This window comes from Nocardia sp. NPDC003482 (assembly GCF_053588115.1).
Genome location: NZ_JBSFPI010000001.1, coordinates 1 through 57,671 on the forward strand (window position 1 = coordinate 1; position 57,671 = coordinate 57,671).

Below are 57,671 nucleotides of genomic sequence, written 5' to 3' on the forward strand. Positions count from 1 at the left end.
TTCGTCTTCGGCGATCGCGCCTTCAGCGCGGAGCGCGCCTTCGGGGAGCCGTACTTCTTCGACGTGGTCGTGGCCCACGAATTCGTGCGTCCCTGCCCAACTCGACAACGCCCCGCCCCCAAACCGTTCCGGCGCGCACCCGCGACTGCCCTCGGGCGACCGGAACCAGCTCATCGAGATCGTGGTCGATCGCGCGATGTCCCAGCTCGGCGTCACCTACTCCTGGGGCGGCGGCGACGAGGACGGCCCGACCCTCGGCATCCACGACGGCGGCGTCGCCGACAGCTACGGCGATTTCGGCAAGGTCGGCTTCGACTGCTCGGGCCTGATGATCTACGCCTTCGCGGGCGTGGGAATCTCGTTGCCGCACTACAGCGGCTACCAATACACCATGGGCACCCGCGTCCCCGTCGACGAGCGCGAACGCGGCGACATGCTGTTCTGGGGAGCGAACGGCAGCGAACACGTCGCCCTGTACCTCGGCGACGGCACCATGATCGAGGCCCCCGAATCCGGCGACGTCGTGAAGATCTCGCCCGTCCGCGAAGGCGGCATCATGCCCTACGCGGTTCGCCTCATCCCCTGAGGTCCCTCGGGGAGCGCGACGCGCACGACCCCGTCCAGCGGCCCGTGCGGCCGATTTGCGTTACTGTGCAAAGTGTCGCGCAACACGCGGCGTACCGCCGGGCAAGCGGTCGCTGCCTGGGCAGACGGTGGCACTCCCTGTGAGTCGCCCCGGAATACCCCGGCCGCGTTGGGGGAGGATGCCAAACCTGGAATAGTTTGTGGGGACACACACTCGGGTGCGAACCACGGATGCGGCGAGCCTCTCGGGGCCGGACTAGGCGAAAGCGGGGATGTTGGTGACTTCGACGGATGGTGTGAGCACGGTGAATTCGGCGCAGGAGGCGTCGACGCCCAACACCCTCGAGCGCGATGTCCAGACCCTGGAGAAGGCGATCTACGAAGTCAAACGCGTGATCGTGGGCCAGGACCGCCTCGTGGAGCGCCTGCTGGTCGGCGTGCTCGCCCGCGGCCACGTCCTGCTCGAGGGCGTCCCGGGCATCGCGAAGACCCTGGCCGTGGAGACCTTCGCCCGGGTCGTGGGCGGCACGTTCTCCCGCGTGCAGTTCACCCCCGACCTCGTGCCGACCGACCTCGTCGGCACCCGCATCTACCGGCAGGGCCGCGAGGAGTTCGACACCGAATTGGGTCCCGTGGTGGCCAATTTCGTGCTCGCCGACGAGATCAACCGCGCCCCCGCCAAGGTGCAGTCGGCGCTGCTCGAGGTGATGGCCGAGCGGCACGTGTCGATCGGCGGCAAGACCTACCCGATGCCGGATCCGTTCCTGGTCATGGCGACCCAGAACCCGATCGAGAGCGAGGGCGTGTACCCGCTGCCCGAGGCGCAGCGCGACCGCTTCCTGTTCAAGGTCGTCGTCGACTACCCGACGGTCGAGGAGGAGCGCGAGATCATCTACCGGATGGGCGTCACCCCGCCCGAGCCCAAGCAGGTCCTCGAGCCCGCCGAGCTGATCCGGTTGCAGCGCTTGGCCGCCAACACCTTCGTCCATCACGCGCTGGTCGACTACGTCGTCCGGGTGATCGCCGCGACCCGCAAGCCCGCCGAGTTCGGCCTCACCGACGTCGCGGGCTGGATCGCCTACGGCGCCTCGCCGCGCGCGAGCCTGGGCATCATCGCCGCCGCTCGCGCGGTGGCCCTCATCCGCGGCCGCGACTACGTCGTGCCGCAGGACGTGGTCGAGGTCGTGCCCGACGTGCTGCGGCACCGCCTCGTGCTGTCCTACGACGCGCTCGCCGACGAGATCAGCCCCGACGACGTGATCCGGCGCGTGCTCCAGACCGTCGGCCTGCCGCAGGTCGCCCCGCAGGCCAACGCGCCCGGCCAGCAGCAGCCCGCTCCGGCGCCGCCCGCCGCCGCGCCGCAGTCCGCGCCGCCGGTGCCCAACGGCGCCCAGGCCGCCGGGCAGCCGCAGCAGCAGCGTCCGTGAGCGAGGCGGCGAAACCGGTTGCACCAGTGACGATTCCAGCGAACGTTCCCGATCGGGGTGCGGCGCCGCCGTCGTTCCGCGCCGGTCAGCTCACCGACCCCAAGCTGTCGGCCGCGCTGCGCACCCTCGAACTCACCGTGCGCCGCCGCCTCGACGGCGTGCTGCACGGCGACCACCTCGGTCTGATCCCGGGGCCCGGCTCCGAACCCGGCGACGCCCGGCTCTATCAGCCGGGAGACGATGTGCGGCAGATGGATTGGTCGGTCACCGCCCGCACCACCCATCCGCACGTGCGCCAGATGATCGCCGACCGCGAACTCGAGACCTGGCTGGTGATCGACCTGTCGGCCAGCCTCGACTTCGGCACCGCGCTGTGCCAGAAGCGCGATCTGGTGGTCGCCGCCGCGGCCGCGGTCACGCATCTGACCAGCGGGGGCGGCAACCGGATCGGCGCGGTCGTCGCCAACGGCGAACGGCTGTTCCGAATTCCCGCGCGCAGCGGGCGAATTCACGCGCAGTCCATGCTGCGCACCATCGCGACCACACCGCACGCCGCCGACGGCGTGCGCGGGGATCTGCGCGGCGCCGTCGAGGCGTTGCGCCGCCCGCAGCGCAAACGCGGTCTGGCCGTGGTGATCTCGGACTTCCTCGGCGAGATCGATTGGCAGCGCTCGCTGCGCGCCATCTCCGGCCGCCACGATCTGCTCGCGGTGGAGGTGCTCGATCCGCTGGATCTGGCCCTGCCCGACGTGGGCGATGTGGTGCTGCACGATCCCGAGACCGGTCGCACCCGCGAGTTCACCGTGACCCCCACGCTGCGCAGCGATTTCGCGCTCGCGGCGCAGCGGCACCGCGAGCGGGTGGAACAGTCGCTGCGCGGCGCCGGGGCCCCGGTGCTGGCCCTGCGCACCGATCGGGATTGGATCGCCGACGTCGTCCGGTTCGTGTCCACCCGGCGCCACGCCTTCGGCGCCCCGTCCGGACGGGCCCCCCGACAGTGAGCATTTCGCACTTCTCCGCGGCCGTCTGGCTCGGATTCCTCGTCGTCATCGCGCTGCTGGCACTGCTGTACGTGGTGAATCAGCGCCGCCGCCAACGGCATCTGCTGCTGTTCTCCAATATGGAGACCCTCGAGAAGGTCGCCCCCAAGCGGCCCAGCGCCTGGCGGCACGTGCCGGTCGCGCTGCTGCTGGTCGGTTTGGTGCTGCTGACCATCGCCGCGGCCGGACCGCAGGCGGCCAAGAAGGTCCCGCGCAACCGCGCGACGGTCATGCTGGCCATCGACGTCTCGCTGTCGATGGAGGCCACCGACGTCCCGCCCTCACGCATCCAGGTCGCCAAGAAGGCCGGTAAGGACTTCGTCGACGAACTGCCCAAGGGCATCAACCTGGGGCTGGTGTCGTTCGCGGGCACGGCGTCGGTATTGGTCTCGCCCACAACCAATCACGAGGCGGTGAAGGCGGCCATCGACAACCTGAAGCTCGCCGAGCGCACCGCCACCGGCGAGGGCATCTTCTCCTCGTTGCAGGCCATCGACACGCTCGGCTCGGTGCTCGGCGGCGCGCAGGACCCGCCGCCCGCGCGCATCGTGCTCATGTCCGACGGCAAGCAGACCGTGCCCGCCTTCGAGGACTTCGACAATCCGCGCCACGAGTACACCGCCGCGCGGGTGGCCAAGGGCAAGAACATCCCGATCTCGACCATCTCCTTCGGGACCACCTGGGGCCGGGTGCAGATCCCGCTGCCCGACGGCGGCACCCAGGACGCGCAGGTCCCGGTCGACAACGACGCCATGCAGGAGATCGCCAAGGAGTCCGGCGGCGAGTTCTTCACCGCGTCCACCCTGCAGGAGCTGACCAAGGTCTACGACACGTTGCAGAGCCAGATCGGCTACGAGACCACCATCGGCGACGCCAGCCGCCCGTGGCTGCTGCTCGGTCTGCTGATGACGGCCGCGGGCGTGCTGACGGGTCTGGCGTATCGGCAGCGGATTCCCTGACGGGCCGAATCCGTCAGTGGCGCAGTCGTTCTCGCGACAGTTCCGCGTGGGCGACCCGGCGCAGCGTCGCCAACAGCGCGTCACCCAGCACGGTGCCCACGATCGCGCCCTCCACGACGGCCTCGGTGGGACGCAGCCGCGCCACGGCCGCGATATCGGCGGCCGCGACGCGGTCGGCGGCCTCGGCGTAGTGCGACAGCGCGTCGAGGACCCATTCGTGGCCGACCTCGCGGAAGGCGCACAGCACCACCACCAATGACTCGATCAGGTCGGAAGGCGGTGGGCGCCAACCCCGTTCGGCGCAGAGCGTCGCGATCGTCTCCTCGGCCCAGTCGCGGTCGGCCGCGCTCACGGTCCCGCGCGGCATCGGCAGGCCGTGCTGGGCCAGGCCGAGGACGTCGTGGGTCGAGGTGCGCGGATCGTCGATCGCGGCGAGCACCTCCCGCGCGTCGGCCACCGACAGGCCGCCGATGTCCAGCAGCGCGCGCACGAGTTTGAGCCTGCGGACGTGGTCGGTGCCGTAGCGGGCCTGATTGGGGCTGGTCAGCTCGCCCGGCGGGAGCAGGCCCTCGCGCTGGTAGTACTTCACGGTCGCGACGGGAACCCCTGCCTCCCGGCTCAATTCGCCCATCCGCATCGATCGCTGCTCCTCACCTCTGGACCGTCGAATATGGATAGTGTAGCTTTCCATTATAGATAGTTCAGATATCTATCCAGGAGTGATCATGTCGAAGGCCCTGCTCGTCACCGCCGCGGTGTATCTCGCGGCCATCGGTCTCGCCCTGCTGTTCGCGCCCGCGCGGTTCGGGGTCGGCGCCGTGCCCGAAGACGCCACGCCGCAACTGCTTTCGCTGTTGCGGCTGCTGGGCGGGCCCATGCTCGGCATCGCGGTGTTGAACTGGAGGTCCCGCGACGTCGCCGCGCCCGCGATTCGCGATACCGTGGTGCTGGCGAATTTCGTCGGATTCGGCGTGGTCGCGGGCAACGACGTCTGGGGTGTGCTCAGCGGCGAGGCCCGTGATCTGGCGAAGGTCTTCCTCGTCGTGCACCTGGCGTTCGCGATCTCGTTCGCGCTCACCTGGTTCCGCGCATTGCGCGGCGGGGCGCCCGCGCCCGCCCGGTCCTGACGACGCGCCTCGGCCCCTCGGCACCGCCGACCGCCGCGAGTGCGACACTCGTGCCGGCCATGGCGTGGCGGGCGGGCCTCGGGTCGGTTACGGCCCGGTCGTAGCGGAACGAGCGAACGAAGGTAGGTTGTTGCCCATGTCGAACATCACATCCCGGTCGGTACTGGTCACCGGCGGTAACCGGGGCATCGGCCTCGCCGTCGCCCAGCGCCTGGCCGCCGACGGACACAAGGTCGCTGTCACGCATCGTGGCTCGGGCGTGCCCGATGGCCTGCTGGGTGTGAAATGCGATGTGACCGATACGGACTCGGTCGACGCGGCCTTCTCCGAGGTCGAGGAGAAGCAGGGTCCGGTGGAGGTGCTCGTGGCCAACGCGGGCATCACCGACAACACCCTGCTGATGCGCATGAGCGAGGACCAGTTCGGTCGCGTCATCGACGCCAACCTCACCGGCGCGTGGCGCTGCGCCAAGCGCGCCACCCGGAACATGCAGAAGGCCAAGTGGGGCCGGATGATCTTCCTCGGTTCGGTGGTGAGCCTGCTCGGCGTGCCCGGCCAGGTGAACTACGCGGCCTCCAAGGCCGGTCTGATCGGCGTCGCCCGCTCGATCACTCGCGAGATCGGTTCGCGCAACATCACCGCCAATGTCGTCGCGCCCGGCTTCATCGACACGGATATGACCCAGGAGATGGAGGACAAGTTCGTGGAGATGGCGATGCAGGCCATTCCGGCCAAGCGCATCGGCCGCCCCGACGAGGTCGCCGCCACGATCAGCTTCCTGGCCTCCGACGACGCCGGGTACATCTCCGGTGCGGTCATTCCCGTCGACGGTGGCATGGGCATGGGCCACTGAGCCCCCGATACCGCGCACACATCCGATTTCGCACCGACAGGAGAACTCACTTCTCATGAGCGGATTGCTCGCAGGCAAGACCGTCCTCATCACCGGCATCATCACCGATTCCTCGATCGCGTTCCACGCCGCCAAGGTCGCCCAGGAACAGGGCGGCAAGGTGATCATCACCGGAATTCCGGAGCGGCTGCGCCTGATCGACCGCATCGCCAAGCGACTGCCCGAGGAGATCCCCCCGGCCATCGGCCTCGATGTCACCAGCGAAGAGGACCTGGCCGCGCTGCCGGACAAGGTGCGCGAACACGCGCCGCAGGGCATCGATGGCGTGCTGCACTCGATCGCCTTCGCCCCCCGCACGCTGATGGGCCCCGACGCCAAGCCGTTCCTCGACGGCCCCGGTCCCGATGCGGCCAAGGCGTTCGAGATCTCGGCGTGGAGCTACGCGTCGCTGGCGCGCGCGGTGCTGCCCGTCATGAACGAGGGCGGGTCGATCGTCGGCATGGACTTCGATCCGCGCACGGCGATGCCCTACTACAACTGGATGGGCGTGGCCAAGGCCGCGCTCGAGTCGGTGAACCGGTACGTGGCCCGAGAGGTGGGCGAGGCCAAGCGGATTCGCTCCAACCTCATCGCCGCGGGCCCGATCAAGACCCTGGCCGCCAAGGCCATCGCGGGCACCGCCACCGACGACGCCAAGCAGCTGAACATGCTCAACACCTACTGGGACGGCGCGTCGCCGATCGGCTGGGACGTGGACGACCCGACCGTGGTGGCTCGCTCCATCGTGACGCTGCTGTCGGACTGGCTGCCCGGCACCACCGGATCGATCATCTACGTCGACGGCGGCGCGAGCCACAACACCTGGTTCCCCGCGGACGGTTTCGCCGCCAACTGAGACAGGAGGCCCCGGTGCCCGGGTCCGTCGATGCGCTTCTGCTGTTGTCGTTCGGTGGCCCGGAGCGCCCCGAGGACGTGATGCCGTTCCTGGAGAACGTCACTCGGGGCCGGGGTGTCCCGCCCGAACGGCTGGCCGCGGTCGCCGAGCACTACCTGCATTTCGGGGGAGTGTCGCCGATCAACGCCCTCAATCGCGCCATCATCGCGGCGGTGGAGGCCGAATTCGCCCGGCGCGGCATCGAATTGCCGGTGTACTTCGGCAACCGCAACTGGCATCCGATGGTCGAGGACACGGTCGGGGAGATGGCGGCGGCGGGAGTCGGTGCGGCCCTGGTGTTTCCGACCTCGGCGTGGGGCGGGTACTCCGGGTGCCGTCAGTACGACGAGGACATCTCCCGGGCGCGGGCCGCGGTGGGCGAGGGCGCGCCGACGCTGGTGAAGCTGCGGCAGTACTTCGATCATCCGCTGTTGATCGAGGCGTTCGCCGACGCGATTCGCGCTGCGCTGGAAGGGATTTCGGTCGATCGTCGCGACCGGGCGCGCCTGGTGTTCACCGCGCATTCGATTCCGGAGGCCGCCGACGAGGCCGCCGGTCCGCCTGCCGACGGGGGGCGCCTCTACAGCCGTCAGGTCGCGGACGCGGCCCGACTGTGTGCCGCCGCAACGGGTTTCGACGACTTCGATGTGGTGTGGCAGTCGCGCTCCGGGCCGCCCCAGGTCCCGTGGCTCGAACCGGACATCGTGGATCATCTGGAAACGTTGTCCGGCAAGGGCGTCGACGCGGTGGTGGTCTGCCCGGTCGGTTTCGTCTCCGACCATCTCGAGGTCATCTGGGATTTGGACAACGAGGCCGCCGAGAAAGCCCAGGAGCTGGGCATGTCCTTCGCCCGGGCCGCGACGCCGGGCTCCGATCCGCGCTTCGCGCAGTTGGTCGCCGAGTTGGTGGCCGAGCACCTCGACGGTGTTCCACCCCGCCGGCTTGGCTCCGTCCCCGGCTACGGCTGCACCACCAACGGCGACCCGTGCGCGATCGGCTGCTGCGAGCCCGTCCGCCGCACCCGGTGACCGTTCTATCGGGTGCGAGCGCCCCAGCCTTGTAGGGTTCGCGGTGCTCCCCCCAACGTTCGCCAACACAGCGACACCCTCCAACGTTCAGCAACACAGCAGGACTCCCAAACGTTCGGCACCACCCCCAAACGTTCGGCCACACAGCGGGACCTCCCAAAGGTTCGGCAACACAGCCGCACCCTTTATTCGGATCCGCACCCCTTGTAGGGCCCTGAAGAGGGTGCGGATCCGGATAAAGGGTGCGGCTGGGGTGGTGGGCCTGGGAAGTTGGTGGGCGAGGGGGTATGCCGGTTGCTGATGGGTCGGGTTGCACGGGAAGGCAGGGTTATGGGGCGGTTCTTCGTGGTCGGGTTTCTGGCGGTCGCGGTGGTGGCGGTCGGGGTGGTGGCCTCGATCGGGTCGTGGGCGTGGTGGATTCTCGTCGCGGTGGTGGCAGTGTTGCTGGGGGTCGGGGTGTACGACCTGGTGCAGACGCGGCACTCGGTGTTGCGGAACTATCCGATCCTCGGGCACATGCGGTTTCTGCTGGAGAGCATCCGGCCGGAGTTGCAGCAGTACTTCATCGAGCGCAATTTCGACGGGCGGCCGTTCGATCGCGATGTGCGCACGATGGTCTACGAGCGGGCCAAGGGCATTCACGGCGAGCTGTCGTTCGGCACCGAGCGGGACATCGAATCGGTGGGCTACGAGTCGCTGGTGCATTCCACCGCGCCGGTCGACGAGCCCAGCGAGCCGCCGCGGGTGCTGATCGGCGGGCCGGACTGCAAGCGGCCGTATTCGATGTCGCTGCTGAACATCTCGTCGATGAGTTTCGGCGCGTTGTCGGGGAACGCGTTGCGGGCGTTGAATCGCGGCGCGGCGGCCGGGGGGTTCGCGCACGACACCGGCGAGGGCGGGCTCACGCCCTATCACCTCGACGGCGGGGCCGACGTGGTGTGGGAGATCGGGTCGGCGTATTTCGGGGCGCGGACGAAGGACGGGCGGTTCGATCCGGGCGAGTTCGCCGACAAGGTCGCGCACGATCAGGTGAAGGCCGTCTCGATCAAGCTGAGTCAGGGCGCGAAACCCGGTCTGGGCGGGGTGCTTCCGGCGGCGAAGGTGAGTGAGGAGATCGCCCGGTATCGGGGCGTCCCCGCGCACGAGAAATGCGTGAGCCCCGCCGCGCACACCGAATTCCGCACGCCGCGTGAGCTGATCGGCTTCGTCGCCCGGCTGCGCGAGCTGTCCGACGGCAAACCCGTCGGCTTCAAACTGTGCGTCGGATCGCGCATCGATATCCTCGCCATCTGCAAGGCCATCCTCGCCGAGGGCACCGCCCCCGACTTCATCATCGTCGACGGCGCCGAGGGCGGAACCGCCGCCGCACCACTGGAATACGAGGACCACGTCGGCCTCCCGCTCACCGACGGCCTCATGACCGTCCACAACGCCCTCGTCGGCACGGGCCTGCGCGACCGGATCCGCCTCGGCGCCAGCGGCAAGGTCGCCACCGGCACCGACATCGTCAAACGCCTCATCCAGGGCGCCGACTACACCAACGCCGCCCGCGCCATGATGATGGCCATCGGCTGCATCCAAGCCCAACGCTGCCACACCAACGAATGCCCCGTAGGCGTGGCCACCCAGGACCCCCGCCGCGCCCGAGCCCTCGACGTCGGCGACAAATCCCAACGCGTCCAGCGCTACCAGCAAGCCACCGTCCAACAAGCCATGCAACTCATGGCCTCCCTCGGCGCCCCCACCCCCGCCGACCTCACCCCCCACATGCTCCGCAAGAAAATCTCCCCCACCATCCAACGCTCCTACGCCGAACTCTACGAATGGCTGTCCCCGACCGAACTCCTCACCAACACACCCCCGTCCTGGCGCACCGACTGGACAGCCGCCAACCCCGACAGCTTCCGCCCGAGATAACCCCAAGCCCCCAATCCCCTTCCCCACAAGCCGTCCCAGAGGCACCCAACCCCCGGGTACGCCAGCCCAGCCGCACCCCTTATTCGAATCCGCACCCCTTCTAGAGCCCTGCAAAGGGTGCGGATCCGAATAAGGGGTGCGGCTGGGTTGCCGTACCTGGGGGACCGAAGCGTTTCTGGGATGGCCTATCCCCGAGTGCGGCAACCCGATTCGCACCCTTTATTTGAATCCGCACCCGTTCTGGAGCCCTGTAAGGGGTGCGGATTCGAATAAAGGGTGCGGCTGGGTTGCCGTACCTGGGGTTAGGTGGCGGGGTGGAGGGATTCTTCCAAGGGGATGGCGCCCTCGACGGTGTGGGGGGTGCGGCGGCGGTTGGGGGAGCCTAGGGAGGTGGTCAGGTCGGTGTTGTCGTGTTCGGCCAGGAGGTCGGTGGCGTCCCAGACCAGGAGGGTTGCGCTTACCGTGTTTTCGGCGGCGGAGTGGGCCAGGTCGTAGTGGGCGCAGGCGGGGACGTGGTCGTAGGTGATCCAGAGGTCGTAGCCGGTCATGAAGAGGTCGAGGTCGAAATCCACCGAGAGGCCGAGGAGTTCGCTGCGGCCGTTGTCGTCGACGCCGGCGAAGGCCTCGTCGAGGGCGAGGAGGCGGGGGGCCTGGGGGTCGGCGGAGTCGAGCATGACGTGGGCGGCGGCGAAGAGGGGGAGGTGCAGGGAGACCGACTGTTCGCCGCCGGAGAGGGCGCTGTGGCGGGCGACGGTGAGGCGGTCCTCGGAGCCGTCGGCCGTGACGAGGGTGAACGAGAACACTCGCCAGGTGCGGTAATCCAGTGTGGTGGCGAGGATTTCGGGGTAGGAGCGTTCGGGGTGGGCGGCGCGGGCCGCGCGGATCTCGGCGGCGAAGTGGGCGCGGATGGTGGCGAGGTCGTCGGGGGTGAGGTCGGAGGCGTCGCGGTCGAGCAGTTTGCAGACCGCGCGCGCCGACTCGGAGAGGTTGTCGGCCAGCACCCAGTGCACCCCGATGGTGTTGCCGGAGGACATACGGCGCTGCTTCATCTCCGCGCCCATGCGGGTGATGAGATCGCGGGCGTCGCCGGTGCGTTCGTGGATCTGCTGGGCGAGGCCGGTCAGCAGCGCGTCCTCGAGGATGCGGCGTTCGGCGTCGGTGAGCAGCAGCTCCTGATCGGAGCGGGCGCGCGCGATCCGGTCGGCGAAGTCGGCGAGCGCGGCCGTGCCCTGATCGTCGTGCACCTGCACCACCGTCAGGCCGTCGGCGGCGTCCCATTGCAACCGATAGTCCTGCCGGGCCGCGGCCAGGGCGGCGTCGAACTCCTGCAATGCCGCGGTCACCGCGCTGCGGGTCGACTTGCGGGCCGCCTCACCCGCCCGCACCGACGCCGTCGCCGCGGAAAGCCCCTCGAACAGCTCGTGCACCTCGTCGGGCAGCACCCGCGAATCCCCTTCGGGCCCACCGGTTTCGATGCGATACAGCAACTGCTCGGGCGTCGACCACGCCGCCTCGCTGCTCGGCCACCGGCAATGCGCGGGCGCGCCCAGCAGACCGAGCAGATCCGGCCGGGCATACGGCGCGAGACCGCGGACGTCGGCCAGCAGTTCGGTGAGCGCGGTGCCGAGCGCGTCGTGCGCGGCGCGATAGGAACCCTCGGCGGTGCCCACGCCCTCGATGGCGTCGGCGGCGGCCTTGCGCGCCGACTTCTGTTCCGCCCGCGCGGCGTCGATGCGTTCGCGCGCTTGCTCGAGCTCGCGGTCGATATCGGCGGCGCTCGCGCCCAACGCCTCCCGCAGCGTCTCGAGCTTCCGCAGCTGCTCCTCGTATCCCGACCGGGCGGCCTCGGCCTCCTCGGCGAACGCCTCCGCCAGATCCCGCGCCTCGGCCAGCCGATCCTCGGCCTCCCGCGCCCGCTCCTGCTCGCGCACCTGGTCTCCACGCAACCGCAACAGCGCGGTCCCGGTGTTCTCGAAATGCCGGATCGCCGCCGCGAGCGCGTCGAGTTCGCCCGGATCGCGCGGCGCCCGATGCGCCGCCGCCACCGCCCGCACCTTCTTGTCGGCGGCGGTGAATTCCGCCACCGCCTGATCGAGATCCCGCTCGGCCTGCGCCGCCGCCTCCGACCGCGACCGCAGCACACCCGCCGCCTCGGAGACCGCCCGCAGCGCCGTGGTGACCGCGCTCGTGCGCGGTAACCCCTTGGCGGCGGCGGAGATTTGCGTCAGCTCCGCAGTCGCCGCCCGCTCCTCGGCCCGCGCGGCGACCTCCGCCGCCTCGGCCGCCTCGATGGCCGCCGCGATCTCGGTCAGCCGCGCCTCCCGCCGCCGGGCCCGAGCCGTCGCCCCGATGAATTCGGCGTGCGGCTTGCCGTGCCGCCCCACCCGCACGCCGTGGTGGAAGCCCCCGTCGAGGCGGATGGTCAGCGCCCCAACCGATTCCGTGTCCTTCGGCTCCACCGCCCCGGAGGCAAACCCGAGCACACCTCGACCGTCGGCCACTGTGCCCGCCCCGCCCACCGAATCGCGCAGGGCGATCGATTCCAACACCCCCGCAACCGCTTCCACCCCGCACCCGTCCTCGACCACCAGCACATCGGCCAGCGTGCGCCCCGACGGTCGCTGATTCTCCGGCAACGGGACCAGGAACTGGTCCGACTCGTGTTCGGGGATCTCGTCGCACACCCACCCGTCGAGCAGGTCGGCCGCGTGCAGCGCGGCCTCGAGAGCGGCCGCCTCGTCGGGCGAGACGTGGTCGGCGAAGCGCACCAGCCGCCACAGCGGCGCGCCCGGGCGGTCCGCGCGGGAGTCGGTGCGGGCGGCGGAAGGCGGTGGGGCGTCGTCCTTTTCGGCGGCGATCTCGGCTTGTTCGGAGCGCAGCGACGCGATCCGGGCGACGGCCTGCTCGGCGGTCGTGCGGGCCTGTTGGCGCCGGGCGCGGATCTCCTCGGTGAGGGGTTCGGTGCGGTCGGCGAAGACCTCGGCGAGGGTGGGGGCGTCGTCGGAACCGGTGTCGGCGAGGGCCGAGTCGAGGGCCTCGAACAGGCCCTTGCGGACCGGACCGAGCACGTCGCGGTGCTCGTCCCACCAATCCCGCAGGGCGGCAGCGGAATTGGAGCGGGCCAGGGTGACGGCGGCCTCGGCCTCGGCGAGGGCCGCGGCGGCGGCGTCGCGTTGTTCGGTGGCGCGTTGCGCGGAGCGCTCGGCTCGGGTGCGATCCGCGGTGGCGGTCTCGACGAGCGTGAGGGCCTTGCGGACCGCGCGCACGTCGGCGTCGCGTTCCTCGGCATGGCCGCGCACGGTCGTGGTGAGCTGTTCGGCGCGAGCCTGTTCCGGCAGTGCGGCCCAAGCGATTCCGGCCTCCTCGGCGGCGGCGCGCAGTTCGTCCTCGCCCCGCGCGAGCGCCCCGGTCGCGTTCTCGACCGTCGAGCGGGCCCGTTCGGCCTCGGCGGTGCGTTGCGCGACGGTCTGCTGCGCCTTGGTGGCCTTGTCGCGGTGCACCGCCGCCGAGGTCTCCAGGCGGCGCACGGCGTCGGCGAGGTCGTCGAGCTGCTGTTTGCCCTCGTAGGCCCCGGACCGCTGTAAGGTCTCCCGATCGGCGAGCGCCTGCTCGTACGCGCGATCGGCCTCCTCGGCGCGCACCTCCGCGGCGGCGCGCTCGGTTTCGCGGCGCTCCCGCAACGCCGTCGCCGCGAACAGCGCGGTACTGGCATGGGTGACCGCGTCGAGCCGGGACCGCACCTGATCGACATCCGACTTCGCCTGCACTCCAAGATATTTGCGATACACCCCGACGAACGCCCGCGTGGCCGAGTCGGCTTGGGCCAGCCCCTCCAGCGTGCGCCCGACCTCCTCCATATCGCTGAACGACCGCGCCGCGTCGAGGATCAGTTGTTCGTCCAGCGGCCGCAACCCGTCGGTCAGCGCCTGCGACAACCCGCGCGGGTCCAGATTCTTGGCCAGCTGCGGACGCCGCAGCGTCAGAATGAGATTGATCAACTGGTCGTAGCGCTGCAATCCGAGCCCGAACATGCGCGCGTCGATCGCGGCGCGATAGTCCACCGGCCGATCGGTGATGGCGTCGGTGCCGATCTGCTCGGCCAGCTGCTTGCGGGTCAGCGGCCGGTCGTCGGGACCGATCAGCGAGAAGTCCACCCCGACCCGCCCATCGGCGACGAAATACCAGCGCGTCACCTTGTCCGAGGACCGGGTGGCGCGCATCCCGATGCCGACCGTGACCACCTCCGGCTCGGCCCAGCTGCCGCGCGCGAACTCCATCCACACATACGAGTACGCCGATTCCTGCTTGCGATACAGCAGATTCGACTTCATCGTCCGTTCCTCACCGGCGAACGGGTTGAGCCGCCGCGGTTCGATGCGGCCGTCGAACACGAACGGGAACAGCACCTCGAGGGCCTTGGTCTTCCCCGAGCCGTTGGGTCCGCGCAGCACCAGCCGCCCGTCGGCGAAGCAGAACTCCTGATCGCGATAGTCCCACAGATTGATGATCCCGGCGCGGGTGGGGACGAAACGAACGCCACCGTGAATGAGGTCCATCGGTCATTCCCTTCCCAGATGCGTTGCCGAGGCGAACAATTCGGACTCCGCGCGGGTGCGGACGGTGACGATCGCGCCGCGATAGCGGGCCAGGGCGGGCAGGATCAGCAGACCGTCGGCCAGCACCTCGACCAGGCGCAGCCGCTCCAGCAGCGCCACCACCTCCTTGGTCAGCCCCGGCACGTCGGCCTGCCACTGCGCGGCGAAGGTGGAGCCGTACCGGTGGGTCAGCGCCTGCACCGTCTCGTGGATCCACTCCCAGGCGAGGAACGGATGCTCGGGAATCTCGGTGTCGCCCAACGGTTCCCGGTCGTCCTCGGCGGGCTCCGCGGGTTCGGGCACCACCAGCGGCGCGAACACCGTCGCCCGCGGAATCGCCTGATCGAGCTGATCGATGAGCGTCGTCGCGGGCTCCGGCCGCGGCCGCCTTGCGACCGGCGCGTCGAGATCGAGCACCACATCGGCGATCTCGCCGACCAGCAGCAACGCCACCTGGGCGAGCGTGCCGGTACCGGGGAACCGCACATCGGACAACCGGCCCGACACATCGATGAGCGCGACGCCCTCGGCCCGGCGTTCGGCGCGCAGCCCGGTGAGCAGTTCGACCTCGCTCACCAGCCGATCGGTGCCCAGCAGCGCGCGCTCGTCCGCGGTCAGCTCCTCGGCGTACACCACCGGTGATTCCACCAGCGCCCGCCGCACCCGCCGCGCCGCCGCCGCGCGTGGTGTGGAACCGGTTGCGCCGCCGTCGGATTCGTCGGCGAACAGCCCCCGCACGCTGTCGAGGTGCTGCACCGCCCGCGGCGGCCGGAACACCGCGAACACCACCGACCGGTCGATGTCGTAGAGCGCCTCCCCGGCCTCCGGATCCGCGGCCCACCCGCCCGCGTCGCCGTCGGCCAACGTCAGCGCGCCGCGCGCGCCCAGCCACGCGACCGCGTCGACGAACGCGTCCCGGTCGGCCGCCCGGTCGGTGGCGAGTTCGAGCCCGTCCACCCGCGTGGCGTAGGAGGCGACCTGATCGGCCAACTCCGACAACGTGATCTGATCGCCCGCGCGGCCCAGCGCCGCCAGCGCGAGCGCCAGATACGCGTAGCGGCGGCGGTCGAAGACGCGCTCGGCGGGCGTGCGCGCCGGACGCCCGGCGTCGAGCCGGTCCACGACCGGGAACAGCCGCGCGGTGGTCTCGGTGACCTCCAGCCGGTAGCCGAACAACTCCGCCAGATCCTCGCGCAGCTCGGTGGCCCAGCGCCGGATCAGCGCCAGCGCGATGCGATCCGGAAATGTCCGGGTCACCAGGTGATTGGCGAGGATCACCCGCGCCGCCCGCTGATAGCTGTCGAGGGTGAGCGGGTCGATCGTGCGCGCGTGCATCACAACCGCCCGGCCGCCGCCCGGCCGCGCGGATTCTCGCGCACGGTCAGGCGCCGGTGGTCGAGATACAGCAGTCCGCGCGCGGTCCGCACCACGGTCGAGCGCGGATGCTCGGCGACGGTGAGGGTGACCCCGCTGTCGGAACCCGTTGTGCCCGAGACCCGTCCGCTGACCGGCACCCAGGCCGTGGAGGCGGCGTCGAGCAGCCGCAGCAGCACCTCGGTCTCGCGCTCGTCGAGCACCCGCTCGTACACGTCGGCCGAGGCCAGCGAGCGCGCCGCCTCGGCGCGGCGGCGCTGCGCGTCGAGCTGGGACGCGCGCAGCCGCCGCACCCCCGCGTCGTTGCGCTGGATGCGCGAGGGCGCGCCGGGGGAGGGCGGGCGCCCGGTCTCGGCGAGGGTGCGGGCGATCTCCAACGGCGGTGCGTCCCACCAGGATCGGATCGGCGGGATGATGTCGGCGTCGGGATGTTCCATGGCCAGATGCCGGGGGCGGCCCAGCCCGAACACCGCGTCGAACAGGGCGTGCGCGCTCTCGGTGGTCGGCGCGGCGGTGAACCATCCGGCCAGGTGCCGCAGCGCCGACTCCCGGCTCACCCCGCCCCGGCGGGTCTCGGTCACCCGGCGCAGCAGCGACAGCACCGCCGCGATCGCGCTCATCGTCGCCTCGCGCAGCCGCTCGGCCTCGGTCTGCGGACCGCCCTCGGCCGCACCGGCTTCCGCGGCGGTGGCCACGAACCAGCCGCGCAGCCCGTGCCAGCGCGCCCGCCAGTCGGCCTCCCGGTCCGCGCGCGAGAGCAGCACGCGTTCGTCGCACGCGCCCGCGCGGGCGACGAGGTCGTCGACGCCGGTGTCCTCCACCTCGGCGATGGCCGCGGCCAGCCGGGGCGCGAAACGCGCCAGATCCATACTGAATTCGCGCATGTGCGCCAGCAGCGCGTCCTTGTGGGCGAGGAACGCCTCCGGCGTCGCCTCGGTGGTGCGCACCAGATCGCCCAGCGTCAGATAGAAATGGGCGGCGCGATCGGCCAATTCGGACAGGGCGGTGTCGAGGCGGTTCAGCACGCGATAGACCCGTTCGGCGTCCCCGGCCCGGTTCGCCGCGGCGAGCGCGTGCAGATCCGAGAGCAGTTCGGGCAGCACCAGGCGCGACAGCGCCGCCTCGTCGAGCCGCGCGCCGAGCACCTCGGCGACCGCCCGGTATGCCTGATAGCCCGCGCGGGAGAACTGATACACGAAGTGGCGGTTGCGGTATTCGGCCAGCGTCGCCGCGCGGGTGCCGTCGTAACTGCGCTCCAGCACACCCCACTGATGCAACTGCTCGAGCAGCGGACCGACCTCGGTGGCGGTCAACCGCGGCGCGTCGGGGAGCCGGGTGAGCGTGTCGGCGACGTCGCTGGCGTGCAGCAGCACCACGTAGGCCGCGCGTGCGTGATCGAATGCCCGCAGCACCCACAGGTATTCGCCGCGCTTCTCGGCGGTCGCGAAGGAGAACAGCCGCAGTCGCTCCTCGACCGCCGCCGCGAATGTCACGCGGCCGTAGTCGAGGGGCAGCAATCCTTCAGCTGACTCGGTCACCGGCACGAGGGTAGCCCATCAGGCGGCGTCGGCCGCGACGGCCGCGCGTTCGACGGTGAGCAGGCTCTCCTCGCTGTGCTCGGCGTGGTAGGCGCGCCCGCCGCCGTTGATCCCGAACAGCCGTTTCGACCAGAGCAGCCACAGCACGGCCGCGATGTTGATCAGCAGCGCGCCCAGGCGCACCACCGTGATCCGTTCGGTCAGCTCGTAGATCTCCAGCGGCAGGAACAGACCCGTCGCGACCACCGCGAAGTACTCGCCCCAGCGCCGCACCAGCCACAGGCCCACGGCCTCCACGAGTTCGATTGCGGCATAGGCGAGCAAACCGATGGCGATCCAGGTGAGGGTGGTCGGCGACAGCGTCCAACCCTCCTGGATGAAGTGCACGATCTTGGAATTGTCCGGGTTCCAGCCGATCTGGTCGGCCAGCGGCTGGATCAGCGGCAGCTCCTTCTCGAACGCGGACTTCAGCTCCGCCTGGGAGTTGCGCACCTTGAACACGCCCGCCGCGAGCGCGATGAACACCAGACCGCGCAGCACCCGCTCGACGGCCAGCAGCCGCATGATGAACCGGTCGCGCAGCAGCCGCCCGCGCGGCACCTCGGGCGCCTCGTCGGCCGGGCCGCGGTAGCGCGGCTCGCCGATCACGAAGTCGCCGCAGCGCAGGCACCGCCACGCCGGACCGGCGGGCGTCGAAACATGCAGGCGCGCGGCCAGTTCCGGCTCGTCGGGGGCGTAGGTCTCGTGTCCTCGCCACGAGCACGTCCGCAGGCTGAAGTCCATTGGCGGAGCCTAGCAACGGGGTGTGACAGATGGCGGGGACGCGCGGCTACCCGGTGGTCAGCGAGCGCAACTGCTCGAGGTAGTCGCGGGTGCGCGGGTCGCCCGGGAAGCGTTCGATCATCTCGCGCGCGGCCTCGCCCGCGATCCACAGCAGCGACGGCAGCGAGCGGCGCTTGCCCGCGAAGGCGCGCATCCCCTCGTCCACGGCCAGCTCCAGATCGCGGTCGCGCACCGCCACCACGGCCAGGGTCAGCTGCGCCTCCGACACCCGCATCGGGCGGCGGATGATGCCGTCCGGTCCGGTCGAGGTCCGGATGACCTGGCGCGCATAGCTTTCCGCGAGCCGATCGTCGCCCACGACCCGGCAGCAGTCCATGGCATAGAAGTCGAATTTGCCCGGGTCGACGACGAAGTGGTTGTCCAGATTGGCCGGATGGTCCAGGCCGTCGAGGATCGCGCGGCCGCGCCGCAGCGCGTTCTCCATCTCGTCGCGGTCGCCGATGCGGGCCCACGCCTTGGCCTGCTGCGCGGCCAGCTGCACGCCGACGCCGTGGTCGCCGGTCAGGTTCAGACCCGACTCGGCGGCCCCGATCGCGCCGCGATAGTTGCCCTGGGTCAGGGCGAACCAGGCCGCCATTTCCGCTCCCCAGCCCTGGATTTCGGCGTGTTCGGCCTCGTGGCCCAGCGACACCGCCGCCCGGCGGGTGGCCTCCGCGGTGGTTCGCCAGCCGAGGTCGTAATCCACGCAACCGACCAGCAATGCGACCCAACCGGCCAGTACGAGAACCTCGCGATGCTGCGCGAGGGTGAGCCGGCCGTCCAGCAGCGAGGTGATCCGGCGCAGCCACGCGGTGCCCTCGGCGTGCAGTTCCATCGGGTCGGCACAAGGGTATTCGCAGCACATCCGCTCGGCGGTGATCCGGATGGCATCCAGCGTCGCCGACGACACGTCCGACATCCGCAGGCGCCCGATGAATTCCAGGGTGTCCATGCCGGTGGAGGAAATCAGCTCGTCGTCGCGGTTGGGGCGGGCCTTGGGGAAGAACGCCGCGGTCACCGTGTCGAAGGCGGCGGCGATGATGGGCGCGTAGAAGTCGTCCGGGCGCGACTCGCCGGACTCCCAACGGCGCCAGTTCCGTAGCAGCGTGGAATCGGTGGGTAGGTTGTGAGAGGACTTGGCGCGCATGGCTCGGACGGCGTCTGCCTGCGACCACCCCCGAGCATCTCGCTCCGAACGCATCCGAACAGCCCAGACGGGTCGATCGTCACCAGCGGTCACCTCTGTAGTATCCCACCAGTTAACGCAAGATGGCCCGGATAGGGCACACAGTTGTCCCCGCATTGACATCTGCAATTGCATTTGTGCGTACCGCATGCTGAACAGTGCACGAGAACAGCGAATTCAATCCACGTCCCTACGGAGGTCCGGGTGGAAGCGTTGATCTATGGATACGTGCGTGACGACTTGGCCGATGGGCACACCGAGGAGCTCGAGGACGCCATGTGCAGCCTCGCCGCGTCCGCAGGACTCTGCTTTGCCGCGACCTTCCACGAATCGCCCGCCGGGGACGGTACGGCGTTCGCGGAACTGACCGCCGAGCTGCGCCGTGCCGACGCGCATCACGTCGTGGTGCCGTCGCTGGATCACCTTGCGGGCCAGACGATTCCACGCGACCTGCTGATCGCGAAGCTGGCGCACGACGCCGCGGCGCGGGTCTGGACGATCGAGGACTGCTCGGAAGTGCGGACCGCATCATAGCTTTCGGGGCCCGTTCGGCGGAAATCGCTGGGCCGCAGGGCCTTCGCCCGCGCTGAAACGGCCCGTATGTCGGAAATGCCGGAGTCGCAACGACTTCCGCCCCCTCACCGACCGGTCGGTCTGTGGTCGGCCCGAGCGAGCCGGGCCGACCGGCCCTCGGTCAGAGCCCGAAGCCGCCCGGCCGGCCGCGGCGGCGCAGATACTTCTCGAACTCCGCCGCGATGGCGTCGCCGTCGATCTTGGCCATCGCCTCGTTGAGATCGACCGCCGCGTCGCCGCGCTCCTCGAGCGAGCGCACGTACTCGGTGACCTCCTCGTCGCCCGCGGTCATCTCGTCGACCGCCGCCTCCCAGTCCTCGGCCTGGGCGGGCAGCTCCCCGAGCGGGACCTCGATGTCGAGCACGTCCTCGACCCGGTGCAGCAGCGCGATGGTCGCCTTCGGATTCGGCGGCTGGGACACGTAGTGCGGGACGGCCGCCCAGAACGAGATGGCAGGCACGCCCGCGCGCACGCACGCGTCCTGGAGAACGCCGGTGATGCCGGTCGGACCCTCGTAGCGGGTCTGTTCCAGATTGAAGGCCTCGGCCGCCTCCTTGCTGTAGGCGGTGCCGGTGACCGGAACGGGCCGGGTGTGCGGTGTGTCGGCGAGCAACGCGCCGAGGATGACGACCGTGGTGACGCCGAGCTGTTCGACGAGTTCGAGGATGTCGGTGCAGAAGCTGCGCCAGCGCATGTTCGGCTCGATGCCGTGCAGCAGGACCACATCGCGCTCGCTGCCCGGGGGCGAGCACACCGACAGGGTGGTCGACGGCCACTGGATCTCGCGGGTGACGCCGTCCACCTGGCGCACCGTCGGCCTGTTCACCTGGTAGTCGTAGTAGTCCTCGGAGTCGAGTTCGGCTAGGGGTTCGGCGTCCCAGATCAGTTCCAGATGTTCCACGGCGCCGCTGGCCGCGTCGGCCGCGTCGTTCCAGCCCTCGAAGGCGGCGACGAGGACCGGATCGCGCAGCGTCGGCAGTTCCGGATCGGGTGTTGCGCTGGGGTTCACTCGCACAGCCTACGGGTTCGGGGCCTTGCTGTTCACCGCATAACCTTCCGAACCTGCGTGTCGCCGGCGGCCGAGCGGTCGGCGGACTGTCGGCGACTCCCTTTACTCTTGAGTACATGTCTGTGACCCCTCGCGCCGAGTTCGATACCACGCTGCTCGACACGCTGGCCCGCCGTGTCGTGATCGGTGACGGCGCGATGGGCACCATGTTGCAGGCGGCGGAGCTGTCCCTCGACGACTTCCGCGGGCTCGAGGGCTGTAACGAGATCCTCAACGAAACCCGCCCCGACGTGCTGCGACACATCCATCGCGCCTACTTCGAGGCCGGGGCCGACGCGGTCGAGACCAACACCTTCGGCTGCAACCTGCCCAACCTCGCCGACTACGACATCGCCGACCGCATCCGCGACCTGTCCGAGCGCGGCACCCGCCTGGCCCGCGAGGTGGCCGACGAGATGGGCCCGACCGCGCACGGCACCCCGCGCTACGTGCTCGGCTCGATGGGCCCCGGCACCAAGCTGCCGACACTGGGCCACGCGCCCTTCCACGCCCTGCGCGACGCCTACACCGAGTCCGCGCTCGGCATGCTCGACGGCGGCGCCGACGCCATCCTCATCGAGACCTGCCAGGACCTGTTGCAGGTCAAGGCCGCGGTCATCGGCTCGCGCCGGGCCATGGCACGGGCGGGTCGCCGCATCCCGATCATCACCCACGTCACCGTCGAGACCACCGGCACCATGCTGGTCGGCAGCGAGATCGGCGCGGCGCTCACCGCGATCGAACCGCTCGGCGTCGACATGATCGGGCTCAACTGCGCCACCGGCCCGGATGAGATGAGCGAACATCTGCGGCATCTGTCCAAGCACGCGCGAATCCCGGTGTCGGTCATGCCCAACGCGGGCCTGCCCGTGCTGGGGGCCAACGGCGCGGAGTATCCGCTCACCCCGGAGGAGTTGGCGAGCGCGCTGCGCGGATTCGTCACCGAATTCGGCCTGGCCCTGGTCGGCGGCTGCTGCGGCACCACCCCCGAACACATCCGGCAGGTGGCCGAGGCCGTCGCCGAGGTGACCCCCGCGGTCCGCGCGCCCGAACACGAGCCGAGCGTGTCGAGCATGTACACCGCGGTCCCGTTCGAGCAGGACGCCTCGGTGCTGATGATCGGCGAGCGCACGAATGCCAACGGCTCCAAGGCTTTCCGCGAGGCCATGCTCGCGGGGGACTGGCAGAAGTGCCTCGACATCGCCAAGGACCAGACCCGCGACGGCGCGCACATGCTCGATCTGTGCGTCGACTACGTCGGCCGCGACGGCACCGCCGACATGAGCGAACTGGCCTCGCGGCTGGCCACGGCCTCCACGCTGCCGATCATGTTGGACTCCACCGAGACTCCCGTGCTGCGGGCGGGCCTGGAACACCTGGGCGGCCGCTGCGCGGTCAACTCGGTGAACTACGAGGACGGCGCGGGCCCCGATTCGCGCTTCCAGCAGACCATGAAGCTGGTCGCCGAGCACGGCGCGGCGGTGGTCGCGCTGACCATCGACGAGGAGGGCCAGGCCCGCACGGCCGCCAAGAAGGTCGAGATCGCCGAGCGGCTGATCGACGACATCACCGGCAACTGGGGCCTCGCCGAATCCGACATCATCATCGACACGCTGACCTTCACCCTCGGCACCGGCCAGGAGGAGTCGCGCCGCGACGGCATCGAGACCATCGAGGCCATCCGCGAACTCAAGCGACGGCATCCCGACGTGCAGACCACCCTCGGCCTGTCGAACATCTCCTTCGGCCTGAACCCGGCCGCGCGGCAGGTGCTGAACTCGGTGTTCATGCACGAATGTGTGCAGGCCGGGCTGGATTCGGCGATCGTGCACGCGTCGAAGATCCTGCCGATCTCGCGGATTCCCGACGAGCAGCGCGAGACCGCGCTGGATCTGGTCTACGACCGCCGCCGCGAGGGTTACGACCCGTTGCAGAAGCTGATGGCCCTGTTCGAGGGCGTGTCGACGTCGTCGTCCAAGGCGTCGCGCGCCGAGGAGCTCGCGGCGCTGCCGCTGTTCGAGCGGCTCGAGCGGCGCATCGTCGACGGGGAGAAGGCCGGGATGGAGGCCGACCTCGACGAGGCCATGGAAACGGTGCCGCCGCTGCGGATCATCAACGAGACGCTGCTGTCGGGCATGAAGACCGTGGGCGAGCTGTTCGGCTCGGGGCAGATGCAGCTGCCGTTCGTGTTGCAGTCGGCCGAGGTGATGAAGGCCGCGGTGGCGTACCTGGAGCCGCATATGGAGGCCACCGACGATTCCGGCAAGGGCCGCATCGTGCTGGCCACCGTCAAGGGCGATGTGCACGACATCGGCAAGAACCTGGTCGACATCATCCTGTCCAACAACGGCTACGAGGTCGTGAATCTCGGTATCAAACAACCCATTTCGGCCATTCTCGACGCCGCCTCGGACAAGAAGGCCGATGTCATCGGCATGTCCGGCCTGCTGGTCAAGTCCACGGTGGTGATGAAGGAGAACCTCGAGGAGATGAACTCCCGCGGGGTGGCCGAGCAGTTCCCGGTGCTGCTGGGCGGCGCGGCGCTGACCCGCTCCTACGTCGAGAACGATCTCACCGACGTGTACGAGGGCGATGTGCACTACGCCCGCGACGCCTTCGAGGGCCTGCGGCTCATGGACGACATCATGACCCGCAAGCGCGGCGGCGGGCCCGATCCGGATTCGCCCGAGGCCGTGGCCGAGCGCGAGAAGGCCGCCGAGCGCAAGGCCCGGCACGAGCGGTCCCAGCGGATCGCGGCCGAGCGGCGCGCCAACGAGGTGCCGGTGGAGGTGCCCGCCCGCTCGGACGTCGCCGCGGATCTACCGGTCGCGGTGCCGCCGTTCTGGGGCACGCGGGTGATCAAAGGTCTTGGCGTGCACGAGTATTCGGGCCTACTCGACGAGCGGGCGCTGTTCCTCGGGCAGTGGGGGCTGCGCGGTCAGCGCGGCGGCGACGGCCCCACCTACGAGGAGCTGGTGGAGACCGAGGGACGCCCGCGGCTGCGGTACTGGCTGGATCGGCTCACCGCCGAGGGCGTGTTGCAGCACGCGGCGATCGTGTACGGGTACTTCCCGGCGGTGTCCGAGGGCGACGACGTGGTCGTGCTGACCGAGCCGAATCCCGATGCGCCGCAACGGTATCGGTTCACCTTCCCGCGACAGCAGCGGGACCGGTTCCTGTGCATCGCCGATTTCGTGCGGTCGCGCGAGCTGGCGGCCGAGCGCGGGCAGGTGGATGTGCTGCCGTTCCAACTGGTCACCATGGGCCAGCCGATCGCCGATTTCGCCAACGAGCTGTTCGCGGCGAACAACTATCGCGACTACCTGGAGGTGCACGGGATCGGCGTGCAGCTCACCGAGGCGCTGGCCGAGTACTGGCACCGGCGCATCCGCGAGGAGCTGGTGCTCGAGGGGCACGCGGTCGCCGAGGAGGATCCCGCCGACGTCCAGGAGTATTTCAAGCTCGGATACCGGGGCGCCCGTTACTCTTTCGGCTACGGCGCCTGCCCCGAGCTGGAGGATCGCGCCAAACTCGTGTCGTTGTTGGAGTCCGAGCGCATCGGTGTGACACTGTCGGAGGAGTTGCAACTGCATCCGGAGCAGTCGACGGATGCGTTCGTCCTGCTGCATCCGGAAGCGAAATACTTCAACGCGTAGGATTTTCGAGTTTCCGGGCTTCGCGCGGAGTGGGTAGACGACTCGGCGTGTGAGCGCAGGAGGGGTACAACATCATGACGTCAGACCGGCTGATCGCGGGACGATATCGACTCGGCGACCCCATCGGCACCGGTGCGATGGGCGTCGTGTGGCGCGCCAGCGACGTCCGCCTGCGGCGGACCGTGGCGGTCAAGCAGCTCCTGCTCGCGCCGGGCCTGACCCGCTCGCAGGCGGTCGAGGCGAAGATGCGCGCGATGCGGGAGGGCCGGATCGCCGCGCGGCTGCATCACCCGAACGCGGTCACGGTCTTCGACGTCGCCGAGGAGGACGGCCAGCCCTGGCTGGTGATGGAGTTCGTCGACGCGCCGAGCCTGGCCACGCTCATGCGGGAGAAGGGTCCACTCGATCCGCGCGAGGTCGCGCGGATCGGGGCGAAGGTCGCCGCCGCGCTGGCCGCCGCGCACGAGGCGGGGATCGTGCATCGCGACGTCAAACCCGCCAATATCCTGGTCGCCGACAACGGGACGGCGAAGATCACCGACTTCGGCATCTCGCGCGCGGTCGGCGATGTGACGGTCACCTCCACCGGATTCCTCGCCGGGACTCCCGCCTACCTCTCGCCCGAGATCGCCCGGGGCGAGAATCCGGAACCCTCGTCGGACGTGTTCGCGCTCGGCTCGACGCTGTACGCGGCGGTCGAGGGGCAACCGCCGTTCGGGGAGGGGGACAACCCCTTGGCCGTGCTGCACTCGGTCGCCCGCGCCGAGGTGCCCCAGCCCACGCGCGCCGGGGTGCTGGGTCCGGTGCTGATGGCGCTGCTGGCGGCCGAGCCCGGCGACCGCCCGAGCATGCGCGAGGCGCAGGAGGCGCTCGAGGCCGTCGCCGAGGGCCGCACCCCCGACCTCGCCCCCACCGCGACCAAGGTGCTTCCCGCGCCCGGCGCACCGGTCGATCCCGCGGCCGCCACCACGGTGCTCGCGACCGGCGCGGCCGCCACCGGCGACGCGAACGCCCAGACCATGCACCTGGCCACCGGCCCGGCCAGCGGCGGCACCAGACCCGCTGTGCCGCAACCGAATTCGACCGATTCCACGCGTCGCCGCCTGCTTCTCGTCGGCGCCGCCGCGGCCGCGGTCGTCCTGGTTCTGGTGATCGGCATCGCCGCCCTCGCCCTGCGCGGCGACAACAACAACGACACCCGGAACGCGGCCGTCCCCCCGGCCGCCGCCCCCACCAACAGCGAGGCACCCGCCCCGGCGGCCCCCACCACCGCCGCCCCGACGACGTCGGCGGCCCCCTCGCCCTCCCCGTCCCCGACCCCCAGCCCCACCCCGAGCCAGACCACCACCCCACCCCCCACGACCACCGTCGCCCCGCCGCCGCCCGCCGCCAACCCGGTGGCCTTCGTCTCCGGCTACTACGGCATGCTCCCCGGCAATATCAGCGGCGCCTGGTCCTCCCTGTCCCCGTCCTACCAGTCCCGTACCGGCGGCTACGACTCCTATGTCCGCTTCTGGAGCCAATTCCGCGCCGTCTCCGCCTCCAATGTCACCCAATCCGGCGACACCGTGACCGCCACCATCACCTACACCTACAAGAACGGCGGCTCCGAATCCGAGCGCCGCTGGTTCCGGGTGGGCAACGATAATGGCCGCACCGTCATCCTCGACTCCCAGACCGGCTGACCCGCCCCGGCCTCAGCGGTTCGGCACCCCAGCCGCACCCCTTATTCGGATCCGCACCCGTTGTAGGGCCGTGTAAGGGGTGCGGATTCGAATAAAGGGTGCGGCTGGGGTGGTGGGGTCGTGGGGGCGTGTACTTTTGGTGGGCGATGGTGGAGAGGTGTATGCGGTGACGGGGTTGGCGGGCGTGCTGTGGGATATGGACGGCACGTTGCTGGACTCGGAGAAGCTCTGGGATGTGGCGATGCGGGAGCTCTCGGTGGAGCTGGGCGGGGAGATGACCGATGCGACCCGGCGGGCGCTGATCGGGGCGGCGGCGCCCGAGGCGTTGCGAATCACGTTCGCCGGGTTGGGGATCGAGCCCAGCGCGGAGCAGGTGGTGGCGGCGGGGGAGTGGATGCAGGGGCGGATCGTGGAACTCATGGCCGGGGAGATTCCGTGGCGGCCGGGGGCGCGGGAGGCGTTGGGCATGGTGCGGGCGGCGGGGCTCGCGGCAGGGCTGGTGACCAATACGACGCGGGCGGTGACGGAGTTGTGTCTCGACACGCTCGGGCGGGAGCACTTCGATGTGACCGTGTGCGGGGACGAGGTGCCCCGCGGTAAACCCGCACCCGATCCGTACGCGCGCGCGGCCGAGTTGCTGGGGGTGGCGACCGGCGCGTGCCTGGCGGTGGAGGATTCGCCGACCGGATCGCGGGCGGCGGCCGCGGCGGGCTGCGCGGTGCTGGTGGTGCCGTGTGAGGTCGCGGTGCCCGAGCGGCCGGGGATGATCTTCCGGGACTCGCTCATCGGGCTGACGATCGAGGAGTTGCGCGCGGCGCACGCGGCCGCACTGCGGTGATTCTCGGCCATCTTCACCGGAATGCCGAGATTCGAGCCTGATTTGCGGCAGTATTGCTGACGACCGCTCGCCACGTCGTCGGAAGGGTCGGCACCCATGACCGCTTTCAAAACCTTCCCCGGAGTCAGCACGGAATGGGCGCTCGGGGACTATCAACGATTCGCCAAGGCGGCGCTGCGGGATCTGGGACCGCAGCTGGTCGCCGCGTGCGAAATCGGGCCGGGCGCCCAGGTATTGGATGTCGCGACCGGAACGGGTAACGCCGCGATCGCGGCGGCCACGCGCGGCGCGGAGGTGGTCGCCGCGGACGTGAGCAGCGACGCCTTCCTCGACGGCAAGGTCGAGGCCGCCGCGCGCGGCGTGGCCGTCGAATGGGTCGAGGCCGACACCCAGGACCTCCCCTTCCCCGACTCCTCCTTCGACGTCGTCACCTCCTCCTCGGGCGCCGTCTTCGCGCCCCGTCATCAGGACGTGGCCGACGAACTCATCCGCGTCGTCCGCCCCGGCGGCACCCTCGGCCTGATCACCTGGACCCGCCGCTCCTGGATCTGCGAGATCCTCGCCACCCTCGCCTCCTACGTCCCGCCGCCGCCCGACTCGCTCCCGGTTCGCCTGTGGGCCAACGAGGATCACGTGCTGTGGCTGTTCGGCGACCGCATCTCCACCTTCGAGACCACCACCCACCGCCTGCGGCTCACCGCGCCCACGCCCACCCACTTCATCGAATTCTTCGAAACCTCCTTCGCCCCCATCCAATCCACCTTCGCCGCCCTGCTCGACCATCCCCAGCGTGCCGCGGCCCTGCACATCGACCTGCTCGACCTCGCCGAACGCCTCAACCTCGCGCCCGCGGGCGAACCGGCGGAATATCTGTTCGAGTACGTCGTCATGAAGGCCACCACCGCGGCCTGAACCCGCCTGTGCGCGCGGCGGATTCGACGCGCCGGGAGGCAACGCCGAGACAACCGGCCGGTCGGGATCATTCGGCCGCGGTGGTGCGGCAGCCGTAGTAATCTCGCCGAGCAGGGCCGTCGGGCCCCGAGCTCGAGGGGATCATGCGGATGGAGTCGTCGTGCGCCACGGAGGCCGGACCCGTGGGTTCGGTCCAGGCCGTGGAACTGTTCCACCGGGCCGCCGCCGAGGTGCCCGCCTACCGACAGTTCCTCGCCGACAACGGAATTCGCGCCGAGGAGATCCGCACGGCGGCGGACTTCGCCGCGGTCCCCGCCGTCACCAAGGCCAATTACCTGCGCCGCTACCCCCTCCCGGAACAACTGTGGCACGGTGACATCACCCGGGCGGGCACCTGGTCGACGAGTTCGGGCTCCACCGGCGAGCCGACGTACTGGCCGCGCGACCGCGTATCGCTCGCCGACAGCGTGACCATGTACGACCGCATCTTCCGCGCCTGCTTCGAAACCGACCGTCGCAGTACGCTTCTGGTGATCGGCTTCGCGCTCGGCAACTGGATCGGCGGCACCTACACCTACCGCGCGGCGCTCGAACTGCGCGACCGCGGGCATCGCGTCTCGGTCGTCGCGCCCGGCATCGACATCGACACGATCCTGCGCGACATCACCGATCTCGGCCCGCACTACGACCAGGTGGTTCTCGCCGGGTATCCGCCGTTCGTCAAGGACGTGCTCGATCAGGCCGGACCGCGCGTCCGCGGCCGGGAACTGCGCCTGCTGCTCGCGGGGGAGAACATCACCGAACAGTGGCGCGCCCACATCCTCGACCGCATCGGCCGCCCCGGCGAACCGTGGCGCGTCTGCCTCATGTACGGCACCGCCGACGCGGGCGTCATGGGCTACGAGACGCCGCTGACCATCGCGATCCGCCGTCTCGCACACCAGGATTCGCGCCTCGCCGAGGAGCTGTTCGGCGGCGGGGCGGCGCTGCCGACCTTCGTCGAATACGACCCGCGCCTGCGCTACACCGAGGTCGACGCCGACGGCCGCTTCCTGTTCACCGTCGACAGCACCCTGCCCCTGATCCGCTACCGCATCAACGACGAGGGCACGATCCTGACCCCGGCGCGGCTGGCGGAGACGCTGCGCCGCCACGGTCATCGCCTGCCCGCCGACGATTTTCGACCGGACACCGGATTCCTGGCCCTGCGCCGCCGCGCCGACGTCGCCGCCAGCTTCTACGCGGTCAAGCTGTACCCGGAGAGCATCCGCGCCGCCCTGGAAGACCCCGTCATCCGCACCCTGGTGAGCGGAAAGTTCGTGCTGAGCACCGAGATCGGCGACACCTTCACCCAAACCCTGTGCCTGCGTGTCGAGATGCGTCCCGGGGTCGAACCGCCGCCGGGCTTCGCGGACCTGATCGCCCATCGCGTCACCGCGACCCTCGACCGGACCAACGGCGAATACCGCAAACTGCGCGCCACCCTCGGCCCCGCTGCCGAGGTCGCCGTCGCGGTGGACCCCTTCGGCGGCGACCGATTCCGCTACGACATCAAACACACCTACGTGGAAAGCGGCGGCTGATGGAGATCCTCGACCCGGTCGTCGACGCGGACCGGATCGCGGCACTGCTCGACCCGAACTCCGGTTACCGGCTCGTCGACGTGTGCGACACCGCGCGCGACGAACTCGCCGCCATCGACCCGGCGGCCGCGCCCGGCGCGATCCGGTACGCGATATACGACTGGCGCGCAACGATTGTGCGGCTGCCGGACGCGGAGACCTTCTGGCGGCTGCGCACCGCGCGCAACCGCTACCTCATCGACGAATCGGAGCAACGCCGCTGGTCGTCTGCCCTGATCGGCATCGCGGGCCTGAGCGTCGGCGCGTCGGCGCTGTCGGTGTGCGCGCTGACGGGCGCCCGGCGCTTCCGGCTGGCCGAGCACGACACCCTCGGCCTCACCAACCTCAACCGGCTCTCGGCCTCGATCTGCGATATCGGCGTCGCCAAACTGACTCTGGCGCAACGTCGCCTGTTCGAACTCGACCCCTACAGCTCGGTCACCGCGTTCCCGGACGGCTACCGCGCCGAGACCGCCGCGTCGTTCCTCGGCGCCGACGGCGAACCGCTGGCGGTGCTGATCGAGGAGATGGACGATCTCGCCGCCAAGGTCGACATCCGCCGCCGCGCCCGGACCGCGGGCATCCCGGTGGTCATGGCGACCGACAACGGCGACAACGCGATCCTGGACATCGAACGCTTCGACCTCGACCCCGACTACCCGCCCTTCCACGGCCGGGCGGGCGACCTCACCGAGATCACCCCCGAGACCCTGCGGGATCCCCGCGGCCGGGCCGCCCTCGCCGGGCGCATCGTCGGCACCGAGATCACCCCGCGCACCCGCTTCTCGCTCATCGAGGTCGGCCGCTCGCTGCCCTCGTGGCCCCAATTGGGCACGGCCGCAACGGTCGCCGGGGCGGCGGCGGCCTACGCCGCGCGGCTCGTCGCGACCGGGCACCCGCTGCCCTCGGGCCGGTACCGCGTCGACCTGGACCGCGCCCTGCTCGGCGCGGCCGCGAGCGAGGCCGACCGCTGGAACGAATTGAGCGAGGCCGACTTCGTGGCCGCGATGTCCGATTGTGCGCGCGAATAGATCCGACCGGCCTGACTACCGGTGAGTTTGTGAGCTGCCCAACTATCCGCGCAAACACGCCGTGTGCGGGGTGGGGGGAGGTCACAATGATCGACATGGTGTCTGGAAGCGGGGGTCGGGTAGACACGTGCGTCTCGGAAGGGGATGGGACAGAGGACAACTCGCGGGCGCTCCTTCGAATAGTCGATACCGGTCGGTATCCCTTGATCGACGAGCGGGGTGACGGCCGCCGGGCGGTGGTCGAGCGGGCGCGCGCGGAGCTGGCGGCGGACGGTTGCACCGTGCTGCCGGGCTTCATCCGCCCCGAACTGCTCGAGACCCTGCGGGCCGAGGGCGCGGAACTGGCGCCGCGGGCGTACTACACCGTGGAACGGGTCAACGCCTACAACATCCCCCTCGACACCGAACTGCCGCCGGACCACCCGGCGCGCATCGTGCTCGAACGCGGAAACGCCTTCGTGGCATGGGATCTCATTCCGCGCACGGCGCTGATCCAGGTGCTCTACACCAGCCCGGTGTTCCAGCGCTTCGTCGCCGACTGCTTCGGCCTGGCCGAATTGCACGAATTCGCCGACCCGTTGGCGGGTCTGTGCCTCAATGTCGTCGCGCCCGGGAATTCGCATCCCTGGCATTTCGACACCAACGCCTTCACCGTCTCCATGCTGACCCAGGAGCCCGAGGGCGGGGGAATCTTCGAGTACTGCCCCAACATTCGCACCCCGGAGGCGGAGAACCTCGCCGACGTGCGGGCCGTGCTGGACGGGTCGGGGGAGCGGTTCACGCGCCGGCTGCGGCTGCGGCCCGGCGACCTGCAACTGTTCCAGGGGCGGTTCTCCCTGCATCGGGTCTCGCCGGTCAGCGGCGAAACCCAGCGCCACACAGCCATCTTCGCCTACAGCGAGCGGCCCGGAATCATCGGGACCGTGGAACGTACCCGGCAACTGTTCGGACGGGTGCTTTCGGATCATGTTGCCGCCGCCGAGAATTCGGTGCGCGGTGATCAGCTACTCGACTGATTAAGGATGCGCCCGTGCCGGTTTCGTTGCACAGTACTGGAAAAGCCTCGTTCGACGACATCTACGACCGTCCCGACCCCGCCGCCTACTACCGCCGCATGGCCGAATTGGACTATGTCATCCCGGAATTGGCGAAGCCGCACTTCCAGCGACTCATCGACGAACGCGACGCCACCACGGTGCTCGACCTGGGCTGCTCCTACGGCGTGAACGCGGCCCTGCTGCGCTTCGACACCACTGTCGCCGACCTCGCCGAGCACTACCGGACCGGCGACACCGACGCCCGCATCGCCCGCGACCGCGACCGGCTCGCCGCCGGGGACCGGCGGCCGGACGTGCGGTTCGTCGGCGTGGACGCCTCCGCCCCGGCGCTGGACTACGCCGTCGCCGCGGGCCTGCTGCACGACGCCGTGCACGCCGACCTCGAGACGGACGATCCGACCGAATCGCAACGGCGTGTGCTCGCCTCGGCCGATCTCATCGTGTCCACCGGCTGCATCGGCTACATCACCGACCGCACCCTGCTGCGGGTGGTACGGGCGCACGGCAGCCGGTTGCCGTGGATGGCACACTTCGTCTTGCGCATGTTCGACTTCGAGCCGATCGCGCGGCGGCTGGCCGAACTGGGCTATCGCGTCGAGCGGCGCCCGGGCACCTTCCGCCAGCGGCGCTTCGCCTCCGAGGACGAGCAGGCGCGCGTGCTGAACACGTTGTCCGACAAGGGAATCGACCCCACGGGACTCGAGGCGGACGGCTGGCTGCACGCTGAGTTGTTCGTCTGTATGCCCACCGACACCCACCCCGAGGATCGCCCGTGACCGACCGTACCTTCGCCTTCGACGATCAGTTGCCCCGCGTGCCGCTGCCCACCCTGGAGGACAGCTGCGCCCGCTTCCTGCGGTGGTGCGCGCCGCTGCTGACCGAGGACGAGTACGCCGAAACCGAGGCCGCGCTCGCCGATCTGCGACGGCCCGACGGCCCGGGCCGCAAATTGCACGCGGACCTGGCCCGGTTCGACGCCGAACCCGGCGTCGCCAGCTGGCTCGACGAGTTCTGGCCCGCGCGGTATCTGGGCCGCCGCGACCGAATCGCGTTGAACGCCAACTTCTTCTTCCTGTTCCGCGACGACACGCCGCTGGCGCGATCGACCTCCGCCGACCAGGCCGAGCGCGCGGCGGCCCTCACCACGGCGGCGGTGAACTACAAGCTGCTGCTCGACCAGGAGGCCGTGCCCCCGGTGGCGCAGCGTGGGCAGCATCTGTCGATGGCGCAGAACAAGTTCCTGTTCTCCGAGACCCGCATTCCGGGCGATCCGCAGGACACCGTCCGGGTGCCCTACAGCCCGGAGTGGCCGGGCCCCTCGCAGGCGCGCCACATCCTGGTCTTCTTCCAGGGCAACATGTTCCGGATGGACGTGATCGGGCCCACCGGCGTGCCGCACGCGCCGAGCGATATCGCCGACGGGCTGCGCCAGGTTCTCAAGGCGGGCGCGCGCCGCGCCCCGGTCGACACCTCGCCCGGCCACCTGACCACGCTGGCGCGGGCGCACTGGGCGGGCGTGCGGGCCGAACTGCTGGCCGATCCGACCAACGCGGCGGCGCTCGAGATCATCGAAACCGCCCTGTTCTGTGTGTGTCTGGAGGATCTCGCGCCGCGCGACGAACTGCACGCGTGCGATCAACTGCTGCACGGCGACAGCGGTAACCGGTGGTTCGACAAGGCGGTGTCGTTCGTCGTGTTCGCCGACGGGCAGGCCGGGATCAATGTCGAGCACTGCGGCCTCGACGGCACCACCATCCTGTCGTTCGTGGACACGCTGCTCGCGACGCCGGTGACCGAGCACGCCGAGCGCTCGGGCGCGCAACCGCAGGGCCTGCCCGCGGTGGAACCGGTCGAGTTCGCGCTCGACGAGCGGCTGCGTGGTGAGATCGCCTCGGCGGCAGCCGATTTCGCGCGGTTCGCGGCCGACAACGCCACCACGATCGTGTCGTTCGAGGACTTCGGCACGAATCGGGCCAAGACACTGGGCATTTCGCCGGACGCCTTCGCGCAGCTGTCGTACCAGCTGGCGCATCGGCGCAGCAAGGGACTCACCGGCGCCACCTACGAGTCCATCGCCACCCGGCAGTACCGCAACGGCCGCACCGAGGCCATGCGCGTGGTGACCCCGCAGATCGTGGAGTTCGTCGAGGCCATGACCGACCCGGACGCCGACACCGCGACCCGGCTGGCCAAGGCCCGCGCGGCCGCCGACGCGCACGTCGCCCGCGCCAAGGAGTGCCAGCGCGGCGAGGCGCCCGAACAGCATCTGTGGGAACTGCAACTGATCCAGCGTCGCCGCGGCGAGCAACTCGGAGCCACCGAGCCCATGCCGTTCTACGACAGCCCCGGCTGGCTCATCACCCGCGACGACTACCTGAGCACCAGCTCCGCGCCCTCGGTCAACGTGCGGTACTTCGGGTTCGGCTGCACGAGCCGCAAGTGCATCGGCGTGGCCTACGTGCTGCTGCCGGATCGCTGGAACATCTACCTGGCCACGCCGACCGAGGTCGCCGATCAGATGCACGAGTTCGCGAAGCAGCTGCGTATCGCCGTCGCCGAACTCGAACAGCTGCTGTCGACCGCCGGATAAATCGGATGCCGCGCCGGGTGGACCGGCGGTAGCGTCGCGGATATGACCGCAGCGCGGACACCGCAGTTCACCTGGCGGCGGCTGGCCCCCGGCGACTTCGGGTTGCTCGCCGGGTGGCTCGCCCAGCCGCACGTGCGGCGCTGGTGGAATCACGAGTTCACCCCCGAGGCGATCGAGCGGGACTTCGGCCCGGTCACCCGGAACGAGGAACCCGCGGAGGATCTGGTGGTCTACGCCGACGGCACGCCCGTCGGCCTGGTCCAGCGCTGCCGGTGGTGGGACTACCCCGAATATCTGGACGACCTGGTCGAACTGGTCGACATCCCGGACGAGGCGCTCACCATCGACTATCTGATCGGCGAGGTCGGACTCATCGGGCACGGACTCGGCACGGCCATGATCCGCGCGATCCTCGGCGGCACCTGGATGGAGTATCCGCGCGCCGACTGCGTCATCGTGCCCGTCGCCGCCGCGAACGTGGCCTCCTGGCGGGTGCTGGAGAAGGTCGGTATGCGTCGCGTCGCGCGCGGGCACATGCGGCCGGACAATCCCGTCGACGACGGCGACCACGTCGTGTATCGGATCGATCGGCCCACGCGCGGGGAGTGAGCGGCCCGATACTCGGTTGCGGGAGATACGCCCACATCTGAAACAATGGGTCCCCGTGAAGACTTTCGAAACCCTGTTCGCCGAGCTGCAGGACCGCGCGGTCAATCGCCCGGCGGGATCCGGCACGGTGGCGGCGCTGGATGCCGGGGTGCACGCGCAGGGGAAGAAGGTGCTCGAGGAGGCCGGTGAGGTGTGGCTGGCCGCCGAACACGAGAGCGACGACAGCCTCGCCGAGGAGATCTCCCAGCTGCTGTATTGGGTGCAGGTGCTGATGGTGGGCCGCGGGCTGCGGCTCGAGGACGTGTACCGACATCTGTGAGGGGCACGGCCCCGAGTCGACACTCCCACCCTCTCCGGAAGGACATCCCCATGCTTCGCGTCGCCGTGCCCAACAAGGGCGCCCTGTCGGAATCGGCCGTCGAGATCCTCACCGAGGCCGGATACCGCAAGCGCACCGACTCCCGCGATCTGTCCGTGCTCGACAACGCCAATCAGGTCGAGTTCTTCTTCCTGCGCCCGAAAGACATTGCCATCTATGTGGGTTCGGGCGAGCTGGATCTGGGTATCACCGGACGTGACCTGGCGCTGGACTCGGGTGCGCCGGTGCAGGAGCGGCTGAGCCTCGGGTTCGGCCGCTCCACCTTTCGCTACGCCGCCCCCGCCGGGCGCGAGTGGAAGGTCGAGGACCTCTACGACAAGCGCATCGCGACCTCCTACCCGAATCTCGTTCTGCGCGACCTGAATTCGCGCGGGATCGAGGCCGAGGTGATCCGCCTCGACGGCGCGGTGGAGATCTCCATCCAGCTCGGCGTGGCCGACGCCATCGCCGACGTGGTCGGCTCGGGCCGAACTCTGCGGCAGCACAACCTGATCGCGTTCGGCGAGACGCTGTGCGATTCGGAGGCGGTGCTGATCGAGGCGGCCGGGGCCGATCGCCGCGACCGCGCCCGCAACCAGCTCGTCGCCCGGATCCAGGGCGTGGTGTTCGCGCAGCAGTACCTGATGCTCGACTACGACTGCCCGAAGGGCCTGCTCGACGCGGCCGTCGAGATCACCCCCGGCCTGGAGTCGCCGACCGTCTCGCCGCTGGCCGATCCCGGCTGGGTGGCCGTGCGCGCCCTGGTGCCGCGCAGGCAGGGCAACGACGTGATGGACCGGCTCGCCGAACTCGGGGCCAAGGCCATCCTGGCCACCGACATCCGCTCCTGCCGCGCGTTCTGACCTCATCGGTCCGGTCCGGATTCGGGTCGGCCCGGGTACGGGGGCAGGGTGGGTCCCGATTCGGGCCGGTGCGGGTACGGCGGCGGGGTGGGTCCGGATTCGGGCCGGTGCGGGTACGACGGCGGGGTGGGTTCGGGCTCGGGCCAGCCCGGGTACGGCGGCGGGGTGCCGCCCTGCGCGGGGCACAGCGCGCGGTAGTCGCAGAACTCGCAGGCTCGGCTCGGGTTGGCCGGGAAGTCCCCGGTGCGCCCGGCCGTGCTGATCGCCGTCCACAGCGCCGACAGGATGCGCTCGAAGCCCAGCAGGCCCGCCTCGTCGGGCAGGTAGGTGAGGATCTGGCCGTCGGCGAGGTAGAGCAGCCGCAGCTGGGCGGGGACCACGCCCCGGGTGCGCAGCATGATCAGCGCGTAGAACTTGAGCTGGAACAGCGCCCTGCCCTCGAACCCGATCGCGGGGGCGCGTCCGGTCTTGTAGTCGACGACCCGCAGCTGCCCGGTGGGCGCGACATCGATGCGGTCGACGTAGCCGCGCAGCGGGGAGCCGTCGGCGAGTTCGACCTCGATCAGCGATTCGCAGGACTGCGGCTCGAAGGCCGTCGGATCCTCGAGCCGGTAGTAGCCGCGCACCAGGCGGCGCACCTCGTCGAGGAAGCCCTCGGGACCGTCGGGGACCAGCGCGCCGACCTCCGGGCGTTCGGCCAGCAAACGCTCCCACGCGGGGGTGACCAGCGTGTCCGCGCGGGCGGGGACCCGTTCGCCGCTCGGTAGCCCGTAGAGCGATTCGAGCACCGAGTGCACCAGCGTGCCGCGCACCGCGTACCGGCCGGGCGGCTCCGGAATCCGATCTATCGCGCGCAGCCGGTATTTCAGCGGACATTGTTTGAAATCGATTGCGCGCGAGGGCGACAGCGCGAGCCCGCGCGGGGCCGCGCCGGGTGCGGCGGTGGGGGTTGCCGGGGTCGGCGTCGCGGGCGCTGTCATGAGTGGCAGGCTATCCGGGGGCACCGACAAATTCGGCACACCCGCATCAGCCTGGAAAAAGACGCAGCAGAACGGAGATCCATGACGGCCAGACGGACCGGTCCATTCACCACCGGTGACCGGGTGCAGCTGACCGACGCCAAGGGCCGCCAGCACACGGTCGTGCTGGAGGCGGGCAAGGAGTTCCACACCCACAAGGGACCGATTCGCCACGACGACCTGATCGGCGCCGACGAGGGCTGCGTCGTCCAATCCGCCAACGGCACACCGTATCTCGCGCTGCGGCCGCTGCTCATCGACTACGTGCTGTCCATGCCGCGCGGGGCCGCGGTCATCTATCCGAAGGACGCCGCGCAGATCGTGCACGAGGGCGATGTGTTCCCCGGCGCGCGGGTCCTCGAGGCCGGGGCCGGATCGGGCGCGCTGACCTGTTCGCTGCTGCGCGCGGTCGGGCCGACGGGCACGGTGGTCTCCTATGAGATCCGCGACGACCACGCCGAGCACGCGATCCGCAATGTCGAGCGATTCTTCGGCGAACGCCCCGCCAACTGGTCGCTGACCGTCGGCGACGTCGCCGAATACGCCGGTGACCAGGTCGACCGCGCGGTGCTGGACATGCTCAAACCGTGGGACGCGCTGCCCGCGGTGGCCAAGGCGCTGATTCCCGGCGGTGTGCTGATCGTCTACGTCGCCACGGTCACCCAGCTCTCGGAGGTGGTCGAGGCGCTGCGCCAACAGCAGTGCTGGACCGAGCCCCGCGCCTGGGAGTCGCTGATCCGGCCCTGGCACGTCGTGGGTTTGGCGGTGCGCCCCGAACACCGGATGCAGGGACACACCGCGTTCCTGGTCAGCGCCCGCCGCCTCGCCGACGGCGTGGTCCCGCCGAAACCGCAACGCCGGCCGTCCAAGGGATGAGGGTGCCGAAACCGCAACGGCGACCGTCCAAGGGATGAGAGTGCCGAAACCGCAACGGCGGCCGTCGAAGGGGTGAAACGGCGAACGCACCCCGATCCGAATCCGCCCGAAGCGGACGAGTTTGCGCGGAAGGGGTGCGTTCGCGTGTCGGCACTTGCGCGGCGGCGCGTGGTGCGATGTGCTGGAAAAGTGCAGCGACTCAGGGATTTACGCCTGGCAGGGCGCCTTGCCCATGGCCAGGATCTGACACGCGCTGGCATCGGAGAGCTGCCAGCCCGACCCGGCGCGCTGCCAGGTCATCGGCATCGCCGGGGCGGCGCCGTGCGGCGAGGCGATGACCACCTGCGCGGTGGCGGTGTCGCCGTCGACCTTCACGTCGGACACGGTGAACCCGATCGTGCCGTAGTTGGCCAGCCCCTGGGTCATCGTGTCGATGTTGGTCGCCCGCTTCTGCCCGTCGACGATCAACTTCTCCTTCTCGGCGGTCGGCTTGGCCGGATCGACGAAACCCGCCAGGGTGGCCTGCAACGACTCCGGTGTGGGCGCGGCCGCGGGCTGCGCGCCGGTACCCGTCGCGGAGCTGGTGACGCTGGTCACAGCGCTGCTGGGCGTGCTGCTGGCCGGAGCGTCGTCGGACGAGTCCGACCCGCACGCCACCAGGCCCGTAACGGCGAGGGCCCCGAACGCGGTAGCCACGGAAACACGAACAGTCCGTGCGACGTTGCCACTACAACGGGTTCGGCCGGTGGGAAGGAGCATCGGCTACACACCTTTCGGTTCGGTCCGGCGAAATTCGCTCGTCGGAAACGGGTTAGGGCAGGCTAACATGGTTGTCCGGCCGCAGGCCGCCACCGAGATGTGATCACGACGAAACCATGTCGGAAAGCGAGAACGGTTCGCGCCCGGTAGCGTTGATAGACCGGGACTGGGAGGAGCAGCATCATGAGCCCCATCGAGAATTCGGATTCGGCGGCCTGGAGGGAACTCGAGGCAGTACGCGCCGAGGCGGCTGCACTCCGAAGGCAACTCGCCGACTCGCCGGATCGGTCAAGGGAATTGGAAGCGCGGATCGATTCGCTGACGATTCGCAACACCAAACTCATGGACACCCTGAAGGAAGCCCGCCAGCAACTGGTCGCCCTGCGTGAAGAGGTCGACCGGCTGGGTCAGCCGCCGAGCGGCTACGGCATCCTCATCGGCGTCTACGACGATCAGACGGTCGACGTGTTCACCTCCGGCCGCAAGATGCGCCTGACGTGCTCGCCGAACATCGACACCAGCACGCTGCACTACGGGCAGACGCTGCGCCTCAACGAGGCGCTCACGGTCGTCGAGGTGGGCACCTACGACCAGACCGGTGAGATCGGCACGCTGCGCGAGGTTCTCGACGACGGCCGCCGCGCCCTCGTGGTCGGGCACGCCGACGAGGAGCGCGTGGTGTGGCTGTCGGGCCCGCTGAGCCGCCTGGTCGACGTGGACGACGTCGACGATCCCGATCAGCCGATCCGCCGGTTGCGCCCCGGCGACTCGCTGCTGGTCGACACCAAGGCCGGCTTCGCCTTCGAGCGCATCCCCAAGGCCGAGGTCGAGGACCTGGTCCTCGAGGAGGTGCCCGACGTCGGCTACGAGGACATCGGCGGCCTGTCCCGGCAGATCGAGCAGATCCGCGACGCGGTCGAACTGCCCTTCCTGCACAAGGACCTGTTCCACGAGTACGCGCTGCGCCCGCCGAAGGGCGTGCTGCTCTACGGCCCGCCCGGCTGCGGTAAGACGCTCATCGCCAAGGCGGTCGCCAACTCGCTGGCCAAGAAGATCGCCGAGGCCCGCGGCGAGGACGCCAAGGAGGCCAAGTCCTTCTTCCTCAACATCAAGGGTCCCGAGCTGCTGAACAAGTTCGTCGGCGAGACCGAGCGGCACATCCGCATCATCTTCCAGCGGGCGCGCGAGAAGGCGTCCGAGGGCACGCCGGTGATCGTGTTCTTCGACGAGATGGACTCGATCTTCCGCACCCGCGGTTCGGGCGTCTCCTCCGATGTGGAGACCACGGTCGTGCCGCAGCTGCTCAGCGAGATCGACGGCGTCGAGGGCCTCGAGAACGTCATCGTGATCGGCGCGTCCAACCGCGAGGACATGATCGACCCGGCCATCCTGCGGCCCGGCCGCCTGGACGTGAAGATCAAGATCGAGCGGCCCGACGCCGAGGCGGCGCAGGACATCTTCTCGAAGTACCTCACCGAGACGCTGCCGCTGCACGCCGACGATCTGGCCGAGTTCGGCGGCGACCGCGCCAAGTGCACCAAGGCGATGATCGAGCGGGTCGTCGAGCGCATGTACGCCGAGAGCGAGGACAACCGCTTCCTGGAGGTCACCTACGCCAACGGCGACAAGGAGGTCCTGTACTTCAAGGACTTCAACTCCGGCGCCATGATCCAGAACATCGTGGACCGCGCCAAGAAGTACGCGATCAAGTCGGTGCTCGAGACCGGCAACCCCGGCCTGCGCATCCAGCATCTGTTCGATTCGATCGTGGACGAGTTCTCCGAGAACGAGGACCTGCCCAACACCACGAATCCCGATGACTGGGCCCGCATCTCGGGCAAGAAGGGCGAGCGGATCGTCTACATCCGCACCCTCGTCACCGGCAAGAACGCCTCCGCCAGCCGCGCGATCGACACCGAGTCGAACACCGGCCAGTACCTGTAGGCATCCGAGTCCGAGAGGCCGCGCTCCCGTTGGGGGCGCGGCCTTTTCGTATGCGAGCTGGCCGATCATGGCCGCGTGATCTAAAATTTGGCCATGCGGCCAGAAAATGAGCCGGGTGGTCGACGGCGCTCGTTCATCGAGGAGGCGCGGCGGCGGCAGATCATCGCGGCGGCGGTGGAGGTGATCTCCGAGGTCGGGTATGCGAGTGCGTCGCTGGCGCGGATCGCGAAGCGGGCGGGGATCTCCAAGGGGGTGATCTCGTATCACTTCGACGGCAAGGACGAGCTGATGGCCGAACTGGTTGTGCAGCTCTATGTTTCGGGGGCGGAGTTCATGGCGCCGTTGGTCGAGGCGGCCGAGGGGTGGCGGGCCAGGTTCATGACCTATCTCGCATCGAATCTGGAGTTCATCGAGGCGAACCGCACGTATGTGGCCGCGTTGACCGAGGTCGTGCGAAATTTGCGGAACCCCGACGGCACGCCGCGGTTCACCTCCGTCGACGGGGAGGAACCGGTCATCGCCCCGCTCATCGAGCTGCTGCGCGAGGGCCAGGCCGACGGCACGTTCGGCGACTTCGATCCGGTGGTGATGGCCAAGATCGTGCGCGACACCATCGACGGCGCGGCCGGTCGCGCGATCCGGGAACCGGACTGGGATGTGGGCCGATACACCGACGAGGTGTGCCGGTTGTTCGATCTCGCTACGCGAAAGGGGAGTGCGCGATGAGTACGACGGTGGAGACGGTGACGGGGGAAGGGAGAGTCGCCGAACAGCGGCCGCCGTTCGCGACGGCCGGGGTGGCGGCGGTGGTGGTCGTCGCGGCGGCGGGCCTGCTCGCCTCGGTCGGCCGGTACGGATTCTTCGGTGACGAGCTGTATTTCGTCGCTGCGGGCCGCCGCCTGACCGTGAGCTACGCCGATCAGGGCCCGCTGCTGCCCGCGCTCGCCCGGCTGATGGATCTGCTCGCCCCGAATTCGCTGGTGGCGCAACGGCTTCCGGCGGTGCTGGTGACGCTGGCCGCCATCGCGCTCAGCGCCGCCATCGCGCGGGAACTGGGCGGCTCGCGGACCGCGCAGGTGCTGACGGCTGTCGGCTACGCGGTCTCGCCGTTCCTGCTGCCGCAGGGAACCCAGTTGTCCACCAACGCCATCGACACCGCGCTGTGGGTGCTGATCGGCTGGCTGCTCGTGCGCTGGGTCCGCACCCGCCGCGACGATCTGCTGCTGTGGGCGGGCGTGGTCACGGCGGTGGACATGCAGGTGAAGTGGCTGGTCCCGTTCCTGTGGCTCGCCATCGCCCTCGGCGTGCTGCTGTTCGGCCCCCGGGAGCTGTTCCGCCGGCCCGCGCTGTGGTGGGGCGCGGCGATCGTGGCGATCACCATGCTGCCCAGTCTGTTCTGGCAGGCCCGGCACGGCTGGCCGCAGCTGGGCATGGGCGCGCAGGTCGCCGCCGAACAGGAGATGATCGGGGGTCGGCTCACCTTCGTCCCGCTCGCTCTGCTCGTCGCGGGCGGCCTCGGCCTGGCGCTGGTGGTCTGCGGATTCCTCGGCGTGTTCCGGCTGGAGTCGTTGCGGCCCTACCGTTTTCTGGCCGTCGTGCCGGTGGTGCTGCTGGTGGTGTTCGCCGCGACCGACGCCCGCCCGTACTACCTGGTGGGCGCCTATCCGATGGTCATGGCGGCGGGCGCGGTGTGGTGGACGCGGCGTCCCGCGCGCTGGCGGACGATCGTCGCGGGCGTGGTCGCGCTCGCCTCGGCGGCGACGGTGGTGGTGAGCTTGCCGTTGAAGCCGGACAGCGCGATCGAACCGGCCGCCGACGAGGAACAGGCCGCCCTGGCGATGAGCGTCTACGCGAAATTCGGCTGGCCCGAACTGGCCGCGGCCACCGCCACGGCCTACCGCTCGCTGCCCGAACCCGAGCGCGCCCACGCCGTCGTGATCGCCGACTCCTATTGGCAGGCAAGCGCTCTGGACTTCTACCGCACCGGCAACGCGTTGCCCGAGGTGTTCAGCCCCAACCGCGGCTTCGGCTATTTCGGCACGCCGCCCGATTCCGCGACCACCGTGGTCTGGGTCGGCGGCGACGGCGCCGAACCCCGGCGGCAGTGCGCCGCGATGACCCCCCTCGGCCGCGCCGACGCCCGGCTCGGCTTCCCCGGGATCACCCGCGACGTCACCATCTGGCGCTGTGCCGATCCAGTGGAACCGTGGTCGCGCGCCTGGCCGAACATGTTGCGGCTGGGCTGAATTCGAGGCTCACTCGGTCGTGGTCACCGACTGCAACACGATGGCCGAGGCCGGAGCCCCGTCCGGTGAACCGTCCTGCGTGCCGCCCGCGGCGATGTTCTGCAACACGTCCATCCCGGTGGTGATGTGGCCGAACGGGGTGTACTTCGGCGGCAGCGGGGAGTTCGAGTACACCAGGAAGAACTGGCTGCCGTTGGTGTTCGCTCCGGAGTTGGCCATGGCGACGGTGCCCGCGGGATACGTTGCGCCGTCGAGGTTCTCGTCGGTGAAGTGGTAGCCGGGGTCGCCGGTGCCGGTCGCGGTGGGGTCGCCGCACTGGAGCACGAAGATGCTCGAGGTGGTGAGCCGATGGCAGCGGGTGTTGTCGAAGTACCGCTGATCGGAGAGGAACTTGAACGAGTTGACCGTGCGCGGGGCGCGGGCCGCGTCCAGGGCGATCGCGATCGTGCCGCAGTTGGTCTGGAGATTCGCGGTGTAGGCGGCGTTCGGATCGATGGCCATGCCGGGCTCGGCGGGCCACTTCTGGTTCGTGGGCTGGGCGTCGGCCGCGGTCATGCAGCCGGGGGCGGCGGTGTGCGCGGCGCTGGGCAGGGCGGCCGCGCGGCCCGTCACCAGGATCGTGATCGCGAGCCCGGCGGCCAGCAGGCCCAGGCGGCGAATGGTCTTGCCGCGACCGCGCTTTCGGCGGGCGGGCGGGTTCGGGTCGGTCTGCGGAACGCTCTGCACCGGGGGGAGCCTCCTTGATCCGGTCACACGGGATGTCGTGGCGCATCATTCCATGCCGAACGGTGTGTCCGGGAGCGGAGTCGGCGAATCGATACGGAAAAGCCGGGCGCGGGCGTTGTGAGGTCCTACAGTGTGGCCCAGCAGTTGCTCGTTGACGACAAATATCCGGCGAGAACGGAGCGGAAATGAAACGCATCGCTGTGGGTGTGACGGGAGTGGGAATCGCGTTGGCCGCCGCGGCGGCACCGGCGTCGGCGACCCTCCCCGAGGGTGTGTATTGCGCGGGCACGCTGTGCGTGAACAGCACGAGCACCCCGCAGACGGTCACCGGCGTCGCCGTGTGCCCGACCGCGCAGCTGCCGGTGAGCTGGCTGGTCGAGCCGATGAGCGCCGCGTCGCTGGGGATGGTGTGCCCCACCGGCGTTGCGCCGCAAGCGGTTCAGTTCTGACGGCGTTCCGGTGAAGGGCGCCGCGGCCTCGGTCGCGGTGCCCTTTTCGATATCGAGCGCTGTTACTGTCGCCCGCATGAAGGTGCAGTTGCGGCACAACCCCTCCTCGACGGTCGCGCGGTGCTTCCTGTCCGGGGGCGAGCCGATGCGGGTGGAAACCGGGGCGATGTTGGCGCATTCGGCGGGGGTGACGCTGACGGCCAAGGCCGAGGGCGGTCTGCTCGCCGGATTGAAGAGGTCGGTGCTGGCGGGGGAGTCGTTCTTCGTCTCCACGTTCACCGCGCCCCCGCAGGGCGGCTGGGTCGATGTGGCGCCCGCGCTGCCCGGCGACATGCTGTCGCTGGAGATCGCGCCGGATCGGCCGTTCTTCATCAGCCGCGGCAGCTGGATCGCCAATTCCCATGGCGTGCAGATCGAGACGAAGTGGGGCGGGCTGGCGAACCTGTTCGGCGGCGAAGGCGGTTTCGGCCTGCGCGCGCACGGGCAGGGCGAGGTGGTGCTCGGGGTGTTCGGCGCGATCGATGTCATCGACCTCGGGCCCGGCGAACCGGTGACCATCGACAGCGGCCACGTGGTGGCCTACGACCTCGGCGTCGCTTTCAGCATCCGCCGCGCGGTCTCGGGCCGATCGCTGCAATCGCTGAAGTCGGGGGAGGGCCTGGTGTTCGACTTCACCGGCCCCGGCCGCGTGCTGTTGCAGACCCGCAACCCCGGCGCCTTCGCGGCCTGGGCGGGCGCGGTGACTTCTTCCGGATAAAAGGAGTCCGGGTGGCGGGGTCCCCGCGCCGAGGAGGACCATGAGCGTATGCGCGTGCGCGCGCACACCGAACAGCCCGCCGGCCCCGCAGACCCGGTGGGCTGTTCGTTTCGGGGCCCCGGGTACGAGGGCCCGGGGGAGGTGCGGGTCGGCGGGTGCGAGGGCCCGGCGGAGGAGCCGGTCAGCGGGTGCGGGCGGCCGGGATGAGCTGCGGGATCAGCACGCGGGTGTCGGGGACGAAGGGCCAGGTCGGGTCGGCGAGGTGGTCGAGGAGTTCGGTGTCGGACCACCACCAGCCGTCGGCGATCTCCTCGGGCTGGTGGCGGATCGGTCCGTCGTAGGGCAGCGTGTAGGCGAACAGGTGGCAGCGCATCGGGCGTCCCGCCCACTCGCCGTCCCACGACACGCGCGCTGCGGGGGTCAGCGCGTCCTCTCGCGTCGTGATGCCCAGTTCCTCGCCCACCTCGCGCGCGGCCGCGGACCGTGGCTCCTCGTCGGGGCCGAGCACCCCGCCCGCGAGGCAGTCGTGCATTCCGGCGAAGACCGCCTTGGTCTCGGTGCGGCGGTGCACGTAGATCCGGCCGGTGCGCGGGGAACGCACCAGCACGCCCGCGCTCGCGTGCCACAGCCCCTCGGCGTAGACGCGGGCGCGTTCGGCCGTCCCGGTCCGGTTCCCGGCGGCGTCGTAGACCGCGATCACCTCACCCATGCGCGGCCCTGTCGTGCGCTTCGGCGTACACCGCGCGCAGCTGCGCCTCCGCGTCGCCGAGGTAGTCGGCCAGCAGCGCCGCCGCGGTCGCGCCCTCCCCGCGCGCCAGCGCGTCGAACACCTCGTGATTGCGGTGCAGATACGGTCGATGGAAGATCTCCGGATCGGCGACCACATGGAAGATCAGCCGCAGTTCGTTCCACACCCCCGACATCAGCGAATCCAGCAGGCGGCTGCCGTTGAGCGCGGTCACCGCGCGATGGAAGTCGACGTCCGCGGTGCCCACGCCGGTCCAGTCCGCCTGCGCCGCACAGCGTTCCGCGCGCTCGAGCGCCGTCCGCACCCGGGTGAGATCGGCGTCGGCGGGGTCGCGCAGCGCCGCGCACTCCACGATGCGACGGCAGCGATAGACCTCGGCGATGTCCTCGACCGTCGGAACCCGCACGAACACACCGCGATTCAACTCGTGGGTGACCAGCCGCTCCTCGATCAGCGTGCGAAACGCCTCGCGCAACGTATTGCGCGATACCGTCAGCGCCTCGCAGATATCCCGCTCCGACAATCGCGTGCCCGGCCGGAAGGTGCCGTCCAGGATGCCGGCGCGGACGATGTCGGCGACCTGTGCGCTGCGGCTCGCGCGGTCGAGCTTGCCGCGATGCGCGGCCAGCTGGGCGTAGGTGTCGACGGCGGGATTCGCCACGGTCCTCCTCGGGAGCCGATTCGCGTGCGGTGCGGACGGATTCGAGACTACTCGTCGAAGATCACCACCTGCGAACGATCCCATCGAAGTATTGCGGGATTGTTCAACAATTCTTACCATGAGACGTGGAACACACCGCGCTCGGCGCTCGCCCGGAGGGGGCATCGTGACCTATTCCTTCATCTCCGCACCCGGCGGTCCGCGTCCGGCGGACCGCACCACCCGCCCGTTCGACTGGTTCCGCACCCTGGGCGCCACCGGTCGCCGGGCCTTCTTCGGCGCCTTCGGCGGATACGGCATGGACTCCTACGATTTCCAGGTGCTGCCGCTGGCCCTCGGGGCGATCGGCTCCTATTTCGCGATCGGCACCGGTCGTTCGGGGCTGCTCACCACCGTGACGCTGGTGGTGTCCGCGCTGGGCGGGGCGATCGCGGGCGCGCTGGCCGACCGCATCGGGCGGGTCCGCACCTTGCAGGTGACCATCGCGATGTACGCGGTGTTCACCGTATTGTGCGGGCTCGCATGGAATTTCGAGAGCCTGCTGGCGTTCCGGGCGTTACAGGGACTCGGCTTCGGCGGCGAGTGGGCGGCCGGGGCGATCCTGGTCGCGGAGTACGCGCCGCCCGAGTACCGCGGCCGGGCCGTGGCCTATGTGCAGAGCGCGTGGGCGGTCGGCTGGGCGCTGGCCGTCGGGGTGTACACGCTGGTGTTCCAGCTGTTCGACGAGCGGGTGGCCTGGCGGGTGCTGTTCTTCACCGGGGCGCTGCCCGCGCTGCTGATCGTATGGGTGCGGCGCAGCGTCACCGACGCGCCCGCGGCCACCGAACGGCGGGCGAGCGCGGCCGAACGCGGCCGCTTCGACGCGATCTTCCGGCGAGATCTGTTGCGCACCACCGTGTTCGCGGCCCTGTTGGCGACCGGGGTGCAGGGCGGGTACTACACGCTGGCCACCTGGCTGCCGACCTACGTGCAGAAGACGCGGCACCTGACCGTGGTGGGCACCGGCGGCTATCTGATCTTCGTGGTCAGCGGCGCGTTCCTCGGTTACGTCTGCGGCGGTATCCTGACCGACAGGCTGGGCCGCAAGCGCAATATCCAACTGTTCGCCGTACTGTCGGTGGTGTTCATGGTCTCCTACACCCGGATTCCGCAGGGCGCCGACACACTGGTGCTGGTGCTCGGATTCCCGCTGGGCTTCGCCACCTCCGCGATCTTCTCCGGCTTCGGGTCGTACCTGTCGGAGCTGTTCCCGACCGCGGTGCGCGGCACCGGGCAGGGCTTCACCTACAACTTCGGCCGGGGCGTCGGGGCGGTGTTCCCCACCGCGGTGGGCTACCTGGCGGGCACCTCGCTCGGGCTCACGGGTGCGATGCTGTTCGGTGCGGTCGGGTACGCGCTGGCGGTGCTGGCGCTGCTCGGCCTGCCGGAGACGCGCGGGCGAGAACTGGTGTGAGCGTGGGCATGTCACGAATCGAGGGAGAGTGATGATCGATCTGAACAGCGATCTCGGTGAGGGTTTCGGCGCCTGGACGATGGGCGATGACGAGGCCCTGCTCGACATCGTCACCAGCGCCAACATCGCCTGCGGCTTCCACGCCGGGGACCCGTCGATCATGCGCCGCACCTGCGAGCTGGCGGTGGCGCGCGGGGTGCGGATCGGGGCGCACATCTCCTACCGCGACCTGGCCGGTTTCGGCCGCCGCGCGATGGCGGTCGCGCCGCGCGAGCTGACCGACGAGACGCTGTATCAGATCGGCGCCCTCGACGCCTTCGCCCGGGCCGCGGGCGACCGGGTGCGATACGTGAAACCACATGGTGCGCTGTATCATTCGGCGTCATCCGATCCGGCCGTGGCCGAGGCGGTCATCGCCGCCGTCGCGGGCTACGGGGAGCTGAGCGTGCTCGGGCCGCCCGGTTCGCGATTGCAGGCCGCCGCTGAGGCCGCGGGCGTACCGTTCCACGCCGAGGGTTTCGCCGACCGCGCCTACACTACCGCCGCGACCCTCGTCTCCCGATCCGAACCGGGCAGCGTGCTCGACCCGGAAGCCGCGCTGGCCCAAGCGGTGTCGATCGCGGTCGACGGCGCGACCCGAGACGTCGACGGCGCGACGGTGCGCGTGCCCGCCCGCAGCCTGTGTGTGCACGGCGATTCGCCCGGCGCGGTCGCCATGGCCCGCTCCATCCGAGAGGCGTTGACCGCCAAGGGCGTTCGATTGGCGGCCTTCGCGTGAGGACGGCATGACCGCCCCCCGCATCCTGCCCGCCGGGGACCGGGCGCTGCTGCTGGAACTCCCGCAGCGGCTGACCCCCGCCGCGCTCACCGACCGGTTGCGCGCGGACGCCCTGCCCGGTATCGCCGACCTGCTCCCCGCCGCGCGGACCGTCCTGGTGACCCTCGCCCCCGACGCCGTCCCGGCGAAGGTGACCGACCGGCTGGAACATGTCCTCGCCGAATTCGCCGAGCGGGACGCGGTTTCCCCCGATCCCGGTGCCGCGCCCCTCGAGATCCCGGTGCGATACGACGGTGACGACCTCGCCGAAACCGCCGCACTCCTGGGCATCTCCGCGGACGAGCTGATCACCCGGCACACCGACCACCTCTGGCAGTGCGCCTTCATCGGTTTCGCACCCGGCTTCGGTTACCTCACATCTCCCGACGCCGATCTCACCGTCCCGCGTCGCGACCGCTCGCGCACCAAGGTGCCCGCCGGATCGGTCGCCTTGGCGGGCGGTTACAGCGCGGTCTACCCCCGCAGCTCCCCGGGTGGCTGGCGCATCATCGGCCGGACGGACACCGTGCTGTGGGACCTCGACCGTCCTGAACCGGCCGCCTTGCGGCCCGGTGCGTCGGTGCGGTTCGTGCGGGTCGAGGGAGGGACCGGGTGAATGAATGGCGTTGTGCGACAAGGGAATACCCTCCGGATCCGCGCGCGTTTCGTGCACTTCGGGGAGGGTGCGCATACGTGACTGAGTGGCCTCGTGCGGTGGGGACGTGTCGTGCGGGGCGTTGTGCGCCCAAGACGCATCGACAGGGTCTGGGCCGCAGTGCGTTTCGGGCAGCGAGGGCGGTGGGCGCGGAGCGTCCTGATCCGTTCGTGCTGGTTTGGTCCGGTACGGGCGGGCCGGGGACGGGAGGCGTTCATGGGTGAGGCGGTGTTGCGGGTGCTCGCGCCCGGGATGTTCAGTACCGTGCAGGATCTCGGGCGGGCCGGGTGGTTTCACGCGGGTGTCGGGGTGTCCGGGGCGGTCGACCGGGGCGCGTTGGGGCTGGCGAATCGGCTGGTGGGCAATGCCGAATCGGCGGCGGGGATCGAATGCGTGCTCGGCCGGTTGCGACTCGAGGCGACCCGGTCCGCGGTGGTGGCGGTGACGGGGGCGCCCGCGCCGATCACGGTGGACGGGCGCGTGGAGGGGCTGGCGTCGGTGCTGTTCCTCGAGGCGGGACAGCGGCTCGAATTGGGCGTCGCCGCAACGGGTTTGCGCTGTTATGTCGCCGTCCGCGGCGGCATCGACGTCCCGCCCGTCCTGGGCTCCCGCAGCCGCGACACCCTCGCCGGTCTCGGCCCCGAGCCCCTGCGCGCGGGCGACGAAATCCCCATCGGACCCGCCCCCCGCACCTGGCCCACCCTCGAACTCGCCCCCCTCGCCGCGCTGACCGACGACCCGCTCCCCGTCCGCGTCCGCCTCGGCCCCCGCGACGACTGGTTCCACAACCCCACCGACCTGTTCACCGGCCACTGGCGCGTCGCCACCGACTCCGACCGCATCGGCCTGCGCCTCGACCGCCCCGACGACGCACCCCCCTTGCGCCGCAGCGTATCCGGCGAACTCCCCACCGAGGGCATGCCCCTCGGCGCCATCCAGATCCCCCCGTCCGGCCAACCGGTCGTCTTCCTCGCCGACCATCCCATCACCGGCGGCTACCCGGTCGTCGGCACCGTCGTCGACGCCGACATCGACGCCCTCGGCCAGGCCCGACCCGGCCGCGTGATCCGTTTCCGGCCTTGGCTTTCGTAGCCGGGTCATGTGCTCGGTGACGGGACGTTCTCGATGCCGATATCGACGCCCTCGGCCGAGGCTGGTCCGTATTCGGACCTTGGCTTCCGTAGCCGGGTCATGTGCTCGGTGACAGGACGTTCTCGACGCCGATGCCGATGCCCTCGGCCAAGCCGGGCCGCGTGATCCGTTTTCGGCCTTCGCTTCCCTAGCTGGGGCATGTGCTCGGTGACGGGACGTTCTCGATGCCGATATCGACGCCCCCGGCCCGGCCGCGTGATCCGTTTCCGGCCTTCGCTTCCCTAGCCGGGCCATGTGCTCACTGTCGAAACGTTCTCGATGCCGACACTGGTGCCGCCCTCAGCTCGGCCGCGTGATTCGTTTCCGGCCTTGGCGACCGTAGCTGGGCCATGTGCTCGGTCACAGGATGTTCTCGATGCCGCGTTGGTGGTTCCGTACGAGCGCCGCGGGACCGTTCGGGGCCGTGGGGGAGGGGTGGCGGCGTAGCCTGTGGGGCGCAAGGGACTTCCGAGAGAGGACGCTCATGCCGTTGCCGCGGGCGCTGGCCAGGTTCAACCGTCGGGTCACCAATCGAGTCGCGGGGCCGCTCGTGCGCCGGTCGTCCGCCTTCGGGATCGTCGTGCACAAGGGACGCAGATCCGGGCGGGTCTATCGCACCCCGGTGACGATCTTCGCCCGCGACGACCGGTATCGGATCGCCCTCACCTACGGGCGCGATGCGGATTGGCTACGGAATATCCTCGCGGCGGGCGACTTCGAACTCGAGACCGCGGGGCGGGCGCTGCCGCTGACCGATCCCACGGTGCGGCACGATCCGGCCGCGAGTTGGGCGCCGCTGCCCGTACGTCCGGCGCTGCGCGCGATCGGCGCGGAATATTACGTCGAGGCGCGTCCGGCCTGACCGTCGCGGCCCGCGCCCGGCATCCGTTGTGAGATGGTACAAACGGACAGGCCCGAGGTCCTCGACGAATTGAGAGGTTGTGCTCGTGATTCGACGCGTGACAGGTTTTCGCTCCACCACCGCCTTGGCGCTCGCCGTGGCGGCCGTGCTGGCCTTCGGCGGGTTCACTCCCGCACGGGCGCAGGCGGTGCCGCCGGTCGGCGGTGAATTCCTCTGGGGCGTGGCGTCGTCCGGGTTCCAGAGCGAGGGCAGCGCGCCCGACAGCAACTGGAGCCGATACGCGAACTCGGGCCGGGTACCGGATCGGTACGGGGATTCCGTCGATTTCTACCACCGCTACCGCGATGACATCCGGCTCGCCGCCGACCTGGGCTCCAAGGTGTACCGGGTCAGCGTCGAATGGGCGCGGGTGCAACCGAATCCGGGGACGTGGGACGAGGGTGCGTTCGCCTTCTACGACGACGTGATCGGCGCGATCCGCGCGGCCGGGATGCGCCCGATGATCACCCTGGACCACTGGGTGTTCCCCGGCTGGGAGGTCGACCGCGGCGGCTGGGCCGATCCGGGCATGGTCGACGACTGGCTGGCCAACGCGCGACGGGTGGTCGACCGCTACGCCGGGGCCGACCCGCTGTGGGTCACCTTCAACGAACCGACCCTGGGCCCACCGGTTTTCGTGGCGCAGGGCAATCTCTCCCCGGTGCTGATCGGCGTCGCGCTCGATCGGCAGGTCGCCGCGCACCGGGCGATCTACGACTACATCCATTCCCGGCAGCCGGGCGCGATGGTCACCAGCAACGTGTCCTACACCCCCGGCTACGAGTCGGTGACCGCGGTGCCGTTCGAGAATCGCATCGCCGACAAACTCGACTACGTCGGCATCGACTACTACTACGGCAGCCTGCCCTCCCCGGTCGACACATTGTTGTTCGGCACCCCGTGGGCGGCTCCCTTGCAGCCCGAGGGCATCTACTACGCGTTGCGCCACTACGCCCGCGAGTTCCCGGGCCGCCCGCTCTACATCGTCGAGAACGGTATGCCGACCCAGGACAACAAGCCCCGCGACGACGGCTGGACCCGCGCCGACAATCTCCGCGACACCGTCTACTGGCTCCAGCGCGCCAAGGCCGACGGCATGAACGTCATGGGCTACAACTACTGGAGCCTCACCGACAACTACGAATGGGGTTCGTACTCACCACGTTTCGGCCTCTATTCCGTGGACGTCAAAACCGATCCGAACCTCGACCGCCGACCCACCGACGCGGTGCCCGCCTACCACGACATCATCGCGAACGGCGGTGTCCCGGCGGACTATCGGCCCACCCGCCCGCCGGTGCCGTGCTCGATCGTCGATCCGCCGTTCAGCTGTGTGGATCCGGTGCGGTGAGGGTACGAGCGGACTCCGGGGCTCGGTACGGTGAGGGTTCGGTCGGACGCCGGGCGTCGACGCGTTGAGGGTACGGTCAGGCTCCGGGGCTTGGTGCGGTGAGGATACGGTCAGGCTCCGGGCCTCGGTGCGGTGAGGGTACGGTCAGACTCCGGGGCTTGGTGCGCTGAGTGAACGGGTCGGGCCGAACCAGCGGGTGAGTGTCTCGGGCAGGCCCGCCGTGGTGGAATCGTCTGTGGCCCAGGCGATATAGCCGTCGGGGCGGATGAGCAGGGCCGCCGCGGGTGCCTCCGCGGCGGTGCGGGTGTCCACCCGGTCGGACCAGCCGGTGATCTCGTCGGCGAGGTGCGGGTCGCGGGTCAGCAGGAGCGGGCGGCCCGAACGCAGCAGGGTAGCGATGCGGTCGGGACCGTCGGGGGTGGTGACGGTGAAGTCGGGGACGAGCAGACCGGCGAGCGGATGATCGCAGCCGGTGTCGTAGCGGACGTCCGCGCCGCTCATGAGGTGTGCCAGGTGGTCGACGACGGCGGGGATGCGAAGGAGTTCGCCGAACAGCTGTCGCAGGCCGCCGACCTCGGGATTCGGTGCCATGAGGGCACTTTGGGCCGTCGAACTCACCATGACGCGCTCGGCGAGCGGGCGGCGTTCGCTGTCGTAGGTGTCGAGGATCTCGTCCGGGACGTCACCGCGCACGCGGGCGGCGAGTTTCCAGGCGAGGTTCATGACATCCTGCATGCCCAGGTTCAGCCCCGGGCCGCCCATGGCCGAATGGACGTGCGCGGCGTCGCCGACCAGGAATACCCGGCCGTCGCGATACCGTTCGGCGGTGCGGGTGTTCTGGCCGACCGAACGCCGTCGCTGATGCGGGCCGGGCCAGGACGGTTCGGCCAACGGGACGTCGACGCCGACGACGCGACGCAGGCTCTCGCTCATCTCGTCGAGGGTCAGCGGCGCGTCCTCGTCGAGCGGGCCCTGCCCGTCCTCCACGGTGCCGACCATCGTGCGGCCGGGCTGGAGTTCGGCAATGACGACCATGCCGCGCTCGGTCCAGTTGTGGCCCCACGCCAGCGGGCCGTATCCCGGTAGGAGATAACCGCTTTCGTTGCGCACCAGTCCGGGGACCTCCGCGTGCGCGACGCGGCTCACCCGATCGGGAGCGGTGAAACCGGGGAAGTCGATGCCGGATCGCTTGCGTACCAGGCTTTTTCCGCCGTCCGCGCCGACCAGATAGCGGGCGGTGAACCGCTGCTCGCCGTGCGGGCCGTCGATGGTGGCGGTGACTTCGTTGGCGTCCTGGGCGAATTCGGTGAGCGTGTGCTGCCAGCGGATATCGGCGCCGAGATTTCGGGCGTGCTCGGCGAGCAGGGCGGTGAGTTCGGGTTGCGGGATCGGCCAGGCGTACATGGGGTTGTCGGCCAGGTTGCCGAAATCCATGGGCAGGCCGCTGAAGATGTAGAACGGAAGTGGTTGCGGCACACCGGGATACAGGCCGCGCAGATCGAGCAATCGGGGGACCTGGCCGACGATGCCGTTGGCCTTGGGCTGGGTGCCCGGACCCGGGCCGGTCTCGAGGACGATCGGCCGCAGCCCGGCCAGCGCGAGTTCGGCGGCGAGCAGCAGGCCGTTGGGTCCGGCTCCGGAAATGAGGACGTCGGTTCGTGTTTCGGACATGACGAGGTGAACCCCCTGTCGTTTCGGTGTTCGGTGGTGCTCGGTTATTCGTCGGGATCGGGCTCGGGTGGTGCGATGGTGACGAGCGAAAAGGCTTGGCGCAGTAGGTCGGTGATCAGGACCGGCGGTTGGGCGTTCACATAGGTTTCGACGGTGGACTGGAACACGGCGACCACGACGCTCGCCACCAGATGTGGATACAGATCCCGCCCCCGTTCGGTGCCGCTGCGTTCGGCGACGGCGGCGATCAGTTCCTCCTCCAGGCCGAGGGTCATCGCCGCGCGCGCCTCGGGGATATCGAAGAGCTTGCGGATCTCCGCCAATTGCGCGGGCGTCGGCGGCCTGTACCCCGTGGCCTCGATCTCGGCCTCCAAGGGCGCGAGGGCCGCCGCGGTCACCGCCTCCCACATCGGCTCATCGGCCGGCCGCTCCCGCAGCAGCGCCACGGCCCGCCGCATCCGATCAACCTGCCGATACGCCAACGCTTCCCACTTGCTGGAGAAGTAATTGTTGAACGTCCGTACGGAAACCCCCGCCCGCGCCGCGATGTCCTCCCGCACCAGGTTCTCCACCCCGCGCTCGAACGCCAGCCCCAACGCCGCATCACTCAGCGCCCGCCGAGTATCCAGCTTCTTCCGCTCCCGCAACCCGAGCACTCCATCATCCCGCACCCCACCACTCTCCCAGTAAATTGCCCACCGGGCAACCTTTCCCACCGGGCAAAAACCCAGCCGCACCCCTTGTTCGAATCCGCACCCGTTGTAAAGCCCTGCAACAGGTGCGGATTGGAATAAAGGGTGCGGCTGGGTTGCCGGGGTTAGGGGGTGAAGGTGGAGGTTTCCAGGCGGCGGGCTATGCGGGCGGCGGAGAGGGTCATGGCGTCGGTGGGGCGGTGGGGGTCGAGGCCGGTTAGTTCGTGGACTCGGGCCAGGCGGTAGGTGACGGTGTTGCGGTGGATGTTGAGGAGGCGGGCGGTGGCGAGTTGGTTGAAGCCGGTGTCGACGAAGACGGCCAGGGTTTCGGCGAGTAGGGGTTGATTGTCGAGGGGGGCCAGGACGGTGGCGAGGCCGGGGCGGGCGGGGCCGCTGACGGCGACGGTGTACTCGAACTGGAGATCGGTTCGGCGGCAGAGGGATTCGGGGCGTTCGAGGCAGCGGCCGAGTTCGGCGAGGACGCGGGCCTCGGCGAAGACGGTGGGGATCTCGGCGCGGGCGGGGGCCGCGCCGACGCCGACCCAGAAGGGGGTGGGGGAGTCGGGGGCGCGGGTGGGCAGGCGCGCGGACAGGGCCGCGGTGGTGGCGGAGCCGTCGTCGCCGGGTTGTAAGGGGACCAGGGCGGTCCAGCCGCCGCTGTCCAGGCGCAGGAACACGCCGGGAATGGCCTCGATGCAGTGCCGCAGTTCGCTGGCGTCCAGGCCGTGCCGTTCGCGGCTGCCCGCGGCGAGGCGGAACACCGCGACCAGGAACGCGTCCGGAACGCTGATCGCGGGTTCGTCGGCCCACTCCACCGGATCGCGCCCGGTGAGCAGGGCCTCGGCGATGCCCCGGCGGCGCTCGAGCAGTTCCCAACGGGGATCGTGGGCGCGCCGCACACACGCCGAGGCGATCCGCTCCACGATATGAGTCACGTAGCGCAGCAAGGGAAGTGCCGCGTCCGCGAGCACCTCGCGTTCCCCGGGATCGGCGGCCGCCCGCAACCGGCCGTAGACGAATTCCGCACCCGCCCGGTACCGGCCCAGTACCTCGTCGAGCGGTTCCCCGTCGCGCACCCGGTCGAGGGCGAGCTCCACCAGCTCCCGGGTCTCCTCGGGCGGTGGCATGCGCCCGTGCCGGGCGTATTCGAAGAACAACTCGACGTTCAGCTTGCTGCCGCGTTCGACCCCCGAGGCGACCAGGGAGCGCGGCAAAGTGCGGTAGGGCTGCATCGACTCGGAGAACTCACGGATGAGTACCCCCGCGCGGTGGTACAGGGATTCGATGACCGCCTCGCGGTTCAGCGTATCCACGGCGTCCTCCGTCCGGGCTGTGTGGCGTAAAGCGATTCGATCGTATCGGCATACGCCGCGGCGATGGGTTTGCGCCGGAGTTTGCCGGTCGCCGTGAGACACTCGCCGCCGGGCGCCCAGACCTCCGGCAGCACCGCGAACGCCCGCACCTGTTCCACCCGGGACAACCTGGCGTTGGCGGCCGCCACGCCCTCCTCGATAGCGCTGCGCACCAAGGGATTCGAGGCCAGCGCGGCGATATCGCGGGCGGGCAGATCGTGACGTTCGGCGAAGGCGGCCGCCAGATCGGGGTCCAGGCAGATGAGTGCGGTGTTGTAGGGGCGTCCCTCCCCGATGACCGCGACCGTCCCGGCAAGGGGGGTGTGCTCGAGGACGGTGTTCTCGATATTGGTGGGGGACATGTTCTTCCCCGCCGCGTTGATGATGAGTTCCTTCTTGCGGTCGACGATCCGCAGGAAGCCCTCCTCGTCGAGTTCGCCGATATCGCCGGTGTGCAGCCAGCCCTCGGAATCGATTGCGGCCGCGGTCTTCTCGGGATCTCCGCGATACCCCCGCATAACCATCGGCCCGCGCACCAGGACCTCGCCGTCGGCGGCGATCCGCACCTCGGCGCCGGGCAGCGGCGTGCCGACGGTTCCGATCTTGATCCGGGCCGGGCGGGTGACCGTCGCGCCCGCGGTGCATTCGGTCATCCCGTAGCCCTCGCACAGCGGTAACCCCAGGCCCAGGAGGAATTCGTGGGTGTCGCGCGGGATGGGCGCCGACCCGGTGACCGCCACCCGGACCTGGTCCAGGCCGAGACGCGCGCGGATGGCCGAGAGCACGAACCGGTCCGCCACCGCGTGCCGCGCCCGGTCGATCGGCCCCGGGCGCCGCCCGTCGGAGAGCGCCCGTGCCCGCGCCCGGCCGGTCGCCAGCGCCCAGCGAATCAGCCTGCGGCGCAGCGGGTTCGGCTCGGCCGCGAGCCTTTCCTCGAGCGCGGCGCGGACCTTCACCCAGATCCGCGGCACCCCCAGGAACACCGTCGGACGCACCTCCACCAGCGCCTCGGCCACCTGGCTGAACTCGGGGACCGTGGTGATCTGCCCGCCTTCCAGGAGTCCGAGGTAGTGCGCGAACCAGCGGTTGGCGGCGTGCGCGTCGGGCAGATAGGACACCACCCGGTCGTCGGGACCGCCGCCGCCGAATTCGTCGATGATGCGGGCGTTCTCGATGAAATTGGTGTGGGTCAGCTCCACACCCTTCGGCGGCCCGGTGGTGCCCGACGTGTAGAC

General features: G+C 70.0%; 50 protein-coding genes (1 of these 50 running past the window's edge). 34 read left to right on the forward strand and 16 right to left on the reverse strand.

Annotation, left to right across the window (positions count from 1 at the left end; all coding sequences use genetic code 11):
* From ACWDSJ_RS00005 to ACWDSJ_RS00020, 4 genes are all read left to right on the forward strand, one after another.
* Positions 1-586: NlpC/P60 family protein (locus ACWDSJ_RS00005; protein ID WP_450028480.1), on the forward strand; the 586-nt coding region annotated here is incomplete at its 5' end.
* 271 nt (positions 587-857) lie between these two features.
* A complete protein-coding gene (locus tag ACWDSJ_RS00010; protein ID WP_450028481.1) occupies positions 858-2,012 on the forward strand; it encodes an AAA family ATPase in 1,155 nt (384 codons plus the stop codon).
* A 26-nt stretch (positions 2,013-2,038) separates the two neighbouring features.
* The gene (locus ACWDSJ_RS00015) at positions 2,039-3,013 is read left to right on the forward strand and encodes a DUF58 domain-containing protein (RefSeq protein ID WP_450028482.1); all 975 of its coding nucleotides are present in this window, start codon (positions 2,039-2,041) and stop codon (positions 3,011-3,013) included.
* On the forward strand, positions 3,010-4,011 hold the full coding sequence (locus ACWDSJ_RS00020) for a VWA domain-containing protein (RefSeq protein ID WP_387357148.1): 1,002 nt from the start codon (positions 3,010-3,012) through the stop codon (positions 4,009-4,011). Before ACWDSJ_RS00015 ends, ACWDSJ_RS00020 begins: the two co-directional genes overlap by 4 nt.
* 13 nt (positions 4,012-4,024) lie before the next feature.
* Here ACWDSJ_RS00020 and ACWDSJ_RS00025 read toward each other — a convergent pair whose 3' ends face one another.
* Entirely contained in the window at positions 4,025-4,648 is a 624-nt protein-coding gene (locus ACWDSJ_RS00025) for a MerR family transcriptional regulator (protein WP_450028483.1), read from the reverse strand.
* A gap of 88 nt (positions 4,649-4,736) precedes the next feature.
* Here ACWDSJ_RS00025 and ACWDSJ_RS00030 point away from each other — a divergent pair, with 88 nt between their 5' ends.
* From ACWDSJ_RS00030 to ACWDSJ_RS00050, 5 genes are all read left to right on the forward strand, one after another.
* Entirely contained in the window at positions 4,737-5,138 is a 402-nt protein-coding gene (locus ACWDSJ_RS00030) for a hypothetical protein (protein ID WP_450028484.1), read from the forward strand.
* Between the two features lie 136 nt (positions 5,139-5,274).
* Complete coding sequence (gene fabG1 / locus ACWDSJ_RS00035; RefSeq protein ID WP_387357154.1) at positions 5,275-5,991, forward strand: 3-oxoacyl-ACP reductase FabG1; 717 nt, start codon at positions 5,275-5,277, stop codon at positions 5,989-5,991.
* Between the two features lie 55 nt (positions 5,992-6,046).
* Positions 6,047-6,886, forward strand: a complete 840-nt coding sequence (gene inhA, locus ACWDSJ_RS00040; RefSeq protein WP_387357156.1) for an NADH-dependent enoyl-ACP reductase InhA — start codon at positions 6,047-6,049, stop codon at positions 6,884-6,886.
* Between the two features lie 14 nt (positions 6,887-6,900).
* A complete protein-coding gene (locus tag ACWDSJ_RS00045; RefSeq protein WP_450028485.1) occupies positions 6,901-7,953 on the forward strand; it encodes a ferrochelatase in 1,053 nt (350 codons plus the stop codon).
* Between the two features lie 330 nt (positions 7,954-8,283).
* The gene (locus ACWDSJ_RS00050) at positions 8,284-9,870 is read left to right on the forward strand and encodes an FMN-binding glutamate synthase family protein (RefSeq protein WP_450028486.1); all 1,587 of its coding nucleotides are present in this window, start codon (positions 8,284-8,286) and stop codon (positions 9,868-9,870) included.
* 302 nt (positions 9,871-10,172) lie between these two features.
* Here ACWDSJ_RS00050 and ACWDSJ_RS00055 read toward each other — a convergent pair whose 3' ends face one another.
* From ACWDSJ_RS00055 to ACWDSJ_RS00075, 5 genes are all read right to left on the reverse strand, one after another.
* Entirely contained in the window at positions 10,173-14,426 is a 4,254-nt protein-coding gene (locus ACWDSJ_RS00055; RefSeq protein WP_450028487.1) for a TIGR02680 family protein, read from the reverse strand.
* Positions 14,427-14,429: 3 nt separating this feature from the next.
* Positions 14,430-15,800 carry a TIGR02678 family protein gene (locus ACWDSJ_RS00060; RefSeq protein WP_450028488.1) on the reverse strand — a complete coding sequence of 457 codons (1,371 nt, stop codon included), beginning with the start codon at positions 15,798-15,800 and terminating at the stop codon, positions 14,430-14,432.
* Positions 15,800-17,302 carry a TIGR02677 family protein gene (locus ACWDSJ_RS00065; RefSeq protein WP_450029002.1) on the reverse strand — a complete coding sequence of 501 codons (1,503 nt, stop codon included), beginning with the start codon at positions 17,300-17,302 and terminating at the stop codon, positions 15,800-15,802. The genes ACWDSJ_RS00060 and ACWDSJ_RS00065 overlap by 1 nt, the downstream gene beginning before the upstream one ends.
* Before the next feature lie 93 nt (positions 17,303-17,395).
* Complete coding sequence (locus tag ACWDSJ_RS00070) at positions 17,396-18,160, reverse strand: DUF2127 domain-containing protein (RefSeq protein WP_387357164.1); 765 nt, start codon at positions 18,158-18,160, stop codon at positions 17,396-17,398.
* 46 nt (positions 18,161-18,206) lie between these two features.
* A complete protein-coding gene (locus ACWDSJ_RS00075; RefSeq protein WP_450028489.1) occupies positions 18,207-19,400 on the reverse strand; it encodes an XRE family transcriptional regulator in 1,194 nt (397 codons plus the stop codon).
* Positions 19,401-19,589: 189 nt separating this feature from the next.
* Here ACWDSJ_RS00075 and ACWDSJ_RS00080 point away from each other — a divergent pair, with 189 nt between their 5' ends.
* Positions 19,590-19,919 carry a hypothetical protein gene (locus ACWDSJ_RS00080; RefSeq protein ID WP_450028490.1) on the forward strand — a complete coding sequence of 110 codons (330 nt, stop codon included), beginning with the start codon at positions 19,590-19,592 and terminating at the stop codon, positions 19,917-19,919.
* 160 nt (positions 19,920-20,079) lie between these two features.
* On the opposite strand, the gene ACWDSJ_RS00085 is transcribed toward ACWDSJ_RS00080, so the two are convergent.
* Positions 20,080-20,967 (reverse strand): PAC2 family protein, encoded by an 888-nt coding sequence (locus ACWDSJ_RS00085; RefSeq protein WP_387357168.1) that lies wholly within the window; start codon positions 20,965-20,967, stop codon positions 20,080-20,082.
* 116 nt (positions 20,968-21,083) lie between these two features.
* Between ACWDSJ_RS00085 and metH the strand changes: the two genes are divergently transcribed.
* The 12 genes from metH to hisG all read left to right on the forward strand — a co-directional run bounded on the left by metH (position 21,084) and on the right by hisG (position 36,228).
* Positions 21,084-24,662, forward strand: coding sequence for a methionine synthase (gene metH / locus ACWDSJ_RS00090; RefSeq protein ID WP_450028491.1), 3,579 nt, complete (start codon positions 21,084-21,086; stop codon positions 24,660-24,662).
* A 74-nt stretch (positions 24,663-24,736) separates the two neighbouring features.
* Complete coding sequence (locus ACWDSJ_RS00095; protein WP_450028492.1) at positions 24,737-26,347, forward strand: serine/threonine-protein kinase; 1,611 nt, start codon at positions 24,737-24,739, stop codon at positions 26,345-26,347.
* Between the two features lie 157 nt (positions 26,348-26,504).
* Entirely contained in the window at positions 26,505-27,185 is a 681-nt protein-coding gene (locus tag ACWDSJ_RS00100; RefSeq protein ID WP_450028493.1) for an HAD family hydrolase, read from the forward strand.
* A gap of 96 nt (positions 27,186-27,281) precedes the next feature.
* A complete protein-coding gene (locus tag ACWDSJ_RS00105) occupies positions 27,282-28,097 on the forward strand; it encodes a class I SAM-dependent methyltransferase (protein ID WP_450028494.1) in 816 nt (271 codons plus the stop codon).
* 149 nt (positions 28,098-28,246) lie between these two features.
* A complete protein-coding gene (locus ACWDSJ_RS00110; RefSeq protein ID WP_450028495.1) occupies positions 28,247-29,680 on the forward strand; it encodes a phenylacetate--CoA ligase family protein in 1,434 nt (477 codons plus the stop codon).
* Positions 29,677-30,750, forward strand: coding sequence for a ThiF family adenylyltransferase (locus tag ACWDSJ_RS00115; RefSeq protein WP_450029003.1), 1,074 nt, complete (start codon positions 29,677-29,679; stop codon positions 30,748-30,750). Before ACWDSJ_RS00110 ends, ACWDSJ_RS00115 begins: the two co-directional genes overlap by 4 nt.
* Before the next feature lie 203 nt (positions 30,751-30,953).
* Entirely contained in the window at positions 30,954-31,766 is an 813-nt protein-coding gene (locus ACWDSJ_RS00120) for a HalD/BesD family halogenase (RefSeq protein ID WP_450028496.1), read from the forward strand.
* Positions 31,767-31,780: 14 nt separating this feature from the next.
* Positions 31,781-32,584 carry a class I SAM-dependent methyltransferase gene (locus tag ACWDSJ_RS00125; RefSeq protein ID WP_450028497.1) on the forward strand — a complete coding sequence of 268 codons (804 nt, stop codon included), beginning with the start codon at positions 31,781-31,783 and terminating at the stop codon, positions 32,582-32,584.
* On the forward strand, positions 32,581-34,398 hold the full coding sequence (locus tag ACWDSJ_RS00130) for a choline/carnitine O-acyltransferase (protein ID WP_450028498.1): 1,818 nt from the start codon (positions 32,581-32,583) through the stop codon (positions 34,396-34,398). Before ACWDSJ_RS00125 ends, ACWDSJ_RS00130 begins: the two co-directional genes overlap by 4 nt.
* 42 nt (positions 34,399-34,440) lie before the next feature.
* On the forward strand, positions 34,441-35,007 hold the full coding sequence (locus tag ACWDSJ_RS00135) for a GNAT family N-acetyltransferase (RefSeq protein ID WP_387357187.1): 567 nt from the start codon (positions 34,441-34,443) through the stop codon (positions 35,005-35,007).
* Between the two features lie 37 nt (positions 35,008-35,044).
* A complete protein-coding gene (locus ACWDSJ_RS00140) occupies positions 35,045-35,326 on the forward strand; it encodes a phosphoribosyl-ATP diphosphatase (protein WP_387357923.1) in 282 nt (93 codons plus the stop codon).
* 50 nt (positions 35,327-35,376) lie between these two features.
* Positions 35,377-36,228 carry an ATP phosphoribosyltransferase gene (hisG, locus tag ACWDSJ_RS00145; RefSeq protein ID WP_450028499.1) on the forward strand — a complete coding sequence of 284 codons (852 nt, stop codon included), beginning with the start codon at positions 35,377-35,379 and terminating at the stop codon, positions 36,226-36,228.
* A 2-nt stretch (positions 36,229-36,230) separates the two neighbouring features.
* On the opposite strand, the gene ACWDSJ_RS00150 is transcribed toward hisG, so the two are convergent.
* Positions 36,231-37,208, reverse strand: a complete 978-nt coding sequence (locus ACWDSJ_RS00150; RefSeq protein WP_450028500.1) for a RecB family exonuclease — start codon at positions 37,206-37,208, stop codon at positions 36,231-36,233.
* Between the two features lie 81 nt (positions 37,209-37,289).
* On the opposite strand from ACWDSJ_RS00150, the gene ACWDSJ_RS00155 reads away from it, so the two are divergent.
* Positions 37,290-38,123, forward strand: a complete 834-nt coding sequence (locus tag ACWDSJ_RS00155; RefSeq protein WP_387357191.1) for a tRNA (adenine-N1)-methyltransferase — start codon at positions 37,290-37,292, stop codon at positions 38,121-38,123.
* Between the two features lie 207 nt (positions 38,124-38,330).
* Here the strand turns inward: ACWDSJ_RS00155 and ACWDSJ_RS00160 are convergent, their stop codons facing one another.
* On the reverse strand, positions 38,331-38,819 hold the full coding sequence (locus ACWDSJ_RS00160; RefSeq protein ID WP_450028501.1) for a hypothetical protein: 489 nt from the start codon (positions 38,817-38,819) through the stop codon (positions 38,331-38,333).
* 246 nt (positions 38,820-39,065) lie between these two features.
* On the opposite strand from ACWDSJ_RS00160, the gene arc reads away from it, so the two are divergent.
* The 3 genes from arc to ACWDSJ_RS00175 all read left to right on the forward strand — a co-directional run bounded on the left by arc (position 39,066) and on the right by ACWDSJ_RS00175 (position 43,072).
* The gene (arc, locus tag ACWDSJ_RS00165) at positions 39,066-40,826 is read left to right on the forward strand and encodes a proteasome ATPase (protein ID WP_387357195.1); all 1,761 of its coding nucleotides are present in this window, start codon (positions 39,066-39,068) and stop codon (positions 40,824-40,826) included.
* 93 nt (positions 40,827-40,919) lie between these two features.
* On the forward strand, positions 40,920-41,552 hold the full coding sequence (locus ACWDSJ_RS00170; protein ID WP_450028502.1) for a TetR/AcrR family transcriptional regulator: 633 nt from the start codon (positions 40,920-40,922) through the stop codon (positions 41,550-41,552).
* Positions 41,549-43,072: an ArnT family glycosyltransferase gene (locus ACWDSJ_RS00175; RefSeq protein WP_450028503.1), complete on the forward strand. Its 1,524-nt coding sequence runs from the start codon at positions 41,549-41,551 to the stop codon at positions 43,070-43,072. Before ACWDSJ_RS00170 ends, ACWDSJ_RS00175 begins: the two co-directional genes overlap by 4 nt.
* A gap of 9 nt (positions 43,073-43,081) precedes the next feature.
* Here the strand turns inward: ACWDSJ_RS00175 and ACWDSJ_RS00180 are convergent, their stop codons facing one another.
* The gene (locus tag ACWDSJ_RS00180) at positions 43,082-43,798 is read right to left on the reverse strand and encodes a peptidylprolyl isomerase (RefSeq protein WP_387357201.1); all 717 of its coding nucleotides are present in this window, start codon (positions 43,796-43,798) and stop codon (positions 43,082-43,084) included.
* A 185-nt stretch (positions 43,799-43,983) separates the two neighbouring features.
* Between ACWDSJ_RS00180 and ACWDSJ_RS00185 the strand changes: the two genes are divergently transcribed.
* A complete protein-coding gene (locus tag ACWDSJ_RS00185; RefSeq protein WP_387357202.1) occupies positions 43,984-44,247 on the forward strand; it encodes a hypothetical protein in 264 nt (87 codons plus the stop codon).
* Between the two features lie 76 nt (positions 44,248-44,323).
* Complete coding sequence (locus ACWDSJ_RS00190; protein WP_387357204.1) at positions 44,324-45,004, forward strand: TIGR00266 family protein; 681 nt, start codon at positions 44,324-44,326, stop codon at positions 45,002-45,004.
* A gap of 181 nt (positions 45,005-45,185) precedes the next feature.
* Here ACWDSJ_RS00190 and ACWDSJ_RS00195 read toward each other — a convergent pair whose 3' ends face one another.
* Both ACWDSJ_RS00195 and ACWDSJ_RS00200 read right to left on the reverse strand, forming a co-directional pair.
* Entirely contained in the window at positions 45,186-45,713 is a 528-nt protein-coding gene (locus ACWDSJ_RS00195) for an NUDIX hydrolase (protein WP_450028504.1), read from the reverse strand.
* Positions 45,706-46,413: a GntR family transcriptional regulator gene (locus tag ACWDSJ_RS00200; protein ID WP_450028505.1), complete on the reverse strand. Its 708-nt coding sequence runs from the start codon at positions 46,411-46,413 to the stop codon at positions 45,706-45,708. Before ACWDSJ_RS00200 ends, ACWDSJ_RS00195 begins: the two co-directional genes overlap by 8 nt.
* A gap of 166 nt (positions 46,414-46,579) precedes the next feature.
* Here ACWDSJ_RS00200 and ACWDSJ_RS00205 point away from each other — a divergent pair, with 166 nt between their 5' ends.
* From ACWDSJ_RS00205 to ACWDSJ_RS00230, 6 genes are all read left to right on the forward strand, one after another.
* Positions 46,580-47,866 (forward strand): MFS transporter, encoded by a 1,287-nt coding sequence (locus ACWDSJ_RS00205; RefSeq protein ID WP_450028506.1) that lies wholly within the window; start codon positions 46,580-46,582, stop codon positions 47,864-47,866.
* Between the two features lie 28 nt (positions 47,867-47,894).
* Positions 47,895-48,644: a LamB/YcsF family protein gene (locus tag ACWDSJ_RS00210; protein WP_450028507.1), complete on the forward strand. Its 750-nt coding sequence runs from the start codon at positions 47,895-47,897 to the stop codon at positions 48,642-48,644.
* 7 nt (positions 48,645-48,651) lie between these two features.
* Positions 48,652-49,299 carry a 5-oxoprolinase subunit B family protein gene (locus tag ACWDSJ_RS00215; protein WP_450028508.1) on the forward strand — a complete coding sequence of 216 codons (648 nt, stop codon included), beginning with the start codon at positions 48,652-48,654 and terminating at the stop codon, positions 49,297-49,299.
* A 255-nt stretch (positions 49,300-49,554) separates the two neighbouring features.
* Positions 49,555-50,430 carry a 5-oxoprolinase subunit C family protein gene (locus ACWDSJ_RS00220; protein WP_450028509.1) on the forward strand — a complete coding sequence of 292 codons (876 nt, stop codon included), beginning with the start codon at positions 49,555-49,557 and terminating at the stop codon, positions 50,428-50,430.
* A gap of 523 nt (positions 50,431-50,953) precedes the next feature.
* Entirely contained in the window at positions 50,954-51,331 is a 378-nt protein-coding gene (locus tag ACWDSJ_RS00225) for a nitroreductase family deazaflavin-dependent oxidoreductase (RefSeq protein ID WP_450028510.1), read from the forward strand.
* 97 nt (positions 51,332-51,428) lie between these two features.
* Positions 51,429-52,721 (forward strand): glycoside hydrolase family 1 protein, encoded by a 1,293-nt coding sequence (locus tag ACWDSJ_RS00230; protein ID WP_450028511.1) that lies wholly within the window; start codon positions 51,429-51,431, stop codon positions 52,719-52,721.
* Between the two features lie 144 nt (positions 52,722-52,865).
* Here the strand turns inward: ACWDSJ_RS00230 and ACWDSJ_RS00235 are convergent, their stop codons facing one another.
* From ACWDSJ_RS00235 to ACWDSJ_RS00250, 4 genes are all read right to left on the reverse strand, one after another.
* Complete coding sequence (locus ACWDSJ_RS00235; protein WP_450028512.1) at positions 52,866-54,392, reverse strand: FAD-dependent monooxygenase; 1,527 nt, start codon at positions 54,390-54,392, stop codon at positions 52,866-52,868.
* Positions 54,393-54,436: 44 nt separating this feature from the next.
* The gene (locus tag ACWDSJ_RS00240; RefSeq protein WP_450029004.1) at positions 54,437-55,048 is read right to left on the reverse strand and encodes a TetR/AcrR family transcriptional regulator; all 612 of its coding nucleotides are present in this window, start codon (positions 55,046-55,048) and stop codon (positions 54,437-54,439) included.
* A gap of 161 nt (positions 55,049-55,209) precedes the next feature.
* A complete protein-coding gene (locus ACWDSJ_RS00245; RefSeq protein WP_450028513.1) occupies positions 55,210-56,397 on the reverse strand; it encodes a PucR family transcriptional regulator in 1,188 nt (395 codons plus the stop codon).
* A protein-coding gene (locus ACWDSJ_RS00250) for an AMP-dependent synthetase/ligase (RefSeq protein ID WP_450029005.1) crosses the window boundary here: on the reverse strand, positions 56,385-57,671 show its 3' portion. The gene runs 510 nt beyond the window's last position; 1,287 of the gene's 1,797 nt are visible here — the last part of the coding sequence; its start codon lies off the right edge, out of view; the stop codon is at positions 56,385-56,387. Before ACWDSJ_RS00250 ends, ACWDSJ_RS00245 begins: the two co-directional genes overlap by 13 nt.

Coding starts and splice junctions, on each gene's coding strand:
- ACWDSJ_RS00010 (WP_450028481.1), top strand. CDS start 858: ATGTTGGTGACTTCGACGGATGGTGTGAGCACGGTGAATTCGGCGCAG.
- ACWDSJ_RS00025 (WP_450028483.1), bottom strand. CDS start 4,648: ATGCGGATGGGCGAATTGAGCCGGGAGGCAGGGGTTCCCGTCGCGACC.
- ACWDSJ_RS00030 (WP_450028484.1), top strand. CDS start 4,737: ATGTCGAAGGCCCTGCTCGTCACCGCCGCGGTGTATCTCGCGGCCATC.
- fabG1 (WP_387357154.1), top strand. CDS start 5,275: ATGTCGAACATCACATCCCGGTCGGTACTGGTCACCGGCGGTAACCGG.
- inhA (WP_387357156.1), top strand. CDS start 6,047: ATGAGCGGATTGCTCGCAGGCAAGACCGTCCTCATCACCGGCATCATC.
- ACWDSJ_RS00050 (WP_450028486.1), top strand. CDS start 8,284: ATGGGGCGGTTCTTCGTGGTCGGGTTTCTGGCGGTCGCGGTGGTGGCG.
- ACWDSJ_RS00055 (WP_450028487.1), bottom strand. CDS start 14,426: ATGGACCTCATTCACGGTGGCGTTCGTTTCGTCCCCACCCGCGCCGGG.
- ACWDSJ_RS00060 (WP_450028488.1), bottom strand. CDS start 15,800: ATGCACGCGCGCACGATCGACCCGCTCACCCTCGACAGCTATCAGCGG.
- ACWDSJ_RS00070 (WP_387357164.1), bottom strand. CDS start 18,160: ATGGACTTCAGCCTGCGGACGTGCTCGTGGCGAGGACACGAGACCTAC.
- ACWDSJ_RS00075 (WP_450028489.1), bottom strand. CDS start 19,400: ATGCGTTCGGAGCGAGATGCTCGGGGGTGGTCGCAGGCAGACGCCGTC.
- metH (WP_450028491.1), top strand. CDS start 21,084: ATGTCTGTGACCCCTCGCGCCGAGTTCGATACCACGCTGCTCGACACG.
- ACWDSJ_RS00095 (WP_450028492.1), top strand. CDS start 24,737: ATGACGTCAGACCGGCTGATCGCGGGACGATATCGACTCGGCGACCCC.
- ACWDSJ_RS00105 (WP_450028494.1), top strand. CDS start 27,282: ATGACCGCTTTCAAAACCTTCCCCGGAGTCAGCACGGAATGGGCGCTC.
- ACWDSJ_RS00110 (WP_450028495.1), top strand. CDS start 28,247: ATGGAGTCGTCGTGCGCCACGGAGGCCGGACCCGTGGGTTCGGTCCAG.
- ACWDSJ_RS00135 (WP_387357187.1), top strand. CDS start 34,441: ATGACCGCAGCGCGGACACCGCAGTTCACCTGGCGGCGGCTGGCCCCC.
- hisG (WP_450028499.1), top strand. CDS start 35,377: ATGCTTCGCGTCGCCGTGCCCAACAAGGGCGCCCTGTCGGAATCGGCC.
- ACWDSJ_RS00150 (WP_450028500.1), bottom strand. CDS start 37,208: ATGACAGCGCCCGCGACGCCGACCCCGGCAACCCCCACCGCCGCACCC.
- ACWDSJ_RS00155 (WP_387357191.1), top strand. CDS start 37,290: ATGACGGCCAGACGGACCGGTCCATTCACCACCGGTGACCGGGTGCAG.
- arc (WP_387357195.1), top strand. CDS start 39,066: ATGAGCCCCATCGAGAATTCGGATTCGGCGGCCTGGAGGGAACTCGAG.
- ACWDSJ_RS00170 (WP_450028502.1), top strand. CDS start 40,920: ATGCGGCCAGAAAATGAGCCGGGTGGTCGACGGCGCTCGTTCATCGAG.
- ACWDSJ_RS00175 (WP_450028503.1), top strand. CDS start 41,549: ATGAGTACGACGGTGGAGACGGTGACGGGGGAAGGGAGAGTCGCCGAA.
- ACWDSJ_RS00185 (WP_387357202.1), top strand. CDS start 43,984: ATGAAACGCATCGCTGTGGGTGTGACGGGAGTGGGAATCGCGTTGGCC.
- ACWDSJ_RS00190 (WP_387357204.1), top strand. CDS start 44,324: ATGAAGGTGCAGTTGCGGCACAACCCCTCCTCGACGGTCGCGCGGTGC.
- ACWDSJ_RS00195 (WP_450028504.1), bottom strand. CDS start 45,713: ATGGGTGAGGTGATCGCGGTCTACGACGCCGCCGGGAACCGGACCGGG.
- ACWDSJ_RS00215 (WP_450028508.1), top strand. CDS start 48,652: ATGACCGCCCCCCGCATCCTGCCCGCCGGGGACCGGGCGCTGCTGCTG.
- ACWDSJ_RS00220 (WP_450028509.1), top strand. CDS start 49,555: ATGGGTGAGGCGGTGTTGCGGGTGCTCGCGCCCGGGATGTTCAGTACC.
- ACWDSJ_RS00225 (WP_450028510.1), top strand. CDS start 50,954: ATGCCGTTGCCGCGGGCGCTGGCCAGGTTCAACCGTCGGGTCACCAAT.
- ACWDSJ_RS00235 (WP_450028512.1), bottom strand. CDS start 54,392: ATGTCCGAAACACGAACCGACGTCCTCATTTCCGGAGCCGGACCCAAC.